This window comes from Neobacillus sp. NRS-1170 (assembly GCF_050468025.1).
Genome location: NZ_JBITPF010000056.1, coordinates 1 through 57,671 on the forward strand (window position 1 = coordinate 1; position 57,671 = coordinate 57,671).

The following is a 57,671-nucleotide window of genomic DNA, read 5'->3' on the forward strand; positions in this document are numbered from 1 at the left end:
AAGAAAAAAATCGTCGTTGCCGGTCTTTGGACTGAAGTTTGTGTCGTAATGCCCGTTTTAGAAGCACTTAATGATGGTTATGAAGTTTACGTGGTAACGGACGCTTCAGGCGGTGTTACAGATCAAGCACACAATATGGCGGTTGAACGTATGGTTCAAGCTGGTGCTACACCAATCACATGGATGCAATATATGCTGGAATTACAACGTGACTGGGCAAATCAATCTACGTATGATCAAGTACTATCCATTGCTAAAGAACACGGCGGTGCATATGGTTTAGGTATCCAATACGCAAAAGAAATGTTCAATACTGGTGAAGGCAAATAATTAAAACAAGAATAAACCTTCCTATTAAAATGATAGGGAGGTTTTTCAATTCATAGGTGAAGTATTATTAGGTCTTGAACTTTGACATCCCTGTATTCGTAATCTCAACATCTACTTGAATGTCTCTTAGTGAATTCTTTGTGAAGGGGAAAGACTTTCTCCTTGTCAACCGCTTCCTGTCTGCATACCGATGGCGAAACATTGTCTCGTACAAATGGTACACGTCTACATTGCTTTTCAGCCCTGCGGTATATGTTGAGCGAATCTCAGCTTTGATTCTTGCCTCGGCTAATGCTTTCAACTTTTTTGCTGTCATCGCCTTTGGCAGTGGCTATGTTCCGTTTAGCTTTTCAAAATGTTAAATTTAGAGTAAAGAGTAAAAAGCTCTATCTTTGTAAATATTAAGGCAAGACATAATCCCCCAAAAAGGAGAAAATCGATGACTACAAAACCATTATTTACATCATCTGCAACAGCTCGTGGAGGAAGACAAGGCAGAGTTGAATCATCTGACGGCAAAATAAAAGTGGATTTAGCAATGCCCGGCTCCCCAAGAGCGAAAGAATTACCAAACGCTACAAACCCTGAACAGTTGTTCGCTTGCGGTTACTCTGCTTGTTTCGATGGAGCTTTACAACACATCGCAAGGCAGGAACATGTCAAATTCGAATCACAAGTAACGGCAAATGTAGATTTCCTAAAAGATGAGGCCGATCAAGGATTCAAAATTGCGGTAACGTTGCAAGTAAAAGGGACTGGTGTGGAAAAGGAAAAATTAGAAGAGCTTGTACATAAGGCTCACGAATTCTGTCCATACTCAAAAGCCACAAGAGGGAATATTGACGTCACTCTCCAGGTTGTTGAATAAATCATTTAGTGGTTGGAACTAAATTATTTCTAAGCAAGAAAGAGCAAAGACACAAGTATAGACTAATTAAAACATTATGAATCATATTAAAACGCCTTAGAAAAAAATTTCTGAGGCGTTTTGGACATAAATGGAGCTAGTTACATGGTTGGAGGGACAAGGAAGCATGGGATATTGTCAAACCTATTTTCCGTGACACTGCTGTGGAGAATGGAAAAGAATTGGCTGGTCCGTGCCTATGAAAATGTGTACGGCGTTTTAATTGCGGTAAACATTTTCTCGTTAATCTCGCTGCTCTAGTACATGCTATCAGTCCGTCGGTCCGAGCCTTCGAGGAGTAACATAACGGAAAAAGCGCGGGCGAGATTCGAAATAAATGAACAATTGAGGAAAAATAGATTTTGTAAATAAAAAAGGAGCCAGTAACATCATGGAAGTTGACACTTACCTATTAGTAAGTTAAAATTACACTATGGAAAATCGAAAAGAACAAATAATTGATCTAGCATTACAGTTGATTCAACAAAAAGGGTATGTAGCGTTTAGCTATGATGACATCTCTAAACAACTGGGTGTCACAAAGGCAAGCATTCACTATCATTTTGAGAAAAAGGAGGATCTAGGAGCGGCGATTATCGATAGGATCATGCAACGAATGGATAGGTTTTCGAATAGCAATGCCTCTATATCGCCAAAAGAGAAGCTAAAGAATTTTTTTACGGACAGAATGGAACGCCTAAGATGTTATGAAATTTGCCCAATCTCGTCCTTACAAACAGATTTTGATTCTTTGCCTGAGGCAATGCAGAAAAAGGTAAAGGAAATAAGCGAAAAGGAACTACTAATTATTACGAATATACTCCGGGAAATACAGGAACAAGGTGACCTTCAATCTTCAGTCGATGTCGATTCTCTAGCCCTAATGATTTTAGCTGCTGGTAAAGGGATACTTCAATACCAACGTGTGCTTGGTAAGGACTTTTTCGCCGATTTTATGAAACATTTAAGCAATCTTTCTGTTATATAGCAGCTTACATACCAACAACCATTACTTCCACTCCTAAGTAAAGGTTGTTGGTATAAAATTATAGACTATTTTGATCACTTTCCCAGGATTTCATGAACGGGTAAGCCACATTATTATAAAGTATAGATAGATTGACTCTAAAAAATTACGTTAATGACAATTCAATTGGAATTATTTCGAAGGAACATTATGCTGCAAAAAATAGCTTTAAATGTTCCTTTGTTTATTACATATTATTTGTGATGGCAGCTCAAATTAACACATATTTACTATTTTTAGTAAAGTTACGAAGTGAATCAATGAAATGATCAAAAAAAGGTGGTCATCCGGTTGAAAGCTGTTCTTGTGGATGAAAGAAATCAGGACTTGTATATAGGAGATGTCAAAGACCCTATCCCAACAGAAGGGGAGTTGCTTGTAAAAGTGAAAGCAACTGCTATTAACCGTGCCGATCTGTTGCAGCGTAAAGGATTGTATCCACCACCTCCTGGCGCATCGAACATTCTTGGATTAGAGATGGCTGGTGTGGTTGAAGGTGTTGGTAGCGGTGTGACCGGTTGGACAGAAGGTGACCATGTGTATGCTTTGTTGCCAGGCGGCGGATACGCAGAGAAAGTTGTCATTCCCGCAGAGATGGCGATGAAAATACCGGATGGGATGAGTTTTGAGGAAGCCGCTGCCGTTCCGGAAGCTTTTCTGACAGCCTTTTTAAACATGGTTGAATTAGGTCATTTGCAATCAGGAGAACATGTTCTGATTCATGCTGGAGCAAGTGGTGTCGGGACAGCTGCTATTCAGATTGCAAAGGAATTAGGGGCAACCAGCATTGTCACCGCCGGATCTGCTGATAAGTTAGATAGATGTTTAGCTCTTGGGGCCAATTATACTGTAAATTATAAAGAAGAAGATTTTTCTAAAAAGGTTTATGCAGTTACCAATGGAAGCGGGGTCCAACTGATTCTCGACTTTATTGGGGCCTCCTATTGGGATGCCAATATCAAATCCATTGGTATCGATGGGAGATGGATTTTGATTGGGGTATTAGGGGGGCAACAATTAGCAAATGTGAATTTGGGGGTATTTCTGCAAAAAAGGATACAATTTATCGGCTCATCATTAAGATCAACGAGTAAGTCTTTTAAGAGTGAGCTAACTCGTAAGTTTGAAGCATTTTCGAATGAAAAGTTTGCAAATGGAAAACTGGCTCCGATTATTGATCGTGTTTACGAATGGCAGGATGTAGCCGCAGCTCATCAATATATGCAGGAAAATCGGAACATTGGTAAGATTGTTCTGAAAGTTGAATAAGAACGAATTTAAGTTAATTTAACCAACCATCATTAAATGCTAAATTAATACGGTTTTACATGGGACGGATTTTCCTGCTATTTTTCAAAGCCAAATATGCCCTGGTTTCTACAACACGGTCAAACACATACATTCACTTTGTTGTTTACCATGATTTCAAGCTGACCACGGTCATGTTATTTGGCAGTTGCCATCACGGCTTTTTCAGGGGAGGATAATCCTTTTTCCATAAAAACAAGCCGTTGATGCAACTTTACTCCCGACTTATTTTGCGGATTTCTGTCCATTTATGATTCGTCAAATTGATTGGCAATGTGCTTGAATCGATAATTTTTAAAGACATCACAAGTTTCGTGTAATTCGATTTGACAAGAATGTGTAACACTAAATCAAGAAAAATCCTTTGGAATAGCTCCCGATTCATATTAATGATGAATATTTAATAGATCTATGAAATTATAAAAATATTAAAAAAACTACTATATGTAAGCGTATACATACTAAATGGTCAGTATGCTAAAGATAAAGTTTTATTCATCTATGCAGATTTGTTTTCAATAATTGATGGGACTCACCCTCGCCTGACAACAGTTGAAACCTATTTCATCATGACAGACAAAGCGAAGCTTCCTCTCACCTCATTACCAAATGTCTAATCTTACGAAGATTTGATCCATGAAGAAAAAACAGCCTATGAATTCCCCGATTTTAGTGAATGACAAACAAGAGTTGTTGAATCACCCTGCCACACAAGTTACCAAATGGTGGCTACCTGATGATATTTTGTTCTTCACAGAAATTCCTAAAACGAGTGTTGAAAATTTTTCCAAAAAAACTATTGCTAGAATTGTACGAAGCTGGCAAACTGACCGGAGCCCAGAAGGTCGGTCGGCGAGAGATATTTAGCTAAATTTGGTATTTGTATAAATATATATTTATATAAATATTTAGGAAAAACCGCCTTAAAGTAAATTCGGATTGAGGGGGCATATGCTACGTATTGGATATGCCGCATGAAGAATACTTATGGAAGTTCAATATCAATCAGCATGGTGTGTTTTATGGCATCCAAGCATGCGATGGAAGGGGGTGATTATCATGATCAGGGCTTTGCGGAGTTAAACAATTTTGTGAATGGGCTTATCTATCATGGAACAAAGGTTGCCTACAAAAGGATTTAAGATTGGTTAAAATTTTGATAAACCCTTGATAAATGGGATCAGCATTTGCATTGGAATTGGCGCCTTTCAGAATCCGCGTGAATCTGGTTTCCCTCGGTTTTGTTGAAACCGCTTTAACAGCCAATTGTTTGCAAAATGAGCGGTTTGTCCGCGCAATTGAAAAAAACACTGCGTTAAAAAGGGTAGCCAGTCCGAAGAAATTGCTAATGTAATAGCCTTTGCAGCATCCCACGAAGCCTCCTATATGACAGGTTCCGATTTGCTTATTGATGGCGGCTGGCTGATTTAATAATGCTAAATAAATATTTTAATAAAGAGAGGAAGATTTTTATGACACAAGAACATTTAGTAGTAGAAAAATTAGGTCCGGTTTTATCGTTAACCTTAAATCGGCCACAGAATTTAAATGCTTTCAGCCCGGAAATGTTTTTGGGATTAAAAGAAGCCCTGAAGAATGCCCAAACCGACGAAGACGTTCAGGTCATTGTGTTATCTGGTGCTGGCCGCTCGTTTTGTGCTGGTGGGGATGTAAAATCGATGGGCGCAGGAGGCAGCATTCAAGTCTATGAGCATATTGGAAAGCTGAATGAGTTGATTCTTTTGATGAAAGAGACGGAAAAGCCGATTATTGCTTCCGTTCATGGTTTTGCTGCCGGAGCGGGTTTCAATCTGGTACTGGCCTGCGATTTGATTGTAGCGGCAGATGACAGTAAATTCGCCCTCAGCTTTTCGCAGGTTGGTTTAATCTCCGATGGAGGAGGATCTTATTTTCTGCCAAGATTAGTCGGGCCGCACTTGGCCAAACAATTCTTCTTTACTGCCGAACCCATTCCTGCAGAGCGTCTAAATCAATTGGGTGTTGTTAATTATTTGCATCCATTGGAAAAACTTCAGGAAGAAACTACTAAACTGGCATTAAAATTGGCGCACGGCCCTGGTAAATCATTTGGAAAACAAAAGAAATTAATAGACCAGGCATTGACAGCCTCGTTAGATGAAATCCTGGAACAGGAACGGCTGATTCAAACTTTAATGGTGCAAACCGAAGACCACCAGGAAGGCATTGCCGCATTTATAGAGAAGCGGAAGCCGGAATTTAAAGGAAAGTAAATAATAAACGTTGCTGAATTCATCTAAGTCATTTGCATCAAGTTCCTCGTATTCTCATGTAATTCCGTGTAAACGTTGCAGGAGTGGAGTGCAGACTCACGGATGGACCTCGGGCAGGCGCGTTTGCTAGCGCACACATACAATGGTGAATGCGGCCTGGCCCGAGACGGCCTTGCGCAAGGATATGAGATCTGTTTCTCTGAGAAATTTGCAGAAATTTAAAATTTAAGGGAGGTTTTTAATTTGACAAACGCTGTAACTGTTGAAAGAAAAGGACATGTTTTGCTTATCGGGTTAAATCGTCCAGAGGAACGAAACATATTCAACATGGACCTGATTTATGGATTAGCTTCTGCATTAGGTGAACTTGAGCATGATCCGGAATTGCGCTGTGGCGTACTGTTTGCTCATGGTAAACACTTTACACTAGGACTGGATTTAGCGGAGTATTCTTCACAAGCTAGTGAGGAAGGGAATGAGTACCCTGATGGTGGGATTGATCCATGGGGAGGACAAAATCCATACCGTACGAAGCCCCTTATTAGTGCCGTTCACGGAATTTGTTTGACTCTAGGTATTGAACTCATCCTTAACTCGGACATACGTTTAGCAGCAAAAGATACGCGGTTTTTCCAATTGGAAGTGCAACGTGGAATTTTTCCATTTGGCGGGGCAACGTACCGTTTCGTACGTGATGCAGGATGGGGAAATGCAATGAGATATATCCTTACAGGCGATGAATTTTCTGCTGAGGAAGCTCATCGTATGGGCATCATTCAAGAAGTTGTGGAACAGGATCAACTTTTGCCTCGTGCGATCGAACTTGCAGAGAATATTGCTAGCCAATCACCACTTGGCACTCAAGAAACAATAAAAAATGCACGATTAGCTATCTTAGAAGGAGAAGAAAAAGCTGCTCAAATGCTCCATCCTGTTATACATAAGTTATTTCAAACGGAGGATGCCAAAGAAGGTGTAGCTTCATTCTTAGAAAGAAGAAAAGCAAACTTTAAAGGGTGTTAACATACTTCTCAATTCCCTTTAAATCTGATTTGAGAAAATGGTTCATATAGGCTCTGATGCTAAGAAAGTGTACAGTTTTCAGAAAAAAGGTAGAATTCGTTAATTGAATTCTACCTTTTTATAGGGCCAAAATCCATTTTACTTTTATAAGTTAGGCTGTTTCTTTTTCCTTTTTTTCAATTTTTCCTATAGTATCATTTTCAATATATCGTGCAATGAGAGAACCAAAAAGTAAGGACCAAACGGGCGCACTTATACTTAATAAGGTAATCTTTGATAAGGCAATAATGAAGGCAAATACAGTACTTATTTTCAATGTTTGCTTTGAGAAAGATTGATGCAAACTATTTCCAAATACACCGAGAAGCGAAAATCCAACAATCATTGAAATGAACTCTTTTGGTAAAGCTTGGATTAGTGGAACCAGTTTCCAAGAGAATAAACCATAAACGAGAAGAAGAACACCCGCCACTACAGCCCCCATGTATCTTTTTTCCTTTGGACCTGCCTCTTCATCTGCACATATTACTGTTGCCATTCCAGCAATATTTGCAGACTGACCTCCAAAAAAGCTTGTTATGATTGAAAATAATCCGCTAAAGGAAATAATTTGATTGATCGGGGTCCGATAATTATTTTTTTCCAATGCACCGACCGCAACTGCTGCATCGTTGCTTAAAATGAGAAAAGCAAGCGGGATAGAAACAGAAAGGAAACTTACTATATTAAAATCAGGTAATTGAATTTCGGGCAAAATCACTCCAGAATTCCATTTAATGTTATTCAATGGATAGATCAGGATCAATAATATAGTTCCAATGACAATCGCTGCAATTACAGGCGGAATTTTTATTTTCCACCTGCTAAAAATAAAAAAGGCCACCAAAGGAATAAATCCAATCAATATTAGCTTGTTGATGGAAACAATAAAATTCACCATATAGTTTGTAATCATTCCTGCCAGCATTGCCGAAATAATTTCTTTAGGCACCAACTTAATCAATTTTGAGAAAAAACCCAGAAATCCAATGAGTACCATTAAAATGCCTGAAATGATATATGCTCCGATTAATTCATGGTAGCTAAACTGCGATGTCATCGTTGTCAGGAATGCAACACCAGTAAGCGTATGGCCGCCAACAATCGGTATCCGACTATACATGGGAAGAATAATGCCAAATAATCCTCCAAATACATAGACTGCAAATATCCATAGAATCGTCTGTGTGGAACTGAAGTTTCCCTTTGTTGCTGCTTCCAATATAAGAGCAGTAGGTCCCGTAATAATGAATATTCCTGCAATCAAACCTGCCGAAATATTTTTATGATTTAAATCCTTATGGGATACTCTATTCCTGCTATTTCTATCCACTGGAAAACTATTCATGTTTCTCCCCCTTTTTTATATGAAGTGCTTGCTTTATATTCTATTAAAAATTATGAAATTACATAATTTTAGCTATTCTTTCATAATAAAAGATTTAACAGCTTTTTAACCCTCCAATCAAATATTTTTATTACCATCCATTTAAATTTATGAAATATATAAATTTATAAAGTGGCTCGCAATAAATCAGTGGATGTGATTTGTGGGTAACAATTTATAGAAAAATATTTTCTATAAATTATTAGTAAATGGATGGTTAAAAAAGTATATAAGTAGATGATGATTATTACCTTATAGTTAATAACCGGTTTCTTTAAGGGACTCGGTCCATGATGGAGTATAAGCATCCAAGATTTTAGTCTAAAAACAAACAAAATGGGGTCAGACATTGGTCCGACCCCATTTTATCGTAAGAATTGGTAATCCATTCTAGATTTTGGATGGAGTTAAACAAATCTTAGTCTAATTCTATTATTGAAAATTTGATTCCTATTTGAAAAAACAAAAGATCCTCCTGAATAATTGATGTTTAGCTCATGATCGTACGTTTCTTCAATGTCACCGTCAATCATGATGTTTATACCATCTATATTCAATAATTTTTCATAAGAATAATTCTCTCTTAACGGGACTACTTTCATTTCATAAATAGTGTTTACAATATCACAACTGCCCGGATCCATAGATAATTGAATCATCTTATCGTGACTTACTTGACTCAGCGCCTCTTTCGCTTGATCTGTAATGGTAATGTTCATAAGGTTGTTGTTTCCTCTTTTCATATTTTATTTTTATTTTTCCTTTATTAATCTCCTCTATCCAAACAAAAAAATGAATACGCAACTAAGGTAAAATGATTATATTAATAACACAAATTTTGAAAGACAAGAAAAGGTGATTAATGTCACAAGAAGTTCAAATATATATTAATAAATTTTTGTTCCGTTTGGATGGTCCACCAAGCGACGATTGTAGCGTTTTAGAGGGCTTTCAGTAAAAAGTGGATGATTATATTTACTGATAAATGGATGGTTATTAATTCAATTCCATATATTATACTTTTAAAGTGGATATACTGATAAGGCTAATACAATTGATTCTTGTTAGGTCAAAGTTCAATTATCTAAGATTACAAATATTTTAATAGAGGTGTTACATGAAGATTTTAACCACCTTGGTAATCGCAGTTATCATAATCGCCATTATTTCAACATTATTAATAGCTGGAAAAGCAGACGTAAAATATAGTAGTTCTACAAAAAGAAACACTACAAATTTGACATTGATTTATGCTATTACTATTCCATTAATTTTAATTGCTCTTGGAATATTTATTGTATTTTTTACTTAATTTCTTCTAAAACCGATTGAACCTATTGTCATAATGACGATAGGTTTTTTTAAAAATTAAGCTGTGTTAAACGATATAGTTGTTTTTTATACTCTGTTGATTGGAGCGGAAGGCGCTCGACTCCTGCGGGAGTACGGGGCTGGGGAGACCCCACAGGCGCTTTCAGCGCCGAGGAGGCTTCCCGGCACGCCCGCGGAAAGCGAGCGCCTGAAGCAGAAATCAACAGACAAATTTAACAGAGCCAAAAATTAAAGATTACTTCTGATTTAAACAAATAAAGGAAGACAATAATTTGAATATAAACAAATTAAAGATAATAAGGAATGTATTATATGGATTGGAAACCAGATCGAACATCAAAAAAAGCTATATATAACCAACTGGCAGAATATATCGAAAACGGAATTGCGCATGGTACTTTTCCACCAGATAAACCATTGCCTTCTGAGAGAACCTTAGCTAAAGATCTTAATATTAATAGAAGTACAGTTGTGGCTGCATATGATGAATTGGAGTCAAATGGGCTAATTCAAAGAACTAGAGGAAGCGGAACAACTATAAGTAAAGATATTTGGGGAATTACCAAGAAACGTATTCCTTCCTGGAACAGGTATATCGAAGCAGGATCCTTCTTACCTAACTTGCCTGTAACCCAGAGGATCAGGAGAGAAGCCGTAGAACATAAGTTAATTAATCTAGCTAGCGGAGAACTTTCAGAGGATCTATTTCCATTGAAATACTTAAGAGAGATTACTTCTTCTCGGTCGTTTGTTGGAAGCTTAGGTTATGATCATCCGCAAGGAAACGCAATATTACGAGAAACCATTGCAAAGCATGTTAAGCAATATCGAAAAATAGAAACGAATCCTTCATCCATCTTAATTACATCTGGGGCACAACAAGCATTACACTTAGTGGTTCAATGTCTATTAAAACAAGGTGATGCAGTGGTATTGGAAGATCCCTCTTACAACTATAATCTTCCAATATTTAAATCAGCAGGACTGAGACCTTATTACATTCCTGTAAACCATGATGGTATCAACCCTGATGACTTACTTTCCTTGTATAAAAAGCATCGAATACGAATGATATTCCTGAATCCTTCTTTTCAAAATCCAACGGGCGCATTCCTTAGTGAAAAGAAACGGAAAGCGATTCTTGAAATATCTTCAGAACATGGGATCCCTGTTGTTGAAGATGACCCTTATAGTTTAACATCCTTTACAGGGGAAAAGGTCTCTACTTTAAAATCAATGGATGTCAATGGAAATGTTTTATATATTAGCTCTTTATCAAAGATCGTTGCTTCAGGATTAAGGATTGGGTGGATCATAGGCCCTACCTCTGTTATTGAAAGACTCTCAGATGCGAAACAGCAAATCGATTTTGGTCATGCAAGTTTTACACAGTGGATAGCAAATGATTTTATAGAATCCGAAAATTTTCATTCTCATATTGCAAATTTAAACAAGCAATTAGAAAAAAGAAGAGACCAAATTATTAGAAGTATTAAATTTTATTTGAAGGATAAAGTTGATTATTCCACTCCTATGGGCGGCATTCATATTTGGTGCAAGATAAAAAAAGAGGTAAATGAAACGCAATTATTGGAGGAATCGATCAAAAAGGGAGTCATTTATGTGCCTGGCTATACGATGGGTTCTCAAAAAGGTTTTGTTCGTTTTACATTTGCGAGGGAAAATGAAGAATCAATTGATGAAGGAATTAAAAGGTTTGCGGAAGCACTTGCGTCTACTAATATTTGAAGTTAGAAGGGATCATGTTATTGACGTGATCCTTTTTTTTGATAAACAAAAAATGGATGGTGAAAGAAGTAGTTCATTGGATGGTCATAAAAATTTAAAATCCGATAATATGGAGAAGTGGATTCTTATATGTCTATTTATTTAGATGTTTTATGAAGTTTTTCATGTAATTTTGTGAATCAATTCACAATTATCACTTTGAGGGAAAGGTTGTGTTTCAAATGAATCAGATTTTGAAACGTAAGGAGTTAGATAGTATTTAGCCTTACACACCAGGTAAACCTTTATAGGAGGAAAAAAGGAATTAGGCTTGCAACAAGTAATTAAATTAGCATCTAATGAAAATTCTCTTGGTGCTTCACCGAAAGCAATTGAAGCCATCTCTAACATACTTAATGAATTAAATCGTTATCCTGATGCAAATGCCGTTGAGTTAAAGAAGACAATTGCTTCCTGCCTTGATTTAAAAACGGATTAATTGATCTTTACAAACGGAGCAATATGGGGTAGGCACAATAGCAATTAACTCGACAGATTTAAGAATTGCCTTTTCTTGTGTTGAAGAAGACGATTTAGAAGAACTCTCTTTGAATTTATTTATAAAGGTATAGAAGATTTATTAACAAAGGAAGTTGAAAACATTGTCTAATGCAACTGAAACATTGGAAGGATGGTACTGTCTAAACGATTTTCGCAAGATCGACTGGAAAAGCTGGAAGTCTTTAAATGATGACAAACGTCAAGAGGTGGTTAACGAGATAATTGAATTGTGGAATCAATGGAATGGTATTCAAGATCGAGGAGAAGGTAGTCAGGCGTTCTATCAAATATTGGGACATAAAGCTGATATTATGTTTATGTTTTTTCGTCCCACCCTTGATGAACTAACTCAAATAGAATTAGCATTTCATAAAACTAAATTCGCTGAGTATACGGTCCAAACGACATCGTATGTTTCAGTAGTCGAACTAAGTAACTATCTTCCAAAAGGGGAAGATCCATATGCTAAACCTGAAATAAGAGAACGTTTGTATCCCAAAATTCCTAGTGTGAAATATATTTGTTTCTACCCGATGAATAAGCTACGTATCGGTAGTGATAATTGGTACATGTTATCAACCGAAGAACGCAAGAAAATGATTCGAAGCCATAGCTTAATAGGCCGGCAATAGGCCGGTAAGGTAAAGCAAATCATTTTAGGATCAGTGGGATTAGACGATTATGAATGGGGCGTAGCATTATTTGGGGAGGATCCGATTCAATTTAAAAAACTAATTTACGAAATGCGATTCGATGAAGTTAGTGCCCGATTTGGAGAGTTTGGTTCTTTTTATGTAGGAAGGTACCTGTCTAAAGAACTCTTTAATCATCTACTACAACTATGATTTTACAAAATATAAGATGAGAAAGGGTGTGTTACACATTGGTACACCAATTTGAAACACCATTATTTACAGCCCTAAAAAAACATGCAGAAAAAAATCCGATCCAATTTCACATTCCAGGTCATAAAAAAGGGAACGGAATGGATCCTGAATTTAGAGAATTTATCGGTGAAAATGCACTTTCAATCGATTTAATCAATATAGCGCCATTAGATGACCTGCATCTCCCTAAAGGAATTATTAAACAGTCACAGGAGTTAGCTGCTGAAGCTTTTGGTGCTGATTATACCTTCTTCTCTGTACAGGGAACAAGTGGAGCCATTATGGCTATGATTATGTCAGTTTGTGAACCAGGTGATAAGATTTTAGTTCCGCGAAATGTTCACAAATCAATCATGAGTGCGATTGTTTTTTCTGGAGCCGTTCCGATTTTTATTCATCCAGAAGTGGATGCACACTTTGGTATTTCTCATGGTATTACACCCGATTTGATTGAGAGAGCATTAGTTTTACATCCGGATACAAAAGCTGTGCTTGTCATCAATCCTACGTATTATGGTGTATCGGGTGATTTAAGAAAAATTGTGAAGATTGCCCATTCAAGGAACATACCAGTACTTGTAGATGAAGCACACGGAGCACATATTCATTTTCATCAGGAACTACCTTTATCCGCAATGGAGGCCGGGGCTGATTTGGCTGCAACAAGTGTGCATAAATTAGGGGGATCTCTTACTCAGAGTTCTATTTTGAACCTTCGCGGCAACATAGTATCGTCTAAACGAGTTCAATCTGTATTAAGTATGCTTACAACAACGTCTACTTCTTATTTATTATTAGCCTCTTTAGATGTTGCCAGAAAATCATTAGCTACGGAAGGACAAGCACTGTTGGAGGACACTATTAGAAAAGCCGAGAAAACACGTTCAAAGATTAATCAAATTGACCATATATATTGCATGGGTCGAGAAGTTCTGGAATCCAGCGCGGCTGTGGCGATGGACCCTACCAAACTGTTAATATCAGTGAAAGAGCTTGGAATTACTGGTTATGAAGTTGAAAAGTGGCTTCGAAACAAATTTAATATTGAAGTTGAATTATCTGATCTTTACAACATCCTTTGTATCGTGACAGCAGGGGACTCTGAGGAAGATTTGATGACACTTGTACAGGCCTTATCGCAACTTTCACGAGAATATAAGAATCAAGCAGATGAAAATGTAGACAGTTCAGTCTTGTTACCTGAGATTCCATTGTTAGCTTTAACACCGCGCGATGCTTTTTACGAGAAAACCGAAGTGATTTCATTTGAACAGTCTGCCGGCAGAATTATTGCGGAATTTGTAATGGTATATCCTCCTGGAATACCAATCTTTATACCAGGAGAAATAATAACAGAAGATAATATACTCTATACAAGAAAAAATATCGAAGCTGGTCTTCCTGTTCAGGGTGCAGAAGATGATGAACTAAATACTATACGTGTGATTAAAGAACATTCAATAATTAAATAAATTTGAGATATTCTGGTTTTATTATATGTGAATTAAATCACATTCTATCAACGTTTTATTTGAAACTATCTAATGAAAAAGAAAGGCGGAAAAATTCGTCAAAATTTTGTTCGCACAATTGTAAAAATTAAATATTTACAATTGTATAGGGAAGGAATAAAGGAATATCTGGTTTCTCCATTTTTGAAAGGTAAGGAGTATCAAGGGAATTGGATGGGTTAATTCTATGATATTTGGATGGTCTGTTTTAATGATCTTTCTATTATTATATTGATTAAATATCTACTAGAGGTGCTTAAATATGGTGAATACGAATCAAAGTGTAAGGGTTGCTGTTATCCAAGCTGCTCCCATAATAATGGACCTTAGCGCAACAATAGAAAAATCAGTAAGATTAATAAGAGAAGCTGGAGAAAGAGGGGCAAAGATTGTTGTTTTTCCTGAGGCCTTTATCCCTGCATACCCTAGAGGCTTATCATTTGGTACGGTTATTGGAAGCCGTACGGAAGACGGAAGGAAAGATTGGTATCGATATTGGGAGAACTCAATTCCTGTACCTGGTGAAGCGACAGAAGTACTTGGGGAAGCTGCAAAAGAGGCTGGCGTTTACCTTGTTATGGGAGTGATTGAACGAGATAGCGAAAATAGTGGAGGAACTCTTTATTGTTCGGTTATTTTCATCGGCCCAGATGGATCCCTTTTAGGAAAACATCGTAAATTAAAACCCACAGCAGCCGAACGAATCGTTTGGGGTGAGGGCGATGGAAGTACTCTCCCTGTATTTGATACCCCGTTTGGAAAGATTGGTGCATTGATTTGTTGGGAAAACTATATGCCTTTAGCAAGGACCGCCATGTATGCTCAGGGGGTTCAACTTTATATTGCACCAACTGCCGATGCTAGGGAGTCATGGCAGTCAACTATTCGCCATATTGCAATGGAAGGAAGATGCTTTGTTCTATCTTGCAATCAATATGTAACGAAGGATATGTATCCTGGAGATTTAGCTTGTTATGATGATTTAAAGTCTGCTCCCGAAGTGATGTGTAATGGAGGAAGTGCAATTGTTGGACCTTTGGGTGAATACATTCTTGAACCTGTTTGGGGAAAAGAAGATATCATCATTGCTGACCTTGATATGAAACAAATCGCATACAGCCAATTTGATTTTGATCCAGTAGGTCATTATTCAAGACCGGATGTTTTTAAATTGTTAGTTAACAAAGAAAAACAAGAGAGCACACTTTGGAAGAGATAACACCATATATATTCTAAGTTATAAAGCCGTTTTCTTTTCAATAGAATTCGGCTTATCTATTGGGATGCCAATATCAATTCAATCGGTATCGATGGGAGATGGATTTTGGAAGATTGTTCTGAAAGTCGAATAAGAACGAAGTCGAAATGGAAATCATAATCACATTTTTATATTTAGAAAATAGCATTTGAATTAAAAAATGGAAAACTCTTGACAGAGCATCTCTGATTAAATATAATATTTCTAGAAATACTGAAATAAAGATTGCTGAAAGGAGGTTTTTATCGGTGAATGATGATATTGCAGTAAAAGTCTATAAGGCACTAGGTGAATCGACTCGTTTACAAATCGTAAAATTACTTACTCAACAATCAGAGTTAGCTTGCCTAGAAATGGCAAATCAATTAAAAGTCCCGAACAATTCAACATTGACGCATCATTTAAAACCATTACTCGATTGCGGATTATTAGCAGTTCGCAGAGAGGGAACCTTCAGATATTACAGTTTACAACGAGAAGTCCTTGCTCAATACGCTCCCGCTTTACTTTAATGTTAAAGCGGAATAATTTTACTTTAAATTTCATTATTTATAGAAATACTGAATAACTTGAATTGAGCGAAGAAAATGTAAGGGTCAAATTAGCAAAGAAACAAATTCTTGAGGAAATTAAAAAATGGTTTAATAGGTTCTTTCATTTTGAAAATTATTTTAGTATTTATATAAATATAGAAATATATAAATTAATAATATTTCGAGGAGAAAATTTCACATGTCAAATACAGCAAAGATTTATATTTTAGCACTGATAAGTTTTTTAGTCGGTACTTCACAACCCATCATCTCAGGTATTTTGGATAAAATGGCAGAGGCTCTAGGAGTGTCAATTGGAGCGGCTGGTCAATTAATTACAGTCTTTTCATTAGCCTATGCCATCGGTACACCTATATTACTGGTATTAACGGCTAAAATGGAAAGACGTAAATTACTGATCTATGCGTTATTTGTTTTTATTATAGGAAATTTACTTTCAGTGATTGTTCCAGGGTATGGATTATTTATAATTGCTCGCATTCTTATGGCTTTAAGTACAGGTGTAGCAGTCGTTACAATTTTAAATATCGCAGCAAAGATTGCACCTCCTAATAAAAAGGCCAGTTCAATTGCAACAGTTGTCATGGGATTTACCGCATCATTAATCATTGGCGTTCCTATTGGCCGATTTATTACATCCACGTATAGCTGGAAATTTGTATTTATCGGTACCGCAATATTAGTTTTACTTGTCATTTTTATTGTTTTAAATACAATACCAAAAATGAATGGTGATGCTTCAATCCCTTTAACAAGACAAATTGCTATGTTCAAAAAACCAAAAATTGCTTTAGCATTATCAATCACCTTCTTTTTAATGACAGGATACGGAATTCTTTTTACTTATTTATCTCCATTCCTTGTAAAAAATGTAGGTATGAGTGATTCTCTTGTAAGTATTACTTTACTAGTTCTTGGAGTTGCAAGCTTATTTGGTTCTAAACTAGGTGGATTAAGTGCAGATAAGAGAGGCGTCATTTTTACATTAAAAATAGGGTTACTTGTAAACGTAACATCTTTAGTCGTGCTTTCATTCCTATCAAATTCAATTATTGCTGTTTTTGTTATATTGACAGTCTGGTCATTTGCAGGCTGGTCATCAGGTGCAACTCAGCAATTTAATTTAGCAACGCTATCACCTGAATCCTCAGATGTGTTGCTAGGTCTGAACCAATCGATGATGCAATTTGGCTTTGCGGCTGGTGCAGGTTTTGGTGGAATAATTGTGGGGCAACTATCATTGTCTTTCATTACATGGTTCAGTGCCTTAAGTATTGTGTTTGCAGGTATTACAACATTTGGATTATCACGTTTCTTAAATAATAAAAAGGTAGTCAACCAAGATTTTGCGCCACAAAAGCAATCTTTGCCAAATTTGGAATCTTAACTCGTTATCTTTGCATTTTTGTTTTCACATCAACTTTTTCGAAAGAAAAGACATATTTTGTCTAATAATTTAATAGTAGATTCTTACATCTGAAAGGAGATTACTTATTATGGATATTTCACAACAAACCGCGCTCGTTACTGGCGCAAACCGAGGACTTGGTCGACAACTCGCTCTTGAACTGATTTCTCGAGGTGCTACTGTTTATGCGGGGGCACGCAACACTGATAGTATCCAACTACCGGGAGCAAAACCATTGCAAATCGATATCACCGATCCTACCTCTGTGGCAGCGGCTGCAGAGGTAGCGGGAGACGTGACTCTCTTGATAAACAATGCTGGGGTGTCGACAGGCTCCTCCCTTATCAATGGTAGTTTGGAGGACATCCACACCGAATTTAATACACACTTTTTCGGAACTCTTTCGATGGTTCGCGCCTTCGCACCGAAGATCGCCTCGAACGGGGGCGGTACTATTCTAAACATTCTTTCGGTGTTGTCCTGGTTCAGTAGCGTGAATTCAGGAGCATATTCTGCTGCGAAGTCGGCCGAGTGGGCTCTAACCAACGCAATTCGTTTAGAACTGGCTGACCAGAAAGTACGTGTAGCGGGACTTCATGTCGGGTACATGGACACAGACATGACTGCCCGCATCACCGCACCTAAGTTAAATGCAGCTGACGTAGCTAAGCTCGCTATCGACGGAATCCAGGCTGATAGCTATGAAATTCTTGCCGACGAGTTGAGCCGAAAGGTTCAGAAAGGTCTGGCTGGAGGAGTATCGGCTCTTTACCCACAGTTCGTATGAGCAATATTGCTGACTAGTAATTAGGTGCAAATTCTAATAGACTTGGCATTATCAACAGGGGATGAAGATTGGTTTATTGAACTTTCTTCCCTGTTGAATTCAATGAAGCAGCTTGTTAATGGAGTAAATTTAAGATTGGTACTTTTTAAAAGTGAACTGTAATTTTTTATTTTACATTTAGACAGGGGATAATGACATGCGATAAATTTTGAATTATAAACGAGAAATAAGGTGCTTGAAAGGAACAGAAAGATTAAAAAAGCGTTTATAAATTAATAAAATTGGAGGATTTCATAATGGCTATTTTACACGTTTCAGATCAATCATTTACTACAGAAATTAAAAAGGGATTAGTGTTAGCAGATTTTTGGGCACCTTGGTGCGGCCCTTGTAAAATGATTGCACCTGTATTGGAAGAAATTGATATTGAAATGGGAGATCAAGTTAGAATTATCAAACTTAATGTAGATGAAAACCCGGAAACAACAAGGGCGTTTGGTGTCATGAGCATTCCAACCTTGATTCTTTTCAAAGACGGAGAAGCTGTAGACCAGATGATTGGCTTTCAACCAAAATCAGTTTTGACTGAATTGATTTCAAAGCAAGCGTAAAACAGCATAATAAGATTACAATCGGTAGAGGAGAAAAGACTACATGAATTTAACATTTTAACGTAAAAATGTTGGTCGGACCCCTAAAGTTATTTATGGTAACCAAGTAAAGAAAAGTTATATAAATGATTCTTTTCTACATTAAAAAATTAAAAGGAGTGTAACATATGGTGGAAGTGACTGTGACTCTTAATTACAAAGGTAAAAATTATTTAACAAATGTAATTGTTAAGAAGGAAACACCTGAACTACAAATTTTGCGTTTAGCAGAGGAACAAATTAAGAAACAATGGTGAAATTAATAAAGTGAAATATATTTAATAGATAGGGTGGAATGTATAAATATCCCCAATCCAGCTTTATCAAGGGTTCTAAGCTTGATGAGCATGGGGGTCAATTGTATTCTTTGTAAGAAATCCTCGTGTTCAACCACGAGGATTTCTTAATAATCACTATCAACATGTATCATATTAGTCGCTTTTTAAGCGTAAAACATGACTTTTTGTTTTTATTAATAACCAGTAGAGTCTGCTTTACCAGTGAATAAGGCAACACTTGAGCTTGAACCAATTCTTGTTGCTCCCGCTTGTACCATGGCTTTCAAATCGTTAAGATCACGAACGCCGCCGGAGGCTTTTACTCCGATGTCTGGGCCTACTGCTTTTCTCATTATTGCAACATCCTCGACTGTTGCCCCGTACAAAGAAAAGCCAGTTGATGTTTTGACAAAATCAGCTCCCGCTTTTACCGCTAATTCACATGCACGAACTTTTTCTTCTTCTGTTAATAAGCACGCCTCTATTATTACCTTAACTAATGCTTTTCCTTTTGCAGCATCTACAACCACACGAATATCTTGCTCTACAAGTTCATCATTTTTATCTTTCAATGCCCCGATATTGATTACTGTATCGACTTCCGTAGCGCCATTCTCAATTGCATTTTTTGCCTCAAACGCTTTTGTTTCAGGGGTATTGGCCCCTAATGGAAACCCAATCACTGTACAAACCTTTACATCTGTTTCGTTTAAAATTTCTGCTGCCTTTTGTACCCAAGTTGGGTTTACACATACAGAAGCGAAACCATATTGCTTTGCTTCTTCACATAGCTTTACAATCGCTTCTTTTTTTGTGTCCGCCTGTAATAATGTATGATCAATTAAATTTGCATAATTCAAATGAAACAACCCCTTATAAAATAATTTGGAATAATAGTCGTCAGACGACTAACAACAATATTCGTTCCGATTATAACAAGAAAATCACTTAAGTACACATCTATTTTATATTTCAATAAATCGTCACATTTCATACAATTCACTTCCATTTTCATTTTCACCAGATTCTATCTAGGTTTTATTGGCATGTGGAATTCATTAAAATAAGTGGATGGTTAATATTATATAAAATTGGATGGTTATTTTTCTGAGATGCTCTTTAATATAGGAGGGATAGATAGTATCTTTCGATTTCCATTTATGTTGCCGAAAATTTAACACACATCTTGTAGGAGGCTTACTATTCAATCTGTCTCTACGTCTCGATAAAAATTAGTTATTCCATTAAAAAGCGTACAAACACTTAATAATCTTAAACCTAATTTTGAATACTTATGCAGATTATGTGATGAGTTTAACACTACTGGATTTTATCCTTTTGCCATTGAACAGAAAAGTAAGCAGTGTGTCCAGGCACGTCAATTCCCCAAAAGAGCTGGAAATAACGAAGATCCAGCAACTGGTGTAGCTGCGTCTGCATTAGGTGCATATTTAACCGAGCACAAAGTATTCTACCCTTTAAAGGATGCTTGGAACAGTTATAAGATTATTCAAGGAGTCGCAATGGGACGGCCAAGCATTATTTCATCCGAAATGTTTATCTAAGAAAATAAAATTCTCAGAACCAGAATTTAAGGAAATGCTTTAGAAAAACTATAAATGTTCTAGTGTGCTTAACTTCATATCATCCATTTATAATATTAAAGATTGGGCTCTTACTTGAACAGCCGGGCTATCTTAGCCGGCTGTTTGTTTCTTAAAAAATTGGAAGTTTTTTTGCAAAAAGGTAAATGCATTTAATGAATTCGGAAAAATAACAGGAATCGATAAAACAGGTAACGGTTGTACAAATGAATAGTAAAATGCTTTTATTTAAAAATAAACAAGATAGAGAATGGAGTTTAATCCCTTTCTCTAGTTTCAAATTTTGAAAGGTAGTCTTTTAAAAATCCTATCGATCGATTTATATAAATGGTGTCGTTATATAGCTTTGTCATCATAAGAGATCCTTCAATGGTAGATATAATAATTGTCGTGACTGTTTCCGAATCTATTGTAGAGATTATTTCACTGTTTCTTATCCCAGTTCGAATAATTTGAAGGATCATAGAATAAAGATCATTCATTGCTTTTCTGGTCTCATCACGTAAGTCAGGGTGCGCATCATCGGACTCGATTGCTGCATTAAGAATTGGGCAGCCGCCAGGAATTGGCTTGTCTTCTGCTAATAACAAAAAGACTTCGAGAAGAGCATTTAATTTTTCGATAGAAGTATATTTGCTCCTAATTGCATCTTGAAATGTTGTGGACATCGTTTCAATACAAAATGAAAATGCATCCAAAGAAAGTTCTTGTTTGCTTTTAAAGTGATTATAAATCCCTCCTTTTTCCATACCAGTCTTTTTCATAATATCTGTAATGGAAGTTGCCAAGTATCCCTGGGTATTTAGAAGTCCAGAGGCCTTTTCAATAATCATCTGTTTTGTTCGTTCTCCCTTACGCATGTTTAACCCTCATTTTTATTAGTATTTTAAAACCGAACGGTCTTTTTAATGTAAGTATAACCTTTTATGTAATTGAAATCCTCTTTATTTATTAGAATATTCAAATCATATTGACGACTTTAACTAAGTTTAGTGTATAATAAAAAACAGACCGGTTTGTATTTTTTATTGGAGGGATTTATATGAACGAAAGAATTTTATCAATGCAAAAAATAATTAATCGTGAGGTTCCGCCGCCGCCTATCGCCAAGTTAATTGGTGCAGAGCTGTTACTAATCGAGGAAGGTAAAGCAATTTTTGAATTAGAGTGTAATACAGAGAAACATGCAAATCCAATGGGAACAATCCATGGAGGAATACTATGTGATATAGCCGATATGGCAATGGGAGTAGCCTTTTCAAGTTTGTTAGAAATGAATGAATCTTTTACAACTGTTGAACTTAAAATCAATTATTTGAAACCGATTTGGAATGAAAAAATTACAGCAAAAGGTGAGGTTATAAAGAAGGGAAAGACGATGGGGCTTATCAAGTGCGATGTTTTTGATGAAGGTGGTTCATTAGTTGCCCATGCTTTAAGTACCTGTATGGTCCTTCGTGGTGAAAAATCAGTAGGAAGATAAAAAGTGTCAAGTAGAGATTTTAGAATTAGACGGTGAATTATTTATTATAAAAGCAGAAAAAAGTTCAATCGTCGATTTGAATAAAGCAGGTAAGGTCGGGCTCCATGAACTGGGGAGGGGAGAGTAATTCTTAGTATGTGATGTGATTATCCCACACTATTATTTCTGTAATCAGAATTATTTGACGTATAAAGCATCTAAGTATAGTTCTGATTACGTTTTTACCATGAAATTAAAAAATAATTGTGCCATAGAAAGAAGGTACACTCATTGGTTCAAAAACGACAAGGAATTTACTTTGGCTGGTATATTGTTATTGTAAGTATGATCATTACCATGTTAACGGTAGGGCTTCGCTTGGGGATAGGACCATTTGTATTACCGATGATGGAAGATTTAAATGTAACACGAACATTTATTTCAATGATCATTTCTGTGGGTATGATTATGTATGGTGTTGGAATGCCTATCGCGGGTTATTTATGTGGAAAATATAGTACAAAATTTGTTCTTCTGCTGGGGCTTGTCATCATTGAGTTATCGGTTTTGGGAACGGTGTTAACAAACAATGTCTGGATTTTTTTCTTGATGTATGGCGTGTTTCTGTCGTTCGGTCTAGCATTTACTAGCCCCGTTGCACTAACTCCGATTATTAGTCGTTGGTTTGTTCGTCAAAGGGGGAAGGCATTGTTTTCTCTATCAACAGGGTCAATGGCTGGAATTGCTATTTTTAATCCGTTGGCTACTTTTATGATTGAGTCCAGTGGTTGGCGGAGTACCTTGTTCATTTTTGCTTTCATTTTTGTCATATTAATTGTTCCTGCTGCCATTTTGATTTTTAAAGAAGATGTTCCAGAAGGTGCTGATTTAAAAGAAGATTCTTCAAGCACCATGACCTCTACTTATGCATTAACACAAAAGCTCACTTTGCGAGATGCTATTCGCTCAAAAGCGTATTGGCAAATTGTAGCAGGATTATTTGCTTGTGGGTTCAGTATGAACTTACTAGGTTCCCATGCATTTCCGATGTTAATAGATCATCATTTTTCCCCTGCTACTGCTTCATTTGGAGTTGGACTGATTGGGCTTGTTGCAATCTTTAGCACACTTGTTTTAGCCTCAATTGCTGACCGTTTTGCCAAACGTAAGCTACTATTTTTTATTTATTTTATACGTGGTTTGGGTTTTTTAGGCTTGGTATTTTCACAGAACACGTGGCAACTTTATTTAGTTGCAGCGTTGGGTGGATTAGTATGGGCAGGGAGTATAGCAATGTCTTCCGCTATTTTAGGAGACCTTTTTGGTGTAAGGCAGCTCGGTGTGCTTTACGGATGGGCTTATGTTGGTCATCAAATAGGAGGAGCAATCTCTTCATTTCTTGGTGGGTGGGGCTATGAGGTCTTTGGCACATATGTTTTTTCATTAGGATTAGCCGCATTCTTATTAATAAGTGCAGGCATTATTTCATATCTAATTCCTGATAAACTCAAGATGAAAAAAATTAAACAAGATAAACTTATAAGTAATAGCACAACATCTTCTTAATTATATGGAAAGCTCTTCTATGTGATATAGCCGATATGACAATGGGCGTGGCCTTTTCAAGTTTGTTAGAAATGAATGAATCTTTTACAACTGTTGAACTTAAAATCAATTATTTGAAACCGATTTGGAATGAAAAAATTACAGCAAAAGGTGAGGTTATAAAGAAGGGAAAGACTATCGGGCTTATCAAGTGTGATGTTTTTGATGAAGGTGGTTCATTAGTAGCCATGCTTTAAGTACCTGTATGGTTCTTCGTGGTGAAAAATCAGTTGGAAGATAAAAAGTGTCAAGTAGAGATTTTAGAATTAGACGGTGAATGATATATTAAAGCGGAAAAAAGTTCTAACGTCGATTTGAATAAAGCAGGCAAGTTCGGTCTCCAATGAACTGGGAAGAGGAGAGTAATTCTGCTCTTATTGGCTTGACACTTACCTACTAGTAAGTTAATATACAGTAGTGGAAATCGAAATACACAAATTTTAGGCCTGGCACTAAAACTTATTCCGGAAAAGAGTTATGTTGCCATAAGTTTTGATGATTTCTCCAAACAGCAGGGGGTAAATAAGGCAAGCTTTCACTATCATTTTGAAAAAATAGAAGATTTCGGAGTTGCCGTTACTGATAAATCAGTAGCTTATACATTTCTGTCATGGATAGAAGGTACTTTGCAATATTAACGCATGTTAGTAAAGGATGTATGATCCCAAGTTCTGAATCAAATAAACCGTCTTTTTAAAAATTAAAAGGCGGTTTTTCTAGGAATATAACTTACCAACTAGTAAGTAAAATAAAATTGAGAAAGTAGGAATTTCTAAAATGAAAAGGATGCTTTGGGTTTATCTTATAATGTCCTGCTGTGCAACATTTATTACACCGTTATTTCCTTTGTACAGTGAACATTATCAATTGAATAGTCTGCAAATTACGATTTTGTTTGCCGTTTATGCCGCTATCCTACTGCCGACTTTGTTTGTTGTAGGAGCCAAAGGGAGCGCCTGGGGATTGAAGAGGGTGCTTCGCAGCAGTATATGGATTTCCATCGCATCAACGTTGCTTTTACTAGGAAGTTTTGATGCTTGGATGCTCTATGCTGCAAGAATATTGGAAGGTATTGCATATGGCTCTTTTACAGGTACTGCCGCTGCATTTTTAATAAAACAAATCTCTCCAAATAAAGTAAGTACAGCTATCAAGTTATCAGGAGCAACGGTACTCATCGGCTTTGGCCTAGGTCCAGCTATTGCTGGTTTAATTTTGCAATATTTACATCTGCAGCCGCTTAGAGTACCATTCTGGTTTTTACTTGTAATGCTAATTACTTCTTTAGTAATTCTGGAAACTCTTCCTAAGCATGAGGATCCCCTCATGCAGAAACCGGCTAAGACTAAGATATCACTTGGAGTGCCTAATAGTATTCGTTCACATTTTTGGTCATTTGCTGCACTGCCGATCTTTACTGTTTTCACAATTCAAGGAATTGCGTTATCCCTAATACCTTCTTTCGTCAGAAATGTCATTCACACTTCAAATCTTGCCTTTTCAGGGATTATAATCTTGTTGCTTCTTGGAGGAGGGGCTTTGGCTCAGTTCGTTCCTTGGCCGAGTCATCCAGTCTCACGAATGCGCTTTGGAATCTTACTACTTGCTATTGGATCATGGGGCATTGTATTTTCTGGTCTGACAGCGAATTTATTTTTGGTATGGGCCAGCATATTCATTCAAGCAATTGGCGGTGGGTGGACGTTTCAAGTTGCTTTAAGGTTTGCCAGCCAGTTGCCGAAACCGGAAGAACGTCCGCGAGTCATTTCGGCATTTTATTTATGCGCCTACTCCGGATTCATAATTCCTCCTATTGGAGTCGGAGTGCTGACTCAATTTTTTAGCTTGAACTTCTCATTGATTATTCTAAATTTGTTTGCTGCGGTAATTGTTATCTATGTGTTGATTTATTCAATCAGATTTAATCGTTATTATTCTAAATATTCTAAAGTTGCATCAACAGAGAAATCCATGCAAGATTTTATAAATTGTCACAATAAAATGGAAGTAATGCTGGAAATTTTAAGAGAGAATGTAAAAATCCACGGCTCAGAGAGCATACAAGCCCAAATTGAGAATGAAAATTTCCAAGCAGCGAATCAAATATTACAGTTACTAAATGAATTCACTAAAATAGAATTCAATTCAAATGCAGAGCAAATTATGGAATTTTCAAAATCACTAGTTGTAAATATAAAGGAAAATTTCGGGAGAAAATATTAAAGAGCAACAAATTATTAAATTCAAAAAGCAAAAAGTTATTGATCGATCGCTGTCAAGTTTTGTCATCAAAGCGGAGGAGCGGATCTGAATAATTAAAAAGGGAGAAATGATTACGATGAGTAAAGTATGGTTTATTACAGGAACTTCGTCAGGATTCGGACGGCAATTTGTGCAGCAGCTGCTTCAAGCAGGAGACAAAGTGGTCGCAACGGCACGCAAACTTGAATCTATTCAGGATTTTAAAGAACTGGCACCGGATCGTGTTCACCTATCAGCTTTGGACGTGACAAATAAGGCGCAAATTCAATCCGCCGTTCAAGAAGCCGTTGACGTTTTCGGGAAAATCGATATTGTGGTGAATAATGCCGGATACGGACTGTTCGGAATGATGGAGGAGTATACGGATGAACAAATCCGGAAGCAGTTCGACGTCAACGTGTTCGGTGTACTAGATGTCATCCGAGCAACACTCCCAGTCTTTAAACGTCAAGGATCGGGCCATTACGTTAATTTTTCATCCTTCTTCGGAACTTGGTCCATGCCTCCGTACAGCATATACGCTGCATCCAAGTTTGCAGTTGAAGGCTTCTCCGAAGCGTTTGCTCAAGAGTTCGCAAGCTTTGGGATCAAGACGACGATCGTGGAGCCTTCCGTGTACGCAACAGAGTTTTTTGGCGAATCGATGCAGCATACCGAGAAGAAACAAGAATATGCTCCGCTATATGAAGCATACGAGAAAGGTATGTCGAACATCAAGACCGGCGACCCGGCAAAAGCAGTGGAACTGATTATTTCCGTTATAAAAAGCGACAATTCGCCGCTTCGTTTGGCAGTTGGATCTCAAGCAGCATATACGATTCGCGAAGCTTATACCAAACGGCTTGAAGAAGTCAACACATGGTTTGAGCGTTCGACTGAAGCTGACTAATTGAATAAAAGGCTGAAACACAAGCGGCGGTCTTAGACTTTATGCGGGCTAACGATTGTGTTCTACTTTCAATGTTACTGCCTCTTATTGGTATTAACCTACTAATAGGTAAGTGTCGAGCATTATTGCAATGATTAATTCATAATTACATGCTAATGAAAAATACTGCTACTATTTAATCGTTATTATTCTAAGGTTACATCACAATAATCACCGTCATGGGTTTTATTATAAAAATAAGATTTTATAAAAAGGGGAGTGACAACATGTATGAACGGTTTTTGGTTCCAGTTGACGGTTCCGAACATTCCAAACATGCACTTAAATCGGCTAAATGGTTGGCGCAAAACATTGGGATAAATGCCCGTATAACGCTACTTCATATTATTCCTAGTAACAATATAAATGCAGTTGCTTACGGAGTGGATATTGAACAATTGCAAGTAGAGGAAGTTAGGAGGATTTTAGAGGAATCCGCACAAGTCCTTTCAGGGTCATCTATACAATATGATAGCGAATACCATATTGGAGATCCTGCAGAAATGATATGCAAGAAGGCAAAAGAAGGAGATTACGACATGATCGTAATGGGCAGCAGGGGACTTAGCCTCTTTTCAGAACTGCTCGTGGGAAGTGTAAGCCATAAAGTGGTCCAGCATGCGCATTGTGGTGTAATGATTGTAAAGTAAATATGAGGTGATTTATTAAAGCTCATTTTCATTATCGAATCATCTTTCAAATTAAGGAGGAGAATATGAACAACCTACTGGCAAAAATTATTGACGCGCACGGCGGAATTGACCGATGGGAAAAATTTAGTTCACTGAATGCCACGGTCGTCACCGGTGGCGGTTTATGGGCAATGAAAGGGCTCGTACAAGATTCCAATCCTCGTGAGATGACAGTCGCACTACATTCGGAAATCGCATCTGTTACTCCCTTTGGTCAACCGGATTGGCGTACTGCCTTTACGCCCGATCGTATCGCGATTGAGACCCTCTCTGGGGAAACCGTCCGCGAGAAATACGATCCTAGGACCTTGTTTGCTAACCATACGATGAACACACCGTGGGACCCGCTTCATCGAGCATATTTCAACGGTTATGCAATGTGGACATACCTGACAACGCCTTTTTTTATGGTCATGCCAGGATTCGAGGTCAGCGAAATCCCCCCATTGCAAGAGGGCAACGAGCTCTGGCACGGTTTGCGTGTGCGCTTTCCCGATCACGTCGCCAGTCATAGCAAGGAGCAAGACTTCTACTTTGGCGATGATTTACTACTACGCAGGCACGACTACCATGTCGATGTTTCAGGTGGCTTTCCAGCGGCGCAATATGTCTACGACTTCATTGAGATCGAAGGGCTTCGTTTCCCGACAAAACGCCGCGCATATCTTCGTGGACCCAATCTGGAGCCAGTTAAGGATCTGCTGCTAGTCTCGATTGATCTCAGCAACTTCCGGTTCAACCCGTGAAGCCATTGACGTCATCATTCCGGGAGCAAAAAGGGCAGAACAAGTCTTGCAAAAACTGAAAACACTGGAAGTCCATTTAACGAATGAAGAAATCCAAGGTATTGACCGATTTTTTCCTAAAATATGATGGCATTTGAAAGCACTCATCTGAGTGCTTTTTCTATTGCTTTTTAAGACAATAGGCATCCGCAATATTTACACAATTTGTCAAATATCAATGATTTTTTTGTATTTTACATTACAAAATTTCAAATAAATCAATGAGTTTTGTTAAGACGACAGGACTTTCAATCGGTTTCATTTTCAGCCAAGGCCTCTATCGATTTATCAAGTTTTGCCAGATGCTCTTGGTATTGAAGAGGCTTATGACCATCGAGTACACGAAAAGATGAAACTCGTAAGCATGCACGACAAGCCGGAGTCGCAGTCATTTTACCGATGAAGTGACGGGATGAAATCAGCCTAAACTTGACACTTACCTACTAGTAAGTTAATATATAATCATGGAGAACAGGAAAACACAAATTATCGATCTGGCACTGAAACTAATTCGTGAAAAAGGCTATGTAGCCATTAGCTATGATGATTTATCCAAACGATTGGGTGTGACGAAAGGTAGCATCCATTATCATTTTGAAAAAAAGGAGGATTTGGGAGTTGCCGTTACTGATCTAGTGCTTCAAAATTTGCAGGACTTTTTATCCTTCATTACGAATTCTAAGCTGACTGTTGAAGAAAAGATCAAGCATTTTTTAGAGAGACAAATTGTCTTAAGCGACGGTGGGATATGCCCCGTATCATCTCTCCAGTCAGATTATGAATCCCTTCCTGAAAAAGTAAGGCAAAAAGTACGAGAAATCAGTCAGTTAGAAATAACGATTATTAAAAATATTCTTAGGGTAACACTGGTAGAAAGGGGAGCCGAAGAAATTGAATCATTAGCTTTTGCCATCGTGTCATGTATGAAAGGAACAATACAATACGGACGGGTACTGGGAAAGGAGATATTGCAGCAAGCAATGAATGAAATATACCGCCTTTTAAAAGGTTAAAAAGCTTTTTGAAACTGATTTATTTTCGGAAGATACTTACCTACTAATAGGTAAAAAAGGGGTTCACCCCTTGGAAAACTTGGCCCTTTTTTCATTATATTCATCCGATTGTGTGTGCCCTATAGCAGCATTATTGGCAGATTATAATTATTTGCCTATTCTCATGCAACAGAAAGTAAAACGTCTATGTCAAATCGAAATAGATTTTCTATCAGAATTGCTTAAGGACATCAAAAAGGAATGGCGCATTCAAAATACTGACAATCTGTAAGCATTAGCAGTTTTTCTCATTTCAAGCATCAAGGGCGGATTACAATGTAAACGTGTATTAAGAGATGGTTTCTTGTCTAAAATATTTGAACAACTTAAAGATCTTTTGAAGTAGTTAAGCGAAAAAGGAATGACAGGAGAGTGTTGTTGATGGCACGAAGAGTTGTAGTGACAGGATATGGAGTGGTTTCACCGTTAGGAAATACAATTGAAGCGTTCTGGAAGAACATTAAAGAAGGTAATTCAGGCATCAAAAAAATTGAATCTGATGACTATAACAATATTAACACCAAAATTGCAGGTTATATTACCGACTTTGCCGCAGAGAAATATATGGATAAAAAAGAACAGGAGAAATATGACTTATTCATACAGTATGCTGTTGCTGCTGCTCAACAAGCTTTAGAACAGTCGAATCTAGATTTACAAAATGTTAATAAGGAGCGATTAGGGGTTTATATTGGTTCCGGTATTGGAGGAATTAATACTACATTAGAAAATCATAAAGCATTGCTTGAAAGGGGACCAAGAAAAGTTTCTCCATTTATGGTTCCAATGATGATCAGTAATATGGCGTCAGGAATAATATCTATCAAAACAGGTTTTAAAGGACCTAGCTTTTCACCTGTTTCTGCTTGTGCAACAGGGAATCAAGCAATTGGAGAGGCTTTTTTAAATATTAGACATGGTTATGCGGATGGCATATTAGCAGGAGGGGCTGAAGCTCCTATTAATCCACTAGCTTTTGCTGGATTCTCAAGAATGAGAGCAATGTCTACTCTTAATGATTTTCCAGAAAAGGCAAGTCGCCCATTTGACAAAGGGCGTGATGGCTTTGTCATGTCTGAAGGAGCGGGTGTTTTATTCCTGGAAGAATATGAACATGCGAAGGAAAGAGGAGCGACAATTTTAGGAGAAATCGTAGGTTATGGTTCCACAACAGATGCATACCATATTACTTCCCCTGACTACAATGGGGCCGCAAATGCCATGAAATTGGCTTTAGATATGGGGAATATTCGATTGACGGATGTGGATTATATAAATGCACATGGTACAAGTACCCCTGAAGGAGATAAATCAGAGACCAAAGCGATTAAAAGTGTTTTCGGTACTCATGCTTATAACTTAAAGGTAAGTTCCACAAAATCTATGACTGGGCACCTTTTTGGAGCAGCAGGTGGGATTGAGGCTGTAATAACCCTCAAAAGTATCATGGAAGATATAGCTCCTCCAACTATTAATTTTGAAATACCAGATGAAGAGTGTGATTTAGATTATGTTCCAAACCATGCAGTTAACATGAAAATAAACTATGCTATTTCTAATGGTTTTGGTTTTGGTGGACACAATGCAGTGTTGGCATTTAAGAAATTTTCGATATAGATAGAACTGAAGAAAAGGATTTAGAAGTACAACCATTAAGATAAAAAGCCTGCCAAGCCACCTCGTTTAAGAAGTGGCTTGGCAGGCTTATGTTTATTACTCCCATTTATGATTAAGCATGAAACAACCTTTCCATAAAAATGGAAAGGTTATCATAATAAATATATTATAAATCAGGAAATTTTCACAATCGGCCTTGAACTAGGGGTTAGGGAGAAGGGGAATTATGGAATTAAGGGAATTGGAATACTTTATGGCTATATGTGAGGAATTACATTTCACAAGGGCAGCAGAAAAATTAGGAATATCACAACCAGCTTTGAGCCGTCAAATGAGAACCCTTGAAGATAAATTAGGAGTCCGTTTATTTGATCGTTTAGGAAAAAAAATCGCCATTACAGAAGCTGGAGAAATTCTACTAGAACAATCTGGAAAAATATTCTCCAATATTAAAAGTGTATTTGAACAAATAGATGAGCTGCAAAAGGTAAAAAAAGGAAAACTTATTATTGGGGCAATGTCGGAAGAATTAAGTCAGCTTGCATCCGAAGTTTTCTTAGAACTTCATCGCAAGTGGCCCCAAGTGCAAACAAAGATCTTTATGTCAGATAACATTGAAGAAAAGGTTTTTAGAAATGAAATTGATATAGCTTTGACACTCATGACTGTAGAGAATGAAAAGTTAACGAATATCCCTTTATATATTGAAGAATATTTTTTGGCGGTTTCAGATGACCATCCATTGGCAGATAGGGATATAGTGGAGTTGGAAGAGATAAGGGACCTGTCTCTTGTATTATGTCCAATAAACCACACGTGCCGAAAGTTAATTGATGCTGCCTTTGCCTCTGTGGGATTTGCCATCCAGCCAATCATAGAATTAACAGAGGTAAAATCTATATTGAGTTTAGTTAAAGCAGGTATTGGAGCAACCATTCTTCCCAGAACACTTCTCGATTCGGAGAATGATGGAACGCTTAAGGTAATTAAAATAGAAAACCCAGCTATTTGTAAGGAAATTGCCATTGTACATCATAAAGAAAAGTATATTGGATCTGCAGCGAGAAGTTTTATAGATTTGTTGATTGCTTATGTGAAAAAAACAAAACTAAATGAGACAGTTTATCCTGAAAATATGTTACTTACTTTCTAAATAATTTTCCCTCATTAAAAAAACTTCCCCATTCCAGGAAGCGGAATGGGGAAGGGAGTAGAGTAGATTTTGGTCAAAATGATAATCTTTAACGTTGTTTATTAGGCAATTTCATTCGATGGACACTGCCGCCCTGTGTGCCGACAAACAAATATTCTTCGTCTGGTGATAGTTCAAGGGCAGTCGCATTTCTGTTATCGAGGCTCTCGGATATATTAGTCCATGTTTCCCCGCCGTCCTCACTCATTAACACACCGCGACCTTGCTTACGGAGATCCTTTTTATAAAAGGAACCTGTGGCTGCATAGACGACTTTAGGGTTACTAGGGGAAACGATGATATCATTGACATATATTTCGAGCTCATCAGCACCCTTTGCTGTTTCTAATGTTTTCCCGCCATCTGTGCTGACATACAAATGGTTTCCTCCGACCACTAAATGGTCCGGATTGTGTGAGTCGATCGCAATCCTGCTTACAGGAACGTTTTGAATTTTTTGGAATGATTGTCCCATGTCTTTGGACAGGAATAGCCCGTCATTTCCGCCTGCCCAAATCCGGTTAGGATCTTTAGGATCACCGGCTAAAGCTATAAACTTGTGTTCTTGCTTAATCTTTTTCCAATTCTCTCCACCATCTTGGCTAATTAACACACCATACTCATCTACGTTTGAATATGTGATCATGATTTGATTTGAGTTGGCTGGGTGAATCTGCATGGCAAGGGCGAATCCACCATTTTCAAATTTCAAATCCCAGTTTTCCCCACCATCTTTGCTTCGATATACTTGACTAACCCCAGTCCAACCACTATAGCGTATCTTGTAAGAGACATTTGGTTCTGTTGGGGACGTTGCAATATGATACACTTGTTCGCCATCTCTTCCTTCACCTTCAGCCGCTCCCCACTCGAATGTTGCGGAATCAACCTTGTTTTGAACTGGTAACACTTTCCGGTACGTTCCTGATTCAGTCCCGGCAAGTAACTGGTATCCTTTGGAGTTTCGGGAAATAGCCAGCCCATAAACCGTTGCTCCAGGAATACCGATCCGTTTATATGTTTCACCTTTATCCTGTGTTCCATATATCCCTGCCTGCAAAGAAGAAATATAAACAGGGCGCATCGTTTTAGGAGAAGATTTTGGTCCTAAGGCGAAATCGAGTTCATAGGAGTTATACCCAGGAAGCGGCTTTTTCCAAGTTTCCCATGTTGTTCCCTTATCGTGACTCACCAATATTCCATCATAGCCAGTCCCTACATAAATATCTCCATCCAGAATCTCTAAGTGAGATACATTATTAAATGGTATTTGAGAGTGAGTAAGTTCTTTCCAATCTTTACCTTTGTTATAGGAAGCGTACAATCCGCCACCAAATGTACTAGCAATTAGAATATCTTGATTGCCTACTACATCCATTGTACTATTAAAAGGCGGCTTAAACAATTTCTCTGATGTAGGTGAACCAGAGAATACATCTTTAAAAGCGATAACACCATCGTAACCTGCTGAAAGGTAAAGGTCATTATTCAGAAGATTTGCTTTCACAAGATTTGGCCACCATCCAGACAGCTTCTCCCAGTTCATTCCTCTGTTCAAGCTGACATAGACTTCGTTCCTCGTAATTGCAACGAGTTTTTGCCCACTTTCATCAATTTGTAAGTCAGATACCTCTACATTCGGAAAAGGTAGAATGTTCCATGTTTTTCCGCCGTCTTTGCTAGCTAATATCTTACCTAGATAAGTTGCATCAAATGGGTCCGCATTAATAGGCACATATATATTTTTTTCATTAGTAGGATCAACCACTAGAGCCATTGGTGTTCCTCCAGCCACTGGAAAATTTCCAAACTGATGCCAAGTTTCTGCCCCATCATCTGTCCGGAAAATAGAAGGAGTCGTCTGATAAGTTAATGCCCCTGCAGGTAATACCGTCATGCCCTTAGGATTTTTCAGGTCAAAATTCATCAGGCCTGTATTAGAGTAAGGCCCAACAGCTTTCCAGGGTGAAGCGTTTTCCTTAACGGATGGTAATTTTTCTAGAAAACTAGATCCTATTATGGTAGCTTCCTCAGTAGAGGAATTTTTCACTGTGGAAAAGGCATCAATCCGATATATTCCCACTTCGCTTGTCTGAACGGGCACCCGCCACCAACGATCATGATCTAAGACAGAAGTTACTTGATTTGTTTTTCCGCTTGGAGTTCGTACTGTCACTTTTGGAGCTTGTGACAAATCAACCGGACTGTAAATGAAGGCTTCCGTTTCACTTACTGATGATGGTACTGGATCGGGAGATGCAGTAATTTGGAGATGCCGTACAGTCAACTGGTATGGCTCCCGCAAATGCTGCGATTCTGTTCCGGATTTAATATTTCCTTCTATCCATCCGGAAATAACCGTATCCTGATCCGGCCGATTCATGTTGATGTTCACATCCACATTGACTTGCTGACCTGGTTCTATATGAATATGGGATGGATTCACTGTAACGGCTGCCCCGGACTTTTTATCGTCCTTTACAGTGAAATCCAAATCAACCGGTTTTTCGCCGTGATTGTTTAAAGATAACGAAGCTCTTCTATTAATCTCTGAATCTTTTAAATCAGCTATTCCAAAATTTAAGCCATTAGGTGAGGCGACGACATTGGTTTCCGCCGCAGCCTTTACATCCAGTCTTCCTGCACCTTGTGTAAGCACATCATATGATGCCAGCGGCTTCGCGGATTCTTTTAAAATACTGGCAATCTCGCTAGCTTTCCAGGAAGGGTGTAGTTGTTTTATGAGGGCAGCTGCACCTGCCACATGGGGGGCAGCCATGCTTGTCCCGCTCATTCTGGTGTAACCGGTATCATCATCTTGTTTCTTGATGTATGTCGAATTGATTTCAACACCCGGAGCGACTAAATCAGGCTTTGCTCGGAAGTCGGAATTACCACGGGAACTAAAGTTAGCAATTTGATCCGTTGCGTCTTTTCCTGTAATCGTGATTTTAACGGGTCCTTTGGCCAAGTAGGACTTTAATTCCCCAGCTTTTGTTCCGGTAATTAGCATTGCGGTCAACGTATCCAACCGGCCGTCCAGGGATGAATCTGTCTGGAATTGATCTTGAGCTTGTAACGTTTCAGATGAATTGGATGTATATTGAGATGGTATAGTATCTCCTAATTTAAAAACAGGGCCAGGTTGGTCAGGCAGGTAAAAGAGCACAGCATCGGCCCCTTTTTCTTGAGCTGTAACCGCTTCTGAAAAAGCTTGCGGTACACTTGCACCTTGAGGCAATTGAATTAGGACAATCTTTCCTTTTACATCTAATCCATCGTAGCTTTCCGGTCCTCCTTCTCCAACGTTTACCAGCTCGCTGGTAATTGCTGCTTCAGGAGGGTTAGCTGAAATTCCAAGGCGTTTAACGGACAAATTCTCTTCAACTGGGGCCACCATTTTCGCGTCAGGCACTTTGATACCGCTTGTACTAGCGCCGACAGCAAGTACTCCCTCTGCCATAGCAGGAGCACCAATTGTTCCATATCCAGGGCCTGAATTCCCGGCTGCCGCAACAACAACAACACCGGCATCGACCGCATTTTGGGATGCTTGGGAGAGGGGATCACTGCCATCGCCAGGACCGCTCAGACTCATATTAATGACATCTGCTGGGTATGGATTGTCTGGAGAAATAGAAGCCTCTATTCCGGCAATAATATCGGATGTATTTCCTAATCCGTCTTGGTTTAGGACTTTAAAGGCTGTTATCGAGGCATCAGGTGCCACGCCGGTCAAATTTCCATGCGCCGCAATAATTCCAGCGACATGGGTGCCATGGCCTTGGTCGTCGATCGGATCGTTATCATGATTAACAAAATCATATCCTCCAACAACTTTATGTCCTGGCCCGAATCCCACTCCTAGGTCCGGGTGATCATAGTCCACACCCGTGTCAATCACCGCGACCGTCACTCCCTTTCCTGTAACTCCTTGATTTTCTTGGTCGTGCATGGACCAAACGTCAGGAGCACCAATCAAAGGAACGCTGTTGGCTAAGTCTGCGTGATATTCCTGATCCGGATAAACCGCTTTTACGCCTGGAAGGGAACGCAGTTCATCGACTTTGTTTTTGGGAACTTGTAATGCCATCCCGTTAAAGGTGAACGTATATTCTTTAGACTTGTTGAATGGAATCCTTTTTTCATTTAATGATTGTAACATTTTGCCGTGTACCTGTTTCAAGCTCTCGGTTTGTTCTTTCAACTTATTTACCGTTGATTTGGAAGCGGCCCCTATCTTTTCTGACTTCGGCAGGGCTCGAATAACAGGTGCGCCGTCCATTTCGACAATAACACGTGTCATTGCTTCATTGGCATTGATTCCCTGTGCTAAACCGGTTGGAGCTGCAAAAGGAAATTTAGCACTGGAGAATACTAGGGTTGAAGTGAAAAGCCAAGTTGCTGTCCTCCCATTAAACCACTGATTTCTTTTTTTCATCTTATGTAATCACCTCTAATATGAATTGCATTTTAGGATAGTAAAATTAAACTATTATTAACATTAGTAAAATAAAGACTATTCTAAATGCTAAGGTAATTATATGGCGATATTTTTTTGGGGTAAATGACTTCCTCGTTATGATAATGATTCATTTTAGTTATCATTAAAAGGTAGAAGGCGGAATAGAATCAATTGGACGAAGGGCGGCAGAAAATATACAAAAAACCCATCCTTTTTCTATAAGGATGGGTTTTTTGATGAAAAAATCGAATTAAACAATGATGAAATTAAAAAACGTTCCGTTACTTTTATGCCTTGAACTTAGACATCCCTGTATTCGTAATCTCTACATCTACTTGAATGTCTATTAGTGAATTCTTTGTGAATGGGAAAGGCTTTCTATTTGTCAACCGCTTCCAATCTGCATACCGATGGCGAAACATTGTCTCTTCCAAATGGTAGACATCTACATTGCTTTTCAGACCTGCAGTATATGTTGAGCGAATCTCAGCCTTAATTCTTGCCTCGGCTTCTGCTTCCAACTTTTTTGCTGTCATCGGGACGTTCAACTGCGTTAATTCACCTTTCACCTTGATATGCAAGTTGTAAACGGGTTCTCTCTTTGCCGAAAGTTTGGGTTTGACCCTTACATTAGGATGCTCAAAGTGCAGAATTGCTTTAATGTCCCCGTTGTCATCATTCAATACAAGCGGTGTATGAGTGGTTTTCTCTTCCAACCAGCGTAACCCGAGTAAATCATCCGAGGACATCCAGCGCGGCTTCTTCCCTGTATGATAAATAATCGCTCCGTTAATAGCCATCTCAGGCATTTTTTTCTTTCTATTTTTCCAATTTTTCTTATCGATTGAGAGCGTCGGCACTATAATTGAGGTACTTGGTTCCTTATAGAGTGCTGCAAATTCTAACACCTTTAACGGCCGGATAATAGAATGCTGCTTGTAATTGCTTTCTGGAGAGCGTCAGAAGCGGACCCTGAGGAAACATTGGTGTGATGCTGAAAAGATCATCCATCGGTTCCTCTGTCGTAAAAATCCATGGCGTCAATCTAGCCTCAGAACGTTCAAACGTGTCTATTGTTTGATTCAGATGCATTTGCATCGCTTTCTGTTAGAGCACCACCGCCGATACTTGCCCAATATGAACTTTTTGCTGCGTGCTATTGTACAAATTATTCCACGCTGACCAAAATGTCGGGCCAGTGGCCTTGCCCACCCATATGTTGGAGGAAGCTTCCTCACTGCTGACACCTTGCACTTTACCTACAGAAGCAAAATCGACCATCTGGGTGTAAATGACAAACTGATTATCTAGATAATCAATGCAAACTGCCGAGACAAATGACATGTCCTGCAACACCTTGTGATCCCAGCACCCAGTCAAACTAGGCATCACGAACAGCAAGAGCAGTAGGCGACACTTTTCACGCTTCATTCTGAATCATCCCTTTGCTTATGCGTTTTTTTCGTCCGCAGAAACTTCGGCGGCGTTCTTTGAAAAGGTTTAGGAAAATGAATGACCGATTTAATCGAGTCAACATCGAGCGGATCGACCATTTCAGTCAAGTACGGCATGCCAAACGATTTTAACGTCGACGCATACAGTAACATAGAAAAGCTAGCTATTAAAAAACCTAAACCGCCGAGCACACTTGACAACAGCAGCACGTATGTCCTCATAAAAATGACCGCCGTTGAAAATGATTGGTTTATGAGCACGAACTGCCCCATATACGTTATCGCTACGATTACAATGACGTTAGGAGAAGTGAGTCCTGCACGTATAACGGCATCGCCGACGATCAATCCTCCGACAACCGAAACGGTTTGTCCTACCGGCTTTGGCAAACGTACACCAGCCTCACGAAACAGTTCAAACAAAAGGAGCATAGCAATTAGTCCAACAGATGGCGAGGTAGGGACACCATAGCTATTTAACGATATTGTTGCCATTAGAGGAAATGGAAGATGCTCCGTATGATACGATTCTAGGCAAATGGAGAATCCTGGAAGGAGCACAGTTATAAAAAATGCGAAATATCTCATCAGCCGCTCAAACGTCACAAAAAAATACGGCATGTACATATCTTCCGGTGATTTCACTAAATACTGGAAATTGATTGGAGCAATCAAAGCGGCAGGAGCCCCATCAATCAAAATGCAAAACCGCCCTCGCTGTAACGATTCCACCACATAGTCAGGTCTCGTATTGTAGACAATTAGCGGCAGCAACGAATAGGGCGAGTCGGCAAGCAATTCCTCTAGCGGGGAGACGCCGTTGACGATGTCCACGTCAACGGAATTTAACCGTTTTCGTGCCTCTTTCAGCACTTCCTCGTTCAGTACATCAGAAAGGTACAATAGCGAGACCTTGGTCTGGCTTCGTTTCCCAATTACAAACGATTCATTGCACAGTGTCGTACTCCGTACACGCTTCCGAAGCAGAGCAACATTGGTCTCCACTGACTCGGTAAACGAGTCTCGAGGACCTTTCACTGACACTTCATAGGTGGATTCTTCCGTGTTACGCTGGGGAAGTTTAGAAACATTCAGCGAGAACAACTCGCCTGTCCCTTCAAAAAAAAGCAACAGTTCGCCCGCAAATACCTTCGTGACAATCTCCTGCTCTACCGCATTTCGACTCCCTTCCAGCAAGACAGGAAGTAAAGGCAGCGATTTGTTTTGCTCCAACTGTGGAAGCACCACTTGATTAATCTGCACAGGATCTGCGAGCCCGGTGCAAAAGACGAATACTACCCTTTGAACATTCGGTTCTGTTCCATATTCGTGCGTCTGCAGTTGGACATCGGCACAAGAGGTAAACAGGCTGCGCAATCCTTGTCCTTGAAGTGTAAAAGACATAGCGAATCACCCTCTTTTGAATTGGATCGTGTAGCTGAAGATCAGGAGTACTAGTGAGATTAGAATGACCATCGGAATAACTAATAGAAAATAATGATTTTTCAACATTCCATAGAATTCCGTATCGGAGATCGGTACAAGAGCAAGTACCAACACAGCACAGCTAATTACCCACAGTGTACCATTCTGTACTCGTTTGCTCTTGAAATTCAGCACATCCACACACAAGTACAATGACATAGCAATGCGGATCACTGCCCCCGACATCCATTGATAAAATGATAAAAAGTCCAAATGCGTAATATACTTAGTGATTTCCACCAAACGCCATTCCTCATATGCCGGGCGTCTTTGCTTTGCTGCGCAATGCGGCCCGAACTCTGCAATGGCAGCGAGAAGCGGGCCAAGTGTAAGCCCCACAAGGATTATGGTCAATCATAGCTAAATGCCAAAATTTCACCTTCTGTTTAATGTGTTGCTGAAATAGCAGAAGGACTAAAATTTCCACCTGGCCGCCAGCTAGTACAAACTGTCTTTCCAAACTGGCTCCCAGCCGTTTTGCAACATAGGCAGCAACCAGGAATAATGCTTGTATGGCATGGTAGCAAACATGACAAAAAAACCGAACAAAACCACAAAAGGCAGGAGGAATGCAGACATTTGTGCAATCGAGGAAATCCCCGCTCGAGCTGTCATTGAACAGAGGAGCATGATGCAAAATACAACAACAAAGGTCGGTGTCGCTTTCAAAAAATCGATGGAAATCCAATAGGTTGTGTCTTTTAGCGTTATTATCGAAATGGCCAGCAAAAAAAGCTCTAACGGGATAACAATCAATAGGAACGCCAGATTTCCAAATTTCTGTTGAATCAATAGCGTCAACGATTGCTGATTCGTTTTTCGCATGATGTAGTATAAGACACCCAGCCACAAAAAAAAGGGCGGAATGGAGACAAGTACCGAGATCCAGGCATCTCTTCCTGCTTGGTCGAGCAGAAGAGGTATCACGAGTACATGTTCATCAACCCTGTAGAGAGAATGACGATCATTAAAGCTGGACTTATGAAAATTTTCGTAGGATTCATTGATAACAAATTTTCATTCCCTTGCATCAGTATTAATAATGGTAGATTTTCCTCAATACTTCCACTTTATTCCTTATACCGTAAGATAGTGTTTTGCTCTATGGATTAGAAATTTGGGAAGTTCATTGGATGTTGTATTCATCATTCTAAATTTTTTCGGGGGTTTATCGAAAAAAATAATATACTCCCTGATTCCAGGGGCAATGGTGTTCCGAATGAGAGGGGTATTCAGACGGTTTTGGTAATTCTATGGCCCATCTTGTCCGAATGAGAGGCACTTCAGTAAAAAGTAAATATTAAGGGTTCAACGGGGTCTATTTATCTCAATAATCGAGTGCAATTAAAATAGGTAAAGAACAAAAATGGGATTTTGCTATACAAATTAAAGAAAGAAAGTAGGTAAATTAAAAAGCACTCTCTTGACATATCATATCGAATTAAATACAATATTTCTAGAAATACTGAAATAAGAAAATAAGAATTACTGAAAGGAGGTTTTAGTGGTGAACGATGATAATGGAGTAAAAATCTATAAGGCACTAGGTGAACCAACTCGTTTACAAATTGTAAAATTACTTGCACAGAAACCAGAGTTAGCTTGCCTGGAAATGGTAAATCAATTAAAAGTTCCTGCCAATTCAACATTAACGCATCATTTAAAACCACTGCTTGATTGCGAATTATTAACAGTTCGCAGAGAGGGAACCTTCAGATATTACAGTTTACAACGAGAAGTACTTGCACAATACGCACCCGCTTTACTTTAATGTTAAAGTGGTAAAATTTTATATTAATTTCAGTATTTATAGAAATACCGAATAACTAAAATGAATGGAGGAAATTACGCCAATTTATTGAAATGAACATGTTAGTCTTGGGATTGAATTTTTGTTTATTCATTTGAGAACGATAAAAGAGTCGACAATATACAGGAGAGAAGAAAGAAATGATGAAAGCAGTTTGGAAGGGATTCAAATATTAAAAAAGAGGTGTCGGCATGATTGAACACGTTGTAATCATCAAGTTCGATAAAATGACCACAATAGAACATAAGGATAATGTGATTCAACAGCTGCGAAGTTTAGCAAATTCCATACCAGGCATTGTTGATTTGCGTTGTAATCACAATTTTTCCGAAAGGAATCAAGGATTTGATATTGGTCTAACCGTTCGATTTGAAAGCATGGAAGCATTAAAGGCCTATGGTCCTCATTCAGAACACCAATAGGCAATTTCGTACATGATCGAAGCTGGAATGACTGACACTATTATTGTCGATTTTGAAATTTAGTTGTTTAAGCTTCTATAGTAATGAAAAATCAGCATTTTATAAAGGGTACCAAAAGTTTCTAAATTACAGAACAAAATGAACAACCAATGAGAGATTAGTTTGAAAACATTAGTCATCGTAACACACCCTAACATCGAAAAGTCCAGAATTAACAAGACTTGGATGGAAGCAATACAAAATCAAGATAATGTTACGATTCACCAATTGTACACAACTTATCCTGACCAAAAAATCGATGTTTCTAAAGAACATGAGCTGCTTTTGGCTCATGATCGCATTATTCTTCAATTTCCGTTCCAATGGTACAGCACACCGGCTTTGTTAAAGGAATGGTTTGATAGAGTACTTGTTGGGGATTTCGGAATACGAAGCACGACCTTTCCATTACGCGGCAAACAACTGGGAGTAGCGGTTTCTACATTCGGTCCTGCGGAATCATATCAGCCTACTGGTTACAACCGTTACACGATGGAGGAATTGTTGAAGCCGATACAGGCCACGGCTTCGAACCCATTTATCGTTATGACCTTTATGACACCGTATATTTTGCACGGGGTTGGTGACGTTACCGATGAGCAATTGGCACAAAACGCTGCCGAAGATGTAAAATACGTAACAAAAATGGCAGTAACAGTTTAAGCTGAAGTAATTGTAATAATTAACATAAAAAAGATCCTTCTTTAAGAAGGATTTCAGATTGTAGACAAAAGGCACCCGAATGAGCCCAATCGGGTGCCTTTTTGTTGTATTTTTGCTCGTAAGAGCAAAGGTTAGACTTATCCCATTCCTATATTTACTCCATTTCTGGACTTTCGTTGAATGATGATATTGCAGTAAAAGTCTATAAGGCACTAGGTGAATCAACTCGTTTACAAATCGTAAAATTACTTGCCCAACAATCAGAGGTTAGCTTGCCTGGAAATGGCTAATCAATTAAAAGTCCCTGCCAATTCGACATTGACACATCATTTAAAACCATTACTCGATTGCGGATTATTAGCAGTTCGTAAAGAGAGAACCTGCAGATATTACAGTTTACTACCAGAAGTCCTTGCAGAATACGCTCCCGCTTTACTTTAATGTTAAAGCAGAATAATTTTAATTTCAATTTCAGTATTTTTGAAATACCAAATAATTGATGGAGGAAATCATATGAATCAACTTAGCAAAGAAAAGGATTGAACTGAAAATGAATGGAAAAACTATTTTAAATAAATCAGGGGTGTAAAACACAGTGGATAGTTTATATCTTGTGATTTTTTTAGAATGATTGTTCTTAATTTGGACGTCAGAAAACGCAACTGCTAATCTGTTGCGGATATTTTTACAACATCATTTCACTTATTTGGAGGTACTAATTATGAAACAACTGTTCACGCCCTTTGTGCTTGGAACATATCAGCTGTCCCATCGTATCGTGATGCCGCCGTTAACACGGATGCGCGCCGGTGCCGATGGTGTCCCTTCGCCTTTGGCTGCCACTTACTATAGTCAACGCGCGACCGAAGGCGGCCTGATCATTGCAGAAGCAACTCAGATTTCACAGCAAGGACAAGGCTATCCGCAGACGCCTGGGATCTATACGCCGGATCAGGTCGCCGGGTGGCAAACCGTCACCGAGGCGGTCAAGAAGCGAGGCGCAATTTTCATTCTCCAATTGTGGCATGTGGGGAGAATTTCACACTCCTCATTTCAAAGGGACGGAGCACTCCCTGTGGCGCCTTCTGCGATCCAACCGGCCGGGAATGCCTTTACAAGCACTTTTGGGCAGCGCGTGCCCTTTGAAACACCCCGCGCCCTGGAACCGAATGAAATACAGCAGATTGTGGCCGATTACCGCAGGGCTGCGGAGAATGCCAAGCAAGCCGGATTCCATGGAATCGAGATTCATGCTGCCAATGGCTATCTTCTTCAACAGTTTCTGGAAGACAAGACCAACCACCGAAATGACCGTTACGGAGGCTCGATTGAAAACCGCGCGCGGCTTCTTTTTGAAGTACTCGATGCTGTTTCGGAAGTCTGGCCGATCGATCGGGTCGGTGTTCGGCTATCGCCATTCAGTGATGTCGGCGATATCGCTGACAGTGATCCGGCGAAGCTGTATACACACGTGATAAAGGTCTTGGCTTCGCGAGGAATTTGCTATCTGCACCTGATCGAACCGCAGGTGCGTGCTGGCCTGGCGGAGGAGACGAATGATGAGGCGCCGCAATCTGTGTCGACGCTATTTCGCTCACAGTTTCCAGGGCCATTGATCGTGTCGGGGGGATTTACTGCAGATACCGCGGAGCAAGTGCTCACGGCTGGAAAGGCAGATCTCGTTGCGTTTGGACGCGCCTTTATTGCCAATCCCGATCTGCCGAGGCGCTTGGAGCTTCGTGCGCCACTCAACGCGCCTGACCGATCCACATTCTATGGTGGCGGTGAGCGCGGCTACACAGATTATCCAAGCATCGATAAGATCGGTGCGGATACTTCGGGATGATGGGAATCCGAATGCCAATGGCTGATTATGGCCTGACTCGGCCGCCGATGAGACGTAGTTGATCGTCGGTTGCCGGGGGATAGTGGTCGTTGGCGAGCCAGCACGGGAGGGGATCAAACCTCTGACTATCGGTGGAAAAAGGCATTACAATTAATGTGTTAGAAAAAGACGGACTACTAACATCAAAAGAACAATTAAGGTATAAAAAAAACCTCTATTGCAGTAGGATTATAGAAAGAACAGATGGATTTTGAATTGTACTGGATTCTGGAACAACACTTATTAGGGATTGGAGTTATATTAAGGTGTAGTAGAGATTGTGAAGGATTACACTTAAAATATCGGGTGCTAGAGTGGAAGTTCGGAGCTTTCATTTTGGCAGCTTTTTTGTTCCAATAACAGAGCAGTATAGTTCAATAAGGATTGGCGGAGCAACACCTATACCAACGATTTGCACTTAAATACTAAGATGTGATTTGGACCAGATTTCTGGTCCATAGTTCAAAAAAAAGTACCTTTCGTCCAAAAGTGATCATTACAGCGGTGTTCCCGATCTTACTTCGCGTGAAGATTTTTCATCGGATCGGGAATAATGCCTAAAGATGCACGTTTGCTTAAACTCTCTTATTCAGATACCTTTACCAATAACTTACCTGTATTTCCACCAGTGAATAACTGGAAAAAAGCAGGTACTGTATTTTCAAATCCCTCAACAATCGTCTCTTGATATTTGATTTTTCCGGCTGAAATCCATTTAGCCATAATCTCGGCACCTTCTGCAAAACGTGATGCATAATTACTGAAGACAAATCCCTGCATCAATGAGCTAGTAGTCAAAAGTTTAATTTGCACACGTGGACCAATATCAGTCTTAGCTCCATTATACGTTGCGATTTGAGCACAAATCGGAATTCTGGCTCCGTGATTAATAAGTTTCATAATCGTGTCGGATACCGTACCACCTACATTGTCGAAATAGACATCAACACCGTTTGGGCATGCAGCCTCAATCTGTTTCTCAAAATCCGGCTCCCTATAATTGATTGCGGCCGTGAATCCGAGTTCCTTTGTTAGATACTCACACTTATCATCCGAACCAGCAATCCCTACAGAGCGAGCTCCCTTGATATTTGCAATTTGCCCTACTACCGTACCTACGGCACCCGCTGCACCAGATACGACCACGGTCTCCCCCTCTTTGGGTTTGCCAATGTCAAGCAATCCAAAAGTAGGCAGCTTGTCCTGGCATCCCAAGTATACCGAGATACGTTGTAATAGGTGCGATACTTGTATCGATTTTGCGCAAACTGTCAGCGCTCACGACTTCATAAGTTTGCCATCCATAACCGCCGAGTACGATATCACCAACATCGAACACTGGTGATGCAGTCTCAATTACTCGACCTATAACCCCCCCGAGAATAACACCATCGATTGGATACGGATCTGTGTACGATTTTCCGGCATTCATTCGTTCGCGCATGTATGGATCAACCGAAATGTATAGACTTTGGACAAGCACTTGCTCATTTTGAAGCCCAGGAACTTCTACTTTTTCCATCCGGAAGTTCTCTGCGGTAGCCGTCTCTTCAGGTCTGGATGCCAGCACAATTCGTTTCTTGTAGGTTGGGCGTACTAAACTCATTTTCCACCACTTTCTGGGTTCTTTACCCACTTTTTTAATGCAGCATCGATACATAAATCGATATCAGCATACCACACGGAATGTCAAAATCTCACAATATTTTATATAACCTTGTGAATTGAATTTTTTCCAATCCATTCCTCATAGGGTACTCAGATTCACCTTCAACCATACGGATTGCCTTTTGCTTTCAGTTAAAAAATGTATTAACTTATAAGTTGGCTTTTTGCTGAGATTCAACATCAAAAACATGCTTCATTAAATTATTATAATTATTTCCAGCTGTTTTAGTGTGAATTGATTTTTGAATAATATAGATTAAACTTAACTGAATAGATTAATACATAAATAACAATTAGTGCAGCTACTGAATTTAATATGACTAATGAGAAATTTAAACTAAAAAATTGCGTAAGCACGCCGACTCCAATCGGAGGGATAATAAATCCAGAATAAGCGCATAAATAGAATGCTGATATAACACGCGGGCGTTCTTCTGGTTTAGGTAATTGGCCAGCAAATCTTAAGGCAATTTGGAACGTCCATCCTGCTCCAATCCCTTGAATCAACATACCCATCCACAACAAAAATAAATTGGCTGATTGACCAGAAAAAACAATTATCCATGGTCCGATTGCAAGAAGTATAATCCCTATACGCATCCGATTAACTGGATTTTGTACCCATGGAAAGAATTGCATTAAAGAACCTACTCCTAAAAGCATTAACATTAATAACCCAGCAATAGATAGATTATCGGTTTGTATAACATTTTTGACAAAAGTAGGAATTAATGAAAGCACTATTCCACCTAACATGAAAAAAGTAAATGCCGGAAGTCCGATAATCGAAAAAAATTGAGAACGAATATTATTAGGAATACCTAAAGTAATTTTTGTTTTAGTCGAATTTTGAGTATTCTCGTCTTTGGGTAACATTTCTAATAAAATTAATGAAATTAATAGCATAAATAGTAAAAACCAAAACGGTAACCGTAGTGGTTGAATATGAATGTATTGGACAATTATTCCTGAAATAGCTGGGCCTAAACCAAAACCAACATTTACCATTACACCCGATAATTTAAGCGCTGTACTTATTTTGTCTTGAGCAGTTTGTTTTAGTAAAAATGCACTTGCAGTACCGGTGAATGCTCCATAAGCGATTCCTTCCAAAATTCTAGCAGCATAGAGCATCCATACGTTTTGACTTACAATAAAGAGAAAGGTTGATGCTATCGAAATCCAAATACTGAAACGCAGTACTCTTTTTAATCCCCATGAACTACCTTTTGCGCCTACAATAAGTAATGTAGGGAGCAAGCTAATGGCGTAAACAGCGAATAAAAGTGTAATTTCTAGACTATTTAGCTGATAGTCCTTCCCGTATAAAGGGAATAACGAGGAAATAAATGTAGCCCCACAGGACATCATTAATACAATCCATAACATTCTTTTCATTATTATTTCTCCTTTTTTAATAAATTATTTTTAGTTATTGTATCGATTGATATTCAATTAATAACGATCGACTGCTTCGGTCTTTTTAATTTCACTAAATGGCAGTATAGTTGGGTAAGAACAGAGATAGGAAATCTCTTGACATATCATCTCGAATTAAATACAATATTTCTAGAAATACTGAAATAAGAAAAATTTGAATTAATGAAAGGAGGTTTTTAGTGGTGAACGATGATAATGCAGTAAAAATCTATAAGGCACTAGGTGAAGCAACTCGATTACAAATCGTAAAATTACTTGCACAGCAATCAGAGTTAGCTTGCCTGGAAATGGCAAATCAATTAAAAGGTCCTGCCAATTCGACATTAACGCATCATTTAAAACCATTGCTTGATTGCGGATTATTAACAGTTCGCAGAGAAGGAACCTTCAGATATTACAGTTTACAACGAGAAGTACTCGCACAACACGCACCCGCTTTACTTTAAAACGGTAAAATTATATTTTTAATTTCAGTATTTCTAGAAATATAGAATAACTAAAATGAATGGAGGAAGAATAAATGAGTCAAATTAGCAAAGATACAAATTCTTGGGGAAATTTAAAAAATGGTTTAGAAAGTAAATTGTTTGAACCGATAAAAATCGGAGCTTGGAATTTAAGATCACGTATCGCGATGGCACCTTTAACAAGAATGTTTGCAGATATTCAAACAGGAGTAGTAGGAGAGGATATTGTTGAATATTACCGAAAACGTGCTGCCGATGGAGTTGGTTTAATCATTTCAGAAGGAACGGTCATTAGTGCACGAGGAAATGGGTATCCTGGAGTTCCAGGCATTTATTCGGAAGAACAAATTAAGGGATGGAAAAAAGTGACTGATGCCGTGCATAAAGAAGGAGGAACAATGATCGCTCAAATATGGCATGTTGGTCGTTTATCACATCACGAGCTTACTGGAAATCTGCCTCCACAGGCACCATCAGCTATTCCGGCTGAAGGTCTTGTCTCACGATTCCGTAAACCATATGATGTTCCTGAAGAAATGACAATCGAGGATATTAAAGAAGTAATCAATCAATATGCCCAAGCAGCGAAAAACGCAATCTCAGCAGGGTTTGACGGTGTTGAAATTCACGGTGCACATGGATACTTAATTGACCAATTTAATTCAGATATAACAAATCATCGAACAGACAAATATGGTGGCGACCTTGCTCAACGATTAACGTTCATGAAAGAAGTAATTAAAGCTGTTATTGACGCAATCGGTACAGAACGAACAATAATCCGATTCTCTGCTTTTAAAGTAGATATACCTAATTACATGTGGGAAGATCCAGAAACGGCTATTCGTACATTTGTTGAGGCATTTAAGGAAGCAGGTGCAACAATGATTCACCCATCAATTATGCAATTTGATCAAGTACTTGCAGATGGAAAAACGATGCATCAATTAGTCCGAAAATACTGGGATGGTATCATAATTGGGGTAGGTGGATTTAATCCAGAATTGGCGAATCAGGCAATTGAAGAAGGAAATATTGATGTTGCTGCTTTCGGACGTCCATATATTTCTAATCCAGATTTTATTCATCGTTTAAAAAATGGAATTGAAATAGAAGAATATGATGTTAAGAAGCATCTAAATACATTAATTTAATGCACTAAAATAGAAAGAAACTTATAATGATTTTTCCATGTTCGAGTGCAGGGAATGAGAACGATAAAAGAGTCCACAATATACAGAAGAGAAGAAAGAATTAATGAAAGCAGTTTGGAAGGGTTTTTAAGGAGGCGTTGACATGATTGAACACGTTGTAATCATCAAGTTTGATAAAATGACGACACGGGAACATAAGGATAATGTGATTCAACAGCTGAGAAGTTTAGAAAATTCCATACCAGGCATTGTTGATTTACGTTGTAATCACAATTTTTCCGAAAGAAATCAAGGATTTGATATTGGTCTTACCGTTCGATTTGAAAGCATGGAAGCATTAATGGCCTATGGTCCTCATTCAGAACACCAAAAGGCAATTTCGTACATGAAAGAAATTGGAATGACTGATACCATTATTGTCGATTTTGAAATTTAGTTGTTTAAGCTTCTATAGTAATGAATAATCATCATTTTATTAAGGTTACCAAATGTTTCTAAATTACAAAAACAAAAATGAACATCTAAGGAGAGATTAATTTGAAAACATTAGTTATCGTTACACACCCTAACATCGAAAATTCTAGAATTAACAAGACTTGGATGGAAGCAATACAAAATCAAGACAATGTTACGATTCATCAATTGTACACAACTTATCCTGACCAAAAAATCGATGTTTCTAAAGAACATGAGCTGCTTTCGGCTCATGATCGCATTATTCTTCAATTTCCGTTCCAATGGTACAGCACACCGGCTTTGTTGAAGGAATGGTTCGATAGGGTACTTGTTGGGGAATTCGGAATACGAAGCACGACCTTTCCATTACGCGGTAAACATCTGGGAGTAGCGGTTTCTACATTCGGTCCTGCGGAATCATATCAGCCTACCGGTTACAACCGTTACACGATGGAGGTATTGTTGAAGCCGATTCAGGCTACGGCTACAAATCCTTTTATCGGTATGACCTTTATGACACCGCATATTTTGCACGGGATTGGTGACGTAACCGATGAGCAATTGGCACAAAACGCTGCCGAATATGTAAAATACGTAACAATGCAGTCAGTAACGGTATAAGCTGAATACTTGCAAATCAAGAGCTCTCTAACTCTGAACTGAACTGTGACCTATTTTGTTTGGCGAACTATACGATGCAACGGCTAGGTTCAGTCTGTTCGAAGAGGATATGGAGAAGTACGACTGTTATTAAAGCCGTGAGCAAAAATAGGACGAAAGCCCTAGGAGTGTAGGGACTTCTCGCGAATTGAGAAATCAGCCTATTTGGTAATACAAATTTCAAGTGATGTAACCCAAGTGAGCCAGCCTCGTTAAATCGGGGTTCGGCTTTTTTTCTCGCTTCATTTAGTCATTTGGTCGTCTTAGTATAGTCATAAGGTGAGTCAAGAATGACCAAGGCAGTGGGAAACATACTAGCATCAACACAAGGGAGGCCCGCGATGGATACAGTCTTGCCTATCAGCGAGATGAAATCCTACGATATTGTGCTGACAACGGCATTGAACTTATTAACTGTAGAAATTAATGGGGTTAGACTACCAATCTATCAATGGATGGGTATAGAATCGGATAGGAGCTAACAATATGAATGACAAAATCGTAATGCCGGTATGGACGTTCGGACTGTTCATCGTCATGATGAACACGACAATGTTTAACGTCTCCATTCCGAGCATCATTAGGGATATCGGGGTTTCGGCGTCTCTTGGATCGTGGATTGTTTCAAGTTACTCGATCGGATATGGATTATCAACGGTGATTTACAGCAGACTCTCCGACGTACTGCCGATTCGAAGATTGCTGTCGGTTGGACTCATGATACTGGGGCTTTCTTCTGTCTTCGGCATCTTCGCGACGAATTTTCAAGCTCTGCTTATAGCTCGGATTGCGCAGTCCGCCGGCGCCGGCGTGATGCCGGGACTTGGCCTCGTTTTAGCCAGCCGGTATATTCCTTATGAAAGGCGAGGCAGAGCAATTGCAATGATTTCGGCTGGAACTGCCATGGCATTTGGCCTCGGGCCAATTTTCGGTGGATTGATCAGCGAGTACATTGGTTGGAAAGGGTTATTTGCCGTCACCTGCCTTGTACTTGGTCTTCTCCCGATTCTGCTGCGCCTGCTCCCCAAAGAGGAGCCAAAGCCGTTCCGGTTTGACATGACCGGCGCCTTCTTGACCGTCGTCAATGCGGTGACTCTTCTGACCGCCGTAACGCAGCGCTCAGCCGCTTGGCTGGCAGCCGGATTGTTATCGATCGCTGCCCATGCTTGGCACCTCAAACGCACGAAAGAATCGTTCATCAACCCGGAACTCTTGGCAAAGCCAAAGTACCGGAAACTGCTTGTTGTCGGTTTCTGCATTATGGTGCTGAATATCGGTAACTTGTTTTTAATGCCACTGGCACTTGCTAATCTATTTGGCAAATCTTCGTTAGCTATCGGCCTTACTATCGGACCAGGCGCCGTTTTATCAGCCTTTCTCACGCTCTTCGTCGGACGCTGGATCGACCAGTACGGCAGTGTGCGGTTTCTGATTCTCGGGCATGGCATTTTAGCTCTCGTTTTGATAGCCTTTTGGGCTGACCTCGGCACATCACCGAGTATTGTCTTGTTTGGGTACCTATTCTTCTCGCCCGCGAGCTCTGTAGCGTTAGCTTCGTTAAACTACGAAACTTCACGTATTTTGCCGACCAAGTTGATCGGTTCCGGCATGGGACTCATGCAGCTCATCCAGTTATTCGGCGGTTCGATTTCCGTTGCGGTTTGCGGTTTGTTACTCGACTTTCAAAAAAAGAATTCGCTGGTCCGTGCCTATGAAAATGTGTACGGCGCTTTAATTGCGGTATGCATTTACTCGTTATTCATGATGCTCTGGTACATGCTATCCGTCCGGCGGTCCGAGTCTTCACAGGGTAACATAACGGAAAAAGCGCGGGCGTGATCGCGAAATAAATGAACAATTGGGATGAACCTATTTGTGACACAGATATCTAAAAATTTATAGAGATACTTCTGTGTCCCTTCTTTAACATAGTTGACTTAGTTTTTATTTTCATGCTAATAATTAATTATTAAACTAACCTGTGTAGCGAGGTTTCAAACTTTGGCAGATTAGACGAAAGATATAGAATAAAGGTAGAAAATATACAAAAAAACCCATCCTTTTTCTATAAGGATGGGTTTTTGATAAAAAATCGAATAAAACAATGATGAATTTAAAAACGTTCTTTCACTTTTAAGTCTTGAACTTTGACATCCCTGTATTCGTAATATCAACATCTACTTGAATGTCTCTCAATGAATTCTTTGTGAAGGGGAAAGACTTTCCACTTGTCAGCCGCTTCCAGTCTGCATATCGATGGCGAAACATTATCTCCTCCAAATGGTAAACGTCTACATTGCTTTTCAGGCCTGCAGCATACGTTGAGCGAATTTCAGCTTTGATTCTTGCCTCGGCTTCTGTTTCCAACTTTTTAAGGCTCATCGGGACGTTCAACTGCGATAATTCACCGTGAACTTTGATGTGCAGGTTGTAAACGGGCTCGCCCTTAGCCGAAAGCTCAGATTTCACGCTTACCTTAGGATTCTCAAAGTAGAGAAGTGCTTTAGGGTCCCCTTTGCCATCATTCAAAGCAAGCGGTGTATGAGTGGTTTTCTCTTCCAACCACCGTACCCCCAGTAAAGTATCCTTGGACATCCAGCGAGGCTTCTTCTCTGTATGATAAATAATCGCTCCGTTTATAGTCATCTCAGGCATTTTTTTCTTTCTTTTTTTCCAACTTTTCTTTTCGATTGAGAGCGTCGGCACAATAATTGAGGTACTTGGTTCCTTATTGAGTGCGATAAATTCCACCAACTTCAGCGGCCGGATCAAGGAATGCTGCTTGTAATTGCTTTCTGGAGAGATCAGTAGCGTCAGAAGCGGAGTCTGAGGAAACATTGGTGTGATACTGAAAAGATCATCCATCGGTTCCTCTGTCGTAAAAATCCACGGCGTCAACCTAGCCTCAGAACGTTCAAACACATCTATTGTTTGATTCAGATGCTTTTCCATCGCTTTCTGTGACAACACCACCGCCGATATTTGCCCTATATGAACTCTTTGCTGCGTGCTATTGTACAAATTATTTATCGCTGACCTAAATGTCGAACCAGTGGCCTTGCTCACCCAAATGTTGGAGGAAGCTTCCTCACTGCTTACACCTTCTACTTTACCCACAGAAGCGAAATCGACCATTTGGGTGTAAAGGACAAACTGATTATCTACATAATCAATGCCAACTGCCGAGACGTATGACATGTCCTGCAACACCTTGTGATCCCAGCACCCAGTCAAACTAGGCACCAAGAACAGCAAGAGCAGTAGGAGACACTTTTCACGCTTCATTCTGAATCATCCCCTTGCCTATGCGTTTTTTTCGTCCGCAGAAACTTCGGCGGCGTTCGTTGAAAAGGTTTCGGAAATTGGATGACCGATTTGATCGAGTCAACGTCGAGTGGATCAATTATCTCAGACAAGTATGGCATACCAAACGATTTTAGCGTTGACATGTACAGTAGGATAGAAAAATTAGCTATTAAAAACCCAAAAAGGCCGAGCACGGTCGACAACAGCAGTACGTATGTCCGCATAAAAATGACCGCCGATGCATATGATTGGTTAATTAGCACGAACTGCCCCATAAACGTTACCGCTACAATTACAATGATGTTAGGAGAAGTGAGTCCTGCACGTATAACGGCATCGCCGACGATCAATCCTCCAATACACGTGACTGTTGATCCTACCGGCTTTGGCAAACGTACACCAGCCTCACGAAACAGGTCAAACAGAAAGAGCATAGCAAATAGTTCAACAGAAGGAGAGGTTGGGACACCATAGCTATTTAACGATATCGTTGCCAATAGAGGAAATGGAAGATGTTCCGTATGAAATGATACTAGCGAAAGGGCGAATCCCGGCAGCATTACAGCTATGAAATAGGCGAGATATCTCATCAGCCTCTCAAACGTCACAAAAAAATATGGCATGTACATATCTTCCGCCGATTTTACCAAATACTGAAAATTGATTGGGGCGATCAAAGCGGCAGGTGCGCCATCTATCAAAATGCAAAACCGCCCTCGCTGTAACGATTCCACCACATAGTCAGGTCTCGTATTGTAGCTAATTAACGGCAGCAAAGAATAAGGCGAGTCGGCAAGCAAATCCTCTAGCGGGGAGACCCCGTTGACAATGTCCACTTCAATGGAATTTAGCCGCATTCGTGCCTCTTTCAACACATCCTCGTTTAGCACATCAGAAAGGTACATTAGGGAGACTTTGGTCTGGCTTCGCTTCCCGACCACAAACGATTCATGGCAAAGTGTCGTACTCCGTACTCGCTTCCGAAGCAGAGCAACATTGATCTCCACTGATTCCGTAAACGAGTCGCGTGGTCCTTTCAATGATACTTCATATGTGGATTCTTCCGTCTGGCGCTGGGGAAGTTTAGAAACATTAAGCGAGAACAACTCGCCTGTCCCTTCAAAAAGCAGTATCAGTTCGCCAGAAAATACCTTCGTGACAATCTCCTGCTCTACCGCATTTCGACTCCCACCCAACGAGACGGGAAGTAAAGGCAACGATTTGTTTTGCTCCAACTGAGGAAGCACCACTTGATTAATCTGCACAGGATCAGCGAGTCCGGTGCAAAAGACGAATACTACTTTTTCAACATGCGGCTCTGCTCCATATTCGTGTGTCTGTAGTTGCACATCTGCACAAGAGGTAAACAGGCTGCGCAATCCTTGCACTTGAATTGTAATAGACATGGCGACTCACCCTCGTTTGAATTGGATCGTGAAAATGAAGATCAGGAGTACTAGTGTGATTATAATGACCATCGCGATAAATAATGGAAAATAATAATTTTTCAACATTCCATAGAATTCAGTATCGGAGAGTGGTACCAGAGCAAGCACCAACGCAGCACAGCTAATTACCCACAATGTACCATTCTGTACTCGTTTACTCTTGAAATTCAGCACATCCACACACAAGTACAACGACATAGCAATACGGATCACTGCTCCTGACATCCATTGATAAAATGATATAAAGTCTAAATGTGTAATATACTTAGTGATTTCCACCAAACGCCATGACTCATATGCCGGGTGTCTTTGCTTTGTTGCGAGATGCGGCCCGAACTCTGCAATGGCAGCGAGAAGCGGGCCAAGTGTAAGCCCCACAAGGATTAGGCCAATCATGGCTAAATGCCAAAATTTCACCTTCTGTTTAATGTGTTGCTGAAATAGCAGAAGGACTAAAATTTCCACCTGGCCTCCAGCCGAGTACAAACTGCCTTTCCAAACAGGCTCCCAACCGTTTTGCAACATAGGCAGCAACCAGGAATAATGCTTGTATGGCATGGTCGCAAACATGACAAAAAAACCGAACAAAATCACAAAAGGCAGGAGGAATGCAGACATTTGGGCTATCGAGGAAATTCCCGCTCGAGCTGTGATTGAACAGAGGAGCATGATGCAAAATGTAATGACAAAGGTCGGTGTCGCTTTCAAAAAATCGATGGAAATCCAATAGGTTGTGTCTTTTAGCGTTATTATCGTAATGGCCAGCAAGAAAAGCTCTAATGGGATAACAATTAATAGAAACGCCAGATTTCCAAATTTCTGTTGAATCAATAGCGTCAACGATTGCTGATTCGTTTTTCGCATAATGTAATATAAGACACCAAGCCACAAAAAAAAGGGAGGAATAGAGACGAGTACCGAGATCCACGCATCTCTTCCTGCTTGGTCGAGTAGAAGTGGTAACACGAGTACGTGATTCATCAACCCTGTTGAGAGAATGACGATCATCAAAGCTGGACTTATGAAAATTTTCGTAGAATTCATTGCTGACAGATTCTCATTCCCTTGCATCAGTTTTAATTAATGGTAGATTTTCCTCAATGCTTCCACTTTATTCCTTATAACGTAAGATAGTTTTTTTGATCTTTATTACATGGAGGAATGAACATACATACAAAAGTTTCTAGACATGATTTCTTATCACCAAAGGATCAAATTTAGGCTGATTCGGACAGAAAGTTGTATGAAAATCCATCTTTTGTAGCCGATTAAAAATAATCAGAATCTTGTTACTATAAAAACAGTTAAAACCTCAATGAATGGGAGAATTTCAACGAAATTTTCAATTTATTGTAAAACAAGGAGGAGTTAGGATGAGCGAAGCTGTTCGTAAGCCGATGACAGGAGAAGAATACATTGAGAGCCTTCGGGATAACCGAGAAGTGTGGTTACATGGAGAGCGTGTTAAAGACGTAACGACACATCCGGCATTTCGTAACTCGGTCCGATCCATTGCCCGACTGTATGATGCACTACATGATCCAAAATACCAAGCTGAACTAACTGCACCTACAGATACAGGAGGAGGCAGCTATACACAAAAATTTTTCAAAGCAAGCCGAAATGCTGATGAATTACTGCAGGCACGGGATGCTATTGCATCATGGGCAAGATTGACGTATGGCTGGATGGGAAGAACGCCGGATTATAAGGGTGCTTTCTTAGCAACATTAGGCGGTAATCCAGAGTTCTATGCACCATATCAAGAAAATGCTCTCCGTTGGTATAAAGAGGCGCAAGAAAGAGTGCTTTTCATAAATCACGCGATCATTAATCCGCCAGTGGACCGAAACAAACCTATTCACGAAGCTTCTGATGTTTTTATCCATGTTGAAAAGGAAACGGATGAGGGTATCATTGTAAGCGGTGCCAAAATGGTTGCAACTGGATCCGCGATTACCAATTATAATTTTATTGCCTACAACGGTACCCTGCCGATTCAAAAAGAGGAATATGCACTGGCTTTCTTTGTTGCACAAGATGCCCCAGGAGTAAAGCTGATCTGCCGGCCTTCATATGAAATGAATTCTGCTGTTATGGGAAGCCCATTTGATAATCCTTTATCGAGCCGATTAGATGAAAATGATGCCGTCCTCGTTTTGGATAAAGTGTTAATTCCATGGGAGAACGTATTAATCTATAAGGATATCGAAAAATCAAATAAATTTTTTAAAGAATCGGGCTTCGTCAATTTATTCTGCTTACACGGCTGCACTCGTTTGGCCGTGAAGATGGATTTTATGGCTGGATTGGTGATGAAGGCAACAGAGACAGCCGGCACAGACAAATTTAGGGGTGTTCAGGCAAATATAGGGGAAGTAATAGCCTGGAGAAATTTATTTTGGGCGTTAAGTACTTCAATG

At 39.3% G+C, this 57,671-nt stretch carries 54 protein-coding genes and 7 pseudogenes (1 of these 61 running past the window's edge); 44 read left to right on the forward strand and 17 right to left on the reverse strand.

The genetic code is table 11. The annotated features are described in order from the left end of the window. The 5 genes and pseudogenes from ACIFOT_RS22425 to ACIFOT_RS22445 all read left to right on the forward strand — a co-directional run. Positions 1 to 330: isochorismatase family protein (locus ACIFOT_RS22425; RefSeq protein WP_430068071.1), on the forward strand; the 330-nt coding region annotated here is incomplete at its 5' end. A gap of 439 nt (positions 331 to 769) precedes the next feature. Beyond that, on the forward strand, positions 770 to 1,198 hold the full coding sequence (locus ACIFOT_RS22430) for an organic hydroperoxide resistance protein (protein ID WP_098934476.1): 429 nt from the start codon (positions 770 to 772) through the stop codon (positions 1,196 to 1,198). A gap of 129 nt (positions 1,199 to 1,327) precedes the next feature. Beyond that, a pseudogene (locus ACIFOT_RS22435) lies at positions 1,328 to 1,428 on the forward strand (phosphogluconate dehydrogenase (NAD(+)-dependent, decarboxylating)); the annotation flags it as partial. A gap of 242 nt (positions 1,429 to 1,670) precedes the next feature. Continuing rightward, positions 1,671 to 2,225 carry a TetR/AcrR family transcriptional regulator gene (locus ACIFOT_RS22440; protein ID WP_430068074.1) on the forward strand — a complete coding sequence of 185 codons (555 nt, stop codon included), beginning with the start codon at positions 1,671 to 1,673 and terminating at the stop codon, positions 2,223 to 2,225. Positions 2,226 to 2,555: 330 nt separating this feature from the next. After that, positions 2,556 to 3,533, forward strand: coding sequence for an NAD(P)H-quinone oxidoreductase (locus ACIFOT_RS22445; RefSeq protein WP_430068077.1), 978 nt, complete (start codon positions 2,556 to 2,558; stop codon positions 3,531 to 3,533). Between the two features lie 115 nt (positions 3,534 to 3,648). Here ACIFOT_RS22445 and ACIFOT_RS22450 read toward each other — a convergent pair. Next, a pseudogene (locus ACIFOT_RS22450) lies at positions 3,649 to 3,957 on the reverse strand (IS4 family transposase); the annotation flags it as partial. Between the two features lie 251 nt (positions 3,958 to 4,208). Here ACIFOT_RS22450 and ACIFOT_RS22455 point away from each other — a divergent pair. The 4 genes and pseudogenes from ACIFOT_RS22455 (at position 4,209) to ACIFOT_RS22470 (ending at position 6,847) form a co-directional block, all read left to right on the forward strand. Continuing rightward, positions 4,209 to 4,439 (forward strand): hypothetical protein, encoded by a 231-nt coding sequence (locus ACIFOT_RS22455; RefSeq protein WP_430068079.1) that lies wholly within the window; start codon positions 4,209 to 4,211, stop codon positions 4,437 to 4,439. 307 nt (positions 4,440 to 4,746) lie between these two features. Continuing rightward, a pseudogene (locus ACIFOT_RS22460) lies at positions 4,747 to 5,003 on the forward strand (SDR family oxidoreductase). A gap of 41 nt (positions 5,004 to 5,044) precedes the next feature. Next, entirely contained in the window at positions 5,045 to 5,824 is a 780-nt protein-coding gene (locus tag ACIFOT_RS22465) for an enoyl-CoA hydratase/isomerase family protein (RefSeq protein ID WP_430068082.1), read from the forward strand. Between the two features lie 243 nt (positions 5,825 to 6,067). Then, entirely contained in the window at positions 6,068 to 6,847 is a 780-nt protein-coding gene (locus ACIFOT_RS22470; protein WP_430068085.1) for a crotonase/enoyl-CoA hydratase family protein, read from the forward strand. Between the two features lie 151 nt (positions 6,848 to 6,998). On the opposite strand, the gene ACIFOT_RS22475 is transcribed toward ACIFOT_RS22470, so the two are convergent. Both ACIFOT_RS22475 and ACIFOT_RS22480 read right to left on the reverse strand, forming a co-directional pair. Next, entirely contained in the window at positions 6,999 to 8,234 is a 1,236-nt protein-coding gene (locus tag ACIFOT_RS22475; RefSeq protein WP_430068088.1) for a benzoate/H(+) symporter BenE family transporter, read from the reverse strand. Between the two features lie 446 nt (positions 8,235 to 8,680). Continuing rightward, a complete protein-coding gene (locus tag ACIFOT_RS22480) occupies positions 8,681 to 8,992 on the reverse strand; it encodes an iron-sulfur cluster biosynthesis family protein (protein ID WP_335441788.1) in 312 nt (103 codons plus the stop codon). Between the two features lie 398 nt (positions 8,993 to 9,390). On the opposite strand from ACIFOT_RS22480, the gene ACIFOT_RS22485 reads away from it, so the two are divergent. The 13 genes and pseudogenes from ACIFOT_RS22485 (at position 9,391) to ACIFOT_RS22545 (ending at position 19,206) form a co-directional block, all read left to right on the forward strand. Beyond that, complete coding sequence (locus ACIFOT_RS22485) at positions 9,391 to 9,585, forward strand: hypothetical protein (RefSeq protein WP_430068091.1); 195 nt, start codon at positions 9,391 to 9,393, stop codon at positions 9,583 to 9,585. Positions 9,586 to 9,917: 332 nt separating this feature from the next. Beyond that, on the forward strand, positions 9,918 to 11,354 hold the full coding sequence (locus ACIFOT_RS22490) for a PLP-dependent aminotransferase family protein (protein WP_430068094.1): 1,437 nt from the start codon (positions 9,918 to 9,920) through the stop codon (positions 11,352 to 11,354). Positions 11,355 to 11,664: 310 nt separating this feature from the next. Then, complete coding sequence (locus ACIFOT_RS22495; protein ID WP_430068097.1) at positions 11,665 to 11,832, forward strand: hypothetical protein; 168 nt, start codon at positions 11,665 to 11,667, stop codon at positions 11,830 to 11,832. Positions 11,833 to 11,848: 16 nt separating this feature from the next. Then, positions 11,849 to 12,003 (forward strand): annotated as a pseudogene (locus ACIFOT_RS22500) (aminotransferase class I/II-fold pyridoxal phosphate-dependent enzyme); the annotation flags it as partial. Then, a pseudogene (hemQ, locus tag ACIFOT_RS22505) lies at positions 11,996 to 12,739 on the forward strand (hydrogen peroxide-dependent heme synthase). The pseudogenes ACIFOT_RS22500 and hemQ, both read left to right, overlap by 8 nt. Positions 12,740 to 12,777: 38 nt before the next feature. Then, on the forward strand, positions 12,778 to 14,253 hold the full coding sequence (locus ACIFOT_RS22510) for an aminotransferase class I/II-fold pyridoxal phosphate-dependent enzyme (protein WP_430068100.1): 1,476 nt from the start codon (positions 12,778 to 12,780) through the stop codon (positions 14,251 to 14,253). 301 nt (positions 14,254 to 14,554) lie between these two features. After that, the gene (locus ACIFOT_RS22515) at positions 14,555 to 15,511 is read left to right on the forward strand and encodes a carbon-nitrogen hydrolase family protein (RefSeq protein ID WP_430068103.1); all 957 of its coding nucleotides are present in this window, start codon (positions 14,555 to 14,557) and stop codon (positions 15,509 to 15,511) included. A 287-nt stretch (positions 15,512 to 15,798) separates the two neighbouring features. Further along, positions 15,799 to 16,062, forward strand: a complete 264-nt coding sequence (locus ACIFOT_RS22520; RefSeq protein WP_026565115.1) for an ArsR/SmtB family transcription factor — start codon at positions 15,799 to 15,801, stop codon at positions 16,060 to 16,062. 220 nt (positions 16,063 to 16,282) lie between these two features. Next, positions 16,283 to 17,491 carry an MFS transporter gene (locus ACIFOT_RS22525; RefSeq protein ID WP_430068105.1) on the forward strand — a complete coding sequence of 403 codons (1,209 nt, stop codon included), beginning with the start codon at positions 16,283 to 16,285 and terminating at the stop codon, positions 17,489 to 17,491. Positions 17,492 to 17,600: 109 nt separating this feature from the next. Further along, on the forward strand, positions 17,601 to 18,299 hold the full coding sequence (locus tag ACIFOT_RS22530) for an SDR family oxidoreductase (protein WP_430068107.1): 699 nt from the start codon (positions 17,601 to 17,603) through the stop codon (positions 18,297 to 18,299). Positions 18,300 to 18,332: 33 nt separating this feature from the next. Continuing rightward, positions 18,333 to 18,461, forward strand: a pseudogene (locus tag ACIFOT_RS22535) (IDEAL domain-containing protein); the annotation flags it as partial. A 134-nt stretch (positions 18,462 to 18,595) separates the two neighbouring features. Further along, on the forward strand, positions 18,596 to 18,910 hold the full coding sequence (gene trxA, locus ACIFOT_RS22540) for a thioredoxin (protein WP_430068110.1): 315 nt from the start codon (positions 18,596 to 18,598) through the stop codon (positions 18,908 to 18,910). Positions 18,911 to 19,077: 167 nt separating this feature from the next. After that, positions 19,078 to 19,206, forward strand: coding sequence for a BA3454 family stress response protein (locus ACIFOT_RS22545; protein ID WP_430068113.1), 129 nt, complete (start codon positions 19,078 to 19,080; stop codon positions 19,204 to 19,206). A gap of 215 nt (positions 19,207 to 19,421) precedes the next feature. Here the strand turns inward: ACIFOT_RS22545 and deoC are convergent, their stop codons facing one another. Beyond that, a complete protein-coding gene (gene deoC, locus ACIFOT_RS22550) occupies positions 19,422 to 20,087 on the reverse strand; it encodes a deoxyribose-phosphate aldolase (RefSeq protein WP_430068116.1) in 666 nt (221 codons plus the stop codon). A gap of 378 nt (positions 20,088 to 20,465) precedes the next feature. Here deoC and ACIFOT_RS22555 point away from each other — a divergent pair, with 378 nt between their 5' ends. Further along, the gene (locus ACIFOT_RS22555; protein ID WP_430068488.1) at positions 20,466 to 20,792 is read left to right on the forward strand and encodes a PhzF family phenazine biosynthesis protein; all 327 of its coding nucleotides are present in this window, start codon (positions 20,466 to 20,468) and stop codon (positions 20,790 to 20,792) included. Positions 20,793 to 21,088: 296 nt separating this feature from the next. Here the strand turns inward: ACIFOT_RS22555 and ACIFOT_RS22560 are convergent, their stop codons facing one another. Beyond that, positions 21,089 to 21,691, reverse strand: a complete 603-nt coding sequence (locus tag ACIFOT_RS22560) for a TetR/AcrR family transcriptional regulator (RefSeq protein WP_430068119.1) — start codon at positions 21,689 to 21,691, stop codon at positions 21,089 to 21,091. 182 nt (positions 21,692 to 21,873) lie between these two features. Here ACIFOT_RS22560 and ACIFOT_RS22565 point away from each other — a divergent pair, with 182 nt between their 5' ends. The 10 genes from ACIFOT_RS22565 to ACIFOT_RS22610 all read left to right on the forward strand — a co-directional run bounded on the left by ACIFOT_RS22565 (position 21,874) and on the right by ACIFOT_RS22610 (position 32,387). Further along, on the forward strand, positions 21,874 to 22,314 hold the full coding sequence (locus tag ACIFOT_RS22565) for a PaaI family thioesterase (RefSeq protein ID WP_430068122.1): 441 nt from the start codon (positions 21,874 to 21,876) through the stop codon (positions 22,312 to 22,314). 270 nt (positions 22,315 to 22,584) lie between these two features. Continuing rightward, positions 22,585 to 23,859, forward strand: a complete 1,275-nt coding sequence (locus ACIFOT_RS22570; RefSeq protein ID WP_430068125.1) for an MFS transporter — start codon at positions 22,585 to 22,587, stop codon at positions 23,857 to 23,859. Between the two features lie 35 nt (positions 23,860 to 23,894). Then, positions 23,895 to 24,095, forward strand: a complete 201-nt coding sequence (locus tag ACIFOT_RS22575) for a PaaI family thioesterase (protein WP_430068128.1) — start codon at positions 23,895 to 23,897, stop codon at positions 24,093 to 24,095. Positions 24,096 to 24,675: 580 nt separating this feature from the next. Continuing rightward, positions 24,676 to 26,121, forward strand: coding sequence for an MFS transporter (locus ACIFOT_RS22580; RefSeq protein WP_430068131.1), 1,446 nt, complete (start codon positions 24,676 to 24,678; stop codon positions 26,119 to 26,121). A gap of 115 nt (positions 26,122 to 26,236) precedes the next feature. Continuing rightward, positions 26,237 to 27,049 (forward strand): SDR family NAD(P)-dependent oxidoreductase, encoded by an 813-nt coding sequence (locus ACIFOT_RS22585; RefSeq protein ID WP_430068134.1) that lies wholly within the window; start codon positions 26,237 to 26,239, stop codon positions 27,047 to 27,049. Between the two features lie 266 nt (positions 27,050 to 27,315). Then, on the forward strand, positions 27,316 to 27,738 hold the full coding sequence (locus tag ACIFOT_RS22590) for a universal stress protein (RefSeq protein ID WP_026565620.1): 423 nt from the start codon (positions 27,316 to 27,318) through the stop codon (positions 27,736 to 27,738). A gap of 65 nt (positions 27,739 to 27,803) precedes the next feature. Next, the gene (locus ACIFOT_RS22595; RefSeq protein WP_430068137.1) at positions 27,804 to 28,526 is read left to right on the forward strand and encodes a hypothetical protein; all 723 of its coding nucleotides are present in this window, start codon (positions 27,804 to 27,806) and stop codon (positions 28,524 to 28,526) included. A 503-nt stretch (positions 28,527 to 29,029) separates the two neighbouring features. Then, positions 29,030 to 29,578: a TetR/AcrR family transcriptional regulator gene (locus tag ACIFOT_RS22600; protein ID WP_430068139.1), complete on the forward strand. Its 549-nt coding sequence runs from the start codon at positions 29,030 to 29,032 to the stop codon at positions 29,576 to 29,578. Between the two features lie 420 nt (positions 29,579 to 29,998). Continuing rightward, a complete protein-coding gene (fabF, locus tag ACIFOT_RS22605; protein ID WP_430068142.1) occupies positions 29,999 to 31,234 on the forward strand; it encodes a beta-ketoacyl-ACP synthase II in 1,236 nt (411 codons plus the stop codon). A gap of 226 nt (positions 31,235 to 31,460) precedes the next feature. Then, positions 31,461 to 32,387, forward strand: a complete 927-nt coding sequence (locus ACIFOT_RS22610) for a LysR family transcriptional regulator (RefSeq protein ID WP_430068145.1) — start codon at positions 31,461 to 31,463, stop codon at positions 32,385 to 32,387. A gap of 88 nt (positions 32,388 to 32,475) precedes the next feature. Here ACIFOT_RS22610 and ACIFOT_RS22615 read toward each other — a convergent pair whose 3' ends face one another. The 7 genes from ACIFOT_RS22615 to ACIFOT_RS22645 all read right to left on the reverse strand — a co-directional run bounded on the left by ACIFOT_RS22615 (position 32,476) and on the right by ACIFOT_RS22645 (position 40,757). Beyond that, complete coding sequence (locus ACIFOT_RS22615; protein WP_430068148.1) at positions 32,476 to 36,867, reverse strand: S8 family serine peptidase; 4,392 nt, start codon at positions 36,865 to 36,867, stop codon at positions 32,476 to 32,478. Between the two features lie 311 nt (positions 36,868 to 37,178). Next, positions 37,179 to 37,700, reverse strand: coding sequence for a Ger(x)C family spore germination C-terminal domain-containing protein (locus ACIFOT_RS22620; RefSeq protein WP_430068151.1), 522 nt, complete (start codon positions 37,698 to 37,700; stop codon positions 37,179 to 37,181). Positions 37,701 to 37,773: 73 nt separating this feature from the next. Next, entirely contained in the window at positions 37,774 to 37,983 is a 210-nt protein-coding gene (locus ACIFOT_RS22625) for a hypothetical protein (protein ID WP_430068154.1), read from the reverse strand. 15 nt (positions 37,984 to 37,998) lie between these two features. Beyond that, the gene (locus ACIFOT_RS22630; RefSeq protein ID WP_430068156.1) at positions 37,999 to 38,322 is read right to left on the reverse strand and encodes a hypothetical protein; all 324 of its coding nucleotides are present in this window, start codon (positions 38,320 to 38,322) and stop codon (positions 37,999 to 38,001) included. Next, a complete protein-coding gene (locus ACIFOT_RS22635) occupies positions 38,319 to 39,749 on the reverse strand; it encodes a spore germination protein (RefSeq protein WP_430068159.1) in 1,431 nt (476 codons plus the stop codon). Before ACIFOT_RS22635 ends, ACIFOT_RS22630 begins: the two co-directional genes overlap by 4 nt. 6 nt (positions 39,750 to 39,755) lie before the next feature. Continuing rightward, positions 39,756 to 40,184, reverse strand: a complete 429-nt coding sequence (locus tag ACIFOT_RS22640) for a hypothetical protein (RefSeq protein ID WP_430068162.1) — start codon at positions 40,182 to 40,184, stop codon at positions 39,756 to 39,758. An 84-nt stretch (positions 40,185 to 40,268) separates the two neighbouring features. Then, positions 40,269 to 40,757 (reverse strand): GerAB/ArcD/ProY family transporter, encoded by a 489-nt coding sequence (locus ACIFOT_RS22645; protein WP_430068164.1) that lies wholly within the window; start codon positions 40,755 to 40,757, stop codon positions 40,269 to 40,271. 580 nt (positions 40,758 to 41,337) lie between these two features. On the opposite strand from ACIFOT_RS22645, the gene ACIFOT_RS22650 reads away from it, so the two are divergent. The 4 genes from ACIFOT_RS22650 to ACIFOT_RS22665 all read left to right on the forward strand — a co-directional run bounded on the left by ACIFOT_RS22650 (position 41,338) and on the right by ACIFOT_RS22665 (position 44,610). Beyond that, complete coding sequence (locus tag ACIFOT_RS22650) at positions 41,338 to 41,601, forward strand: ArsR/SmtB family transcription factor (RefSeq protein WP_430068166.1); 264 nt, start codon at positions 41,338 to 41,340, stop codon at positions 41,599 to 41,601. Positions 41,602 to 41,831: 230 nt separating this feature from the next. Then, positions 41,832 to 42,062 (forward strand): Dabb family protein, encoded by a 231-nt coding sequence (locus ACIFOT_RS22655; protein ID WP_430068169.1) that lies wholly within the window; start codon positions 41,832 to 41,834, stop codon positions 42,060 to 42,062. A 162-nt stretch (positions 42,063 to 42,224) separates the two neighbouring features. After that, complete coding sequence (locus tag ACIFOT_RS22660; protein ID WP_430068171.1) at positions 42,225 to 42,764, forward strand: NAD(P)H-dependent oxidoreductase; 540 nt, start codon at positions 42,225 to 42,227, stop codon at positions 42,762 to 42,764. Between the two features lie 721 nt (positions 42,765 to 43,485). After that, positions 43,486 to 44,610 carry an alkene reductase gene (locus tag ACIFOT_RS22665; RefSeq protein ID WP_430068174.1) on the forward strand — a complete coding sequence of 375 codons (1,125 nt, stop codon included), beginning with the start codon at positions 43,486 to 43,488 and terminating at the stop codon, positions 44,608 to 44,610. A 624-nt stretch (positions 44,611 to 45,234) separates the two neighbouring features. Here the strand turns inward: ACIFOT_RS22665 and ACIFOT_RS22670 are convergent. Together ACIFOT_RS22670 and ACIFOT_RS22675 are read right to left on the reverse strand one after the other, a co-directional pair. Next, positions 45,235 to 46,255, reverse strand: a pseudogene (locus tag ACIFOT_RS22670) (NADP-dependent oxidoreductase). Positions 46,256 to 46,542: 287 nt separating this feature from the next. Continuing rightward, complete coding sequence (locus ACIFOT_RS22675; RefSeq protein ID WP_430068177.1) at positions 46,543 to 47,715, reverse strand: MFS transporter; 1,173 nt, start codon at positions 47,713 to 47,715, stop codon at positions 46,543 to 46,545. 224 nt (positions 47,716 to 47,939) lie between these two features. On the opposite strand from ACIFOT_RS22675, the gene ACIFOT_RS22680 reads away from it, so the two are divergent. From ACIFOT_RS22680 to ACIFOT_RS22705, 6 genes are all read left to right on the forward strand, one after another. Beyond that, on the forward strand, positions 47,940 to 48,203 hold the full coding sequence (locus ACIFOT_RS22680; protein WP_430068180.1) for an ArsR/SmtB family transcription factor: 264 nt from the start codon (positions 47,940 to 47,942) through the stop codon (positions 48,201 to 48,203). Between the two features lie 74 nt (positions 48,204 to 48,277). Beyond that, complete coding sequence (locus ACIFOT_RS22685; RefSeq protein ID WP_430068183.1) at positions 48,278 to 49,378, forward strand: alkene reductase; 1,101 nt, start codon at positions 48,278 to 48,280, stop codon at positions 49,376 to 49,378. 142 nt (positions 49,379 to 49,520) lie between these two features. Further along, positions 49,521 to 49,814: a Dabb family protein gene (locus ACIFOT_RS22690; protein WP_430068186.1), complete on the forward strand. Its 294-nt coding sequence runs from the start codon at positions 49,521 to 49,523 to the stop codon at positions 49,812 to 49,814. Between the two features lie 101 nt (positions 49,815 to 49,915). Next, positions 49,916 to 50,455 (forward strand): NAD(P)H-dependent oxidoreductase, encoded by a 540-nt coding sequence (locus tag ACIFOT_RS22695; protein ID WP_430068189.1) that lies wholly within the window; start codon positions 49,916 to 49,918, stop codon positions 50,453 to 50,455. 380 nt (positions 50,456 to 50,835) lie between these two features. Continuing rightward, positions 50,836 to 50,976, forward strand: a complete 141-nt coding sequence (locus ACIFOT_RS22700; RefSeq protein ID WP_430068192.1) for a hypothetical protein — start codon at positions 50,836 to 50,838, stop codon at positions 50,974 to 50,976. Between the two features lie 4 nt (positions 50,977 to 50,980). After that, on the forward strand, positions 50,981 to 52,333 hold the full coding sequence (locus tag ACIFOT_RS22705; RefSeq protein WP_430068195.1) for an MFS transporter: 1,353 nt from the start codon (positions 50,981 to 50,983) through the stop codon (positions 52,331 to 52,333). A 294-nt stretch (positions 52,334 to 52,627) separates the two neighbouring features. Here the strand turns inward: ACIFOT_RS22705 and ACIFOT_RS22710 are convergent, their stop codons facing one another. From ACIFOT_RS22710 to ACIFOT_RS22720, 3 genes are read right to left on the reverse strand one after another with little or no spacing between them, the layout of a single operon-like run. After that, the gene (locus ACIFOT_RS22710; protein ID WP_430068198.1) at positions 52,628 to 53,779 is read right to left on the reverse strand and encodes a Ger(x)C family spore germination protein; all 1,152 of its coding nucleotides are present in this window, start codon (positions 53,777 to 53,779) and stop codon (positions 52,628 to 52,630) included. After that, positions 53,776 to 55,206, reverse strand: a complete 1,431-nt coding sequence (locus tag ACIFOT_RS22715) for a spore germination protein (RefSeq protein ID WP_430068201.1) — start codon at positions 55,204 to 55,206, stop codon at positions 53,776 to 53,778. Before ACIFOT_RS22715 ends, ACIFOT_RS22710 begins: the two co-directional genes overlap by 4 nt. Before the next feature lie 6 nt (positions 55,207 to 55,212). Further along, positions 55,213 to 56,292 carry a GerAB/ArcD/ProY family transporter gene (locus ACIFOT_RS22720; protein ID WP_430068204.1) on the reverse strand — a complete coding sequence of 360 codons (1,080 nt, stop codon included), beginning with the start codon at positions 56,290 to 56,292 and terminating at the stop codon, positions 55,213 to 55,215. Positions 56,293 to 56,621: 329 nt separating this feature from the next. Between ACIFOT_RS22720 and ACIFOT_RS22725 the strand changes: the two genes are divergently transcribed. Continuing rightward, positions 56,622 to 57,671 carry the 5' portion of a 4-hydroxyphenylacetate 3-hydroxylase family protein gene (locus tag ACIFOT_RS22725; RefSeq protein ID WP_430068206.1) on the forward strand. It continues 501 nt past the right edge of the window, so 1,050 of the gene's 1,551 nt are visible here — the first part of the coding sequence; it begins with the start codon at positions 56,622 to 56,624; its stop codon lies beyond the right edge, outside the window.

What these genes read in the sequence shown, in the direction of transcription:
- ACIFOT_RS22430 (WP_098934476.1), top strand. Translation starts at nt 770, where the DNA reads ATGACTACAAAACCATTATTTACATCATCTGCAACAGCTCGTGGAGGA.
- ACIFOT_RS22440 (WP_430068074.1), top strand. Translation starts at nt 1,671, where the DNA reads ATGGAAAATCGAAAAGAACAAATAATTGATCTAGCATTACAGTTGATT.
- ACIFOT_RS22455 (WP_430068079.1), top strand. Translation starts at nt 4,209, where the DNA reads ATGAAGAAAAAACAGCCTATGAATTCCCCGATTTTAGTGAATGACAAA.
- ACIFOT_RS22465 (WP_430068082.1), top strand. Translation starts at nt 5,045, where the DNA reads ATGACACAAGAACATTTAGTAGTAGAAAAATTAGGTCCGGTTTTATCG.
- ACIFOT_RS22475 (WP_430068088.1), bottom strand. Translation starts at nt 8,234, where the DNA reads ATGAATAGTTTTCCAGTGGATAGAAATAGCAGGAATAGAGTATCCCAT.
- ACIFOT_RS22480 (WP_335441788.1), bottom strand. Translation starts at nt 8,992, where the DNA reads ATGAACATTACCATTACAGATCAAGCGAAAGAGGCGCTGAGTCAAGTA.
- ACIFOT_RS22485 (WP_430068091.1), top strand. Translation starts at nt 9,391, where the DNA reads ATGAAGATTTTAACCACCTTGGTAATCGCAGTTATCATAATCGCCATT.
- ACIFOT_RS22490 (WP_430068094.1), top strand. Translation starts at nt 9,918, where the DNA reads ATGGATTGGAAACCAGATCGAACATCAAAAAAAGCTATATATAACCAA.
- ACIFOT_RS22515 (WP_430068103.1), top strand. Translation starts at nt 14,555, where the DNA reads ATGGTGAATACGAATCAAAGTGTAAGGGTTGCTGTTATCCAAGCTGCT.
- ACIFOT_RS22525 (WP_430068105.1), top strand. Translation starts at nt 16,283, where the DNA reads ATGTCAAATACAGCAAAGATTTATATTTTAGCACTGATAAGTTTTTTA.
- ACIFOT_RS22530 (WP_430068107.1), top strand. Translation starts at nt 17,601, where the DNA reads ATGGATATTTCACAACAAACCGCGCTCGTTACTGGCGCAAACCGAGGA.
- trxA (WP_430068110.1), top strand. Translation starts at nt 18,596, where the DNA reads ATGGCTATTTTACACGTTTCAGATCAATCATTTACTACAGAAATTAAA.
- ACIFOT_RS22545 (WP_430068113.1), top strand. Translation starts at nt 19,078, where the DNA reads ATGGTGGAAGTGACTGTGACTCTTAATTACAAAGGTAAAAATTATTTA.
- ACIFOT_RS22560 (WP_430068119.1), bottom strand. Translation starts at nt 21,691, where the DNA reads ATGCGTAAGGGAGAACGAACAAAACAGATGATTATTGAAAAGGCCTCT.
- ACIFOT_RS22565 (WP_430068122.1), top strand. Translation starts at nt 21,874, where the DNA reads ATGAACGAAAGAATTTTATCAATGCAAAAAATAATTAATCGTGAGGTT.
- ACIFOT_RS22575 (WP_430068128.1), top strand. Translation starts at nt 23,895, where the DNA reads ATGACAATGGGCGTGGCCTTTTCAAGTTTGTTAGAAATGAATGAATCT.
- ACIFOT_RS22580 (WP_430068131.1), top strand. Translation starts at nt 24,676, where the DNA reads ATGAAAAGGATGCTTTGGGTTTATCTTATAATGTCCTGCTGTGCAACA.
- ACIFOT_RS22585 (WP_430068134.1), top strand. Translation starts at nt 26,237, where the DNA reads ATGAGTAAAGTATGGTTTATTACAGGAACTTCGTCAGGATTCGGACGG.
- ACIFOT_RS22590 (WP_026565620.1), top strand. Translation starts at nt 27,316, where the DNA reads ATGTATGAACGGTTTTTGGTTCCAGTTGACGGTTCCGAACATTCCAAA.
- ACIFOT_RS22595 (WP_430068137.1), top strand. Translation starts at nt 27,804, where the DNA reads ATGAACAACCTACTGGCAAAAATTATTGACGCGCACGGCGGAATTGAC.
- ACIFOT_RS22600 (WP_430068139.1), top strand. Translation starts at nt 29,030, where the DNA reads ATGGAGAACAGGAAAACACAAATTATCGATCTGGCACTGAAACTAATT.
- fabF (WP_430068142.1), top strand. Translation starts at nt 29,999, where the DNA reads ATGGCACGAAGAGTTGTAGTGACAGGATATGGAGTGGTTTCACCGTTA.
- ACIFOT_RS22610 (WP_430068145.1), top strand. Translation starts at nt 31,461, where the DNA reads ATGGAATTAAGGGAATTGGAATACTTTATGGCTATATGTGAGGAATTA.
- ACIFOT_RS22615 (WP_430068148.1), bottom strand. Translation starts at nt 36,867, where the DNA reads ATGAAAAAAAGAAATCAGTGGTTTAATGGGAGGACAGCAACTTGGCTT.
- ACIFOT_RS22620 (WP_430068151.1), bottom strand. Translation starts at nt 37,700, where the DNA reads ATGCCTGAGATGGCTATTAACGGAGCGATTATTTATCATACAGGGAAG.
- ACIFOT_RS22625 (WP_430068154.1), bottom strand. Translation starts at nt 37,983, where the DNA reads ATGCATCTGAATCAAACAATAGACACGTTTGAACGTTCTGAGGCTAGA.
- ACIFOT_RS22630 (WP_430068156.1), bottom strand. Translation starts at nt 38,322, where the DNA reads ATGAAGCGTGAAAAGTGTCGCCTACTGCTCTTGCTGTTCGTGATGCCT.
- ACIFOT_RS22635 (WP_430068159.1), bottom strand. Translation starts at nt 39,749, where the DNA reads ATGTCTTTTACACTTCAAGGACAAGGATTGCGCAGCCTGTTTACCTCT.
- ACIFOT_RS22655 (WP_430068169.1), top strand. Translation starts at nt 41,832, where the DNA reads ATGATTGAACACGTTGTAATCATCAAGTTCGATAAAATGACCACAATA.
- ACIFOT_RS22665 (WP_430068174.1), top strand. Translation starts at nt 43,486, where the DNA reads ATGAAACAACTGTTCACGCCCTTTGTGCTTGGAACATATCAGCTGTCC.
- ACIFOT_RS22675 (WP_430068177.1), bottom strand. Translation starts at nt 47,715, where the DNA reads ATGAAAAGAATGTTATGGATTGTATTAATGATGTCCTGTGGGGCTACA.
- ACIFOT_RS22685 (WP_430068183.1), top strand. Translation starts at nt 48,278, where the DNA reads ATGAGTCAAATTAGCAAAGATACAAATTCTTGGGGAAATTTAAAAAAT.
- ACIFOT_RS22690 (WP_430068186.1), top strand. Translation starts at nt 49,521, where the DNA reads ATGATTGAACACGTTGTAATCATCAAGTTTGATAAAATGACGACACGG.
- ACIFOT_RS22700 (WP_430068192.1), top strand. Translation starts at nt 50,836, where the DNA reads ATGGATACAGTCTTGCCTATCAGCGAGATGAAATCCTACGATATTGTG.
- ACIFOT_RS22705 (WP_430068195.1), top strand. Translation starts at nt 50,981, where the DNA reads ATGAATGACAAAATCGTAATGCCGGTATGGACGTTCGGACTGTTCATC.
- ACIFOT_RS22710 (WP_430068198.1), bottom strand. Translation starts at nt 53,779, where the DNA reads ATGAAGCGTGAAAAGTGTCTCCTACTGCTCTTGCTGTTCTTGGTGCCT.
- ACIFOT_RS22715 (WP_430068201.1), bottom strand. Translation starts at nt 55,206, where the DNA reads ATGTCTATTACAATTCAAGTGCAAGGATTGCGCAGCCTGTTTACCTCT.
- ACIFOT_RS22720 (WP_430068204.1), bottom strand. Translation starts at nt 56,292, where the DNA reads ATGAATTCTACGAAAATTTTCATAAGTCCAGCTTTGATGATCGTCATT.